Here is a 57671-nt window from a genome sequence, read left to right as displayed (position 1 = left end):
TGCCTACAATGAAGGAAGAGATTTATTAGGTGATGATTCTCGAGACAATGCATTGCTATACATTCCTGCAAATGCAAGCGAGATCAACTTAGTTCCTCTAGTTAAGCCAGGTCAAGTAATTTTACCTGCAGAACAATATGCGGCTCTTGATAGATTTATTGAGAACAACGATTATTTAAGATCTCGTCGTGGACAATATGCTGAAGCTAATGCTAGCCGTGCTTCATGGAATCACAGCATTGACTTTAAATTGCTGCAAAACTTCTCCATATATACAGGTGCAGATAAAGAGAATAAGAACACATTACAATTGTCTCTTGATATCTTTAACGTAGCAAATCTAATAAACAAGGATTGGGGAGAAAGAACATTCGTTCCTAACTTCGGTCAGGTAGGCTTGATCACCACAGAACAAGGCGGGCCAAATCCTGAATTTACTTTTGATCCTACTTTTACCAATGATGATCTAGAAGTAATTGATGATGGAGGAACAAGATCTTCCAGATACCAAATGCAAATAGGTGCTAGATATATTTTCAACTAGAACACTATTTTAAATTTAATCTCAGAACCCGACTCCACCGAGTCGGGTTCTTTGTTTTTACCCTATTTTTGTTCAAAATCATATTTCTCATGTATAACATCCTTCAATCTGCTCACTCTGGATGGGCATATCTATTAGTTCTAGTTCTATTCATAGCAACCGTTAATGCGGTAATAGGATTTTTTACAAAACGAGAATTTGGAAATCGGGATTTTAGCCTAGCTTTAATAGGATTAATCGTCACCCATATTCAGTTACTGATAGGTATCATTCTGTATCTGACTCCACAAAATCTAGCACGTTGGGAAGGATTTGAAATGAGTAATTCTGCTACACGACTGCTTATTATAGAACACCCATTGATGATGATCATTGCAGTGGCTTTACTAACTATAGGTTACTCAAAATCAAAGAAAAAAATAGTAAGCCGCGGTAAATTTAAGATGCTATCTATTTTTTACACCTTAGCTTTTTTGGTTATACTTAGTCGCTTGCCTTGGAGTCAATGGCTGTAGTTGGTTCATCCTTGAGCTGTGAGTCTTTGAGTTTAACTCGCTGACTAGAGACTTTTACTTTTTTAACTAGAACTCTAAAATCGTTGATCGTAATTAAATAATGAGACAATGGACACTAAGTTCTGGAGCTATCTTTGTGATCCTAGATTTTCATATTTTATCAATCAAAAAATGATAATCTCCCATTATTACTAGTTGGTGGATCCTTGAGCCATGAGTTTTTTTGAGTTTTCCTTGCCGACCGTAGATTCTTATTTTGAAATCAGAAATCGTTAATCCTTTTGGGTATGCAGATAAATAAAAAAATCTGAATCAACAGCCTGTGTTCTCAAATAAGAGGAAATCAAACACCCTCTCCGCCGGAGAGGGCTGGGGTGAGGCAACCGAAAATGAAGTGAAAACATAAGCTCCTTGATATCTTCTAATATTCGGTATTCGGTATTCGGTAAATTAAGAATAATCTGAATCAACAACCTGTGTTCTCAACTAAAAGAAAAATAAAACTCCATCTATTCCACAGAGGGCTGGGGTGAGACAACATATGGACGCAGCGAAATCGCGCCAGTCATTCGTCCAATTGACAGGTGGACTAAGGTTGCGACAGCAAATCAGAAATTAAAAATTAGGAATAAATATTTCGGAACGAAATCAAGAATCAGCCGTTGGTAATTCAACGGGCATCACCGCTTTCAATCGTTCCAGCGCTTTATCAACGGTTTTGATATTTTCCATCTTCAACAACAATCGCATCCCGGTGCGGGTTTGCTTTTGTTTCATTTGAACCTTAGCATTCGGTTTATTCATGGATTGCAATAAGAAACCAAAAGTCTCGCTTTTATAGAAGCGGTGTTCTTGATCTGCAATAAAGTACCCCACGAACTGGCTTTCCTTCATGATGATCTTTTCCAGTCCTAAACGGCTGGCAATCCACTTGACTTTAATACTGGTCAACAAATCCTCCGCAGGATCTGGAAGCTCGCCAAAACGGTCTACCAACTCCTTCTTGAACGTGTCCAGTCCGTCTTCATCTTCTACATCATTCAGCTTTGAATACAACGCCAGTCGTTCTGTAACGCTGTTGATATAATCATCAGGGAACAGCAATTCAAAATCGGTATCAATGGTGACATCACTCACGTGTTTCTTATTGGGGACATCTGTGGTTGGATATAAATCCTTGAATTCGTTTTCTTTCAGTTCCTCAATTGCTTCGCTCAATATTTTCTGATAAGTATCAAATCCTATTTCATTGATGAACCCACTTTGCTCTCCGCCCAAAATATCTCCCGCTCCACGTATTTCTAGATCCTTCATCGCAATATTGAAACCGCTACCTAGTTCTGAAAAACTCTCAATCGCCTGTATTCTCTTGCGTGCCTCGTCAGTCATCATGTCGTAGGGTGGTGTCATGAAATAACAAAAAGCTTTCTTGTTGCTACGCCCTACTCTACCACGCATCTGGTGCAAGTCTGACAGCCCAAAATTATTAGCGTTATTGATGAATATAGTATTCGCATTGGGAACATCCAGCCCGCTTTCTATAATCGTGGTACTGACCAAAACATCAAATTCACCATTCATAAAGGCCAGCATTACAGATTCTAGCTTCTTACCGTCCATTTGACCATGACCTATGCCCACTTTGGCATCTGGAACAGAACGCTGAATCATACCAGCGACTTCCTTGATATTTTCAATTCTATTATGTACAAAATAGACCTGACCACCGCGTGAAATCTCATAGCTTATCGCATCCCGAATGGTTTCTTCAGAAAATCTTACGATGTGAGATTCTATGGGATGTCTATTGGGGGGCGGTGTTTTTATAACACTTAAATCTCGTGCTGCCATTAAGGAGAACTGCAGAGTTCGCGGGATAGGTGTTGCCGTCAACGTGAGGGTATCAATATTTTCCTTGAGGGTTTTCAATTTGTCTTTTACGGCCACGCCAAATTTCTGTTCTTCATCAATAATCAATAATCCGATGTCCTTGAATTTAACGGCTTTGCTAACCAACTGATGCGTACCTATCACAATATCAATGGAACCATCCGCAAGTCCCTCTAGAACTCCCTTACGTTCCTTTGCGGTGCGGAATCTATTCAGGTAATCCACCTTAACCGGCATATCTCCTAGTCGCTCGCGGAATGTTTTGGCGTGCTGAAACGCCAAGATTGTTGTGGGAACGAGAACGGCAACCTGCTTTCCATTCACTGCTGCCTTAAAAGCGGCACGAATCGCCACTTCTGTTTTACCAAAACCTACATCGCCACACACCAGTCGGTCCATGGGACGCTCGCTTTCCATATCGTTTTTGACATCTTGGGTCGCTGTGCTTTGGTCTGGCGTGTCCTCATAGATAAAGCTGGCCTCCAGCTCATTTTGCATATAACCATCGGGTTCGTATTGGAACCCCTTATTGGCACGACGTTTTGCGTATAATTTGATCAAGTCAAAAGCAATCTCTTTGACTCGGGTTTTGGTTTTTGCCTTTAATTTTTTCCAGGCTGGGCTGCCCAGTTTATAGATCTTGGGCGCCTTCCCGTCTTTGGCAGCGTACTTTGTAATCTTGTGCAAGGAATGAATAGAAACGTATAAAATATCGCGTTCACCATAAAATAACTTGATCGCTTCCTGCATTTTACCCTTCACATCAATCTTCTGCAGTCCACCAAATTTCCCGATCCCGTGATCGATATGCGTGACGTAATCCCCTATTTCTAGCGTGTTCAATTCCTTGAGCGTGATGGCCTGCTTTTTAGCATAGCCATTCTTCAAGCTAAATTTATGATAGCGGTCAAAAATCTCGTGATCTGTATAGCAGGCAACGCGCAGGTCGTGATCTACAAATCCATGATATAACGTCATAATCACCGTTTCATAGGCGACGTTTGCACCCATGTCGTCAAAAATATCCTTGAACCTTTTGGCCTGTTGCGCCGTACTACAAAACAGGATCGTCTTGTAACCGTCGGCTTCATTTTGTTTGAGGTTTGCGATCAGTAAATCAAACTGCTTATTGAACGACGGTTGCGGTGCGGTGCGGTAAACCACGGCCGCATCGCTTCCTGAAAGCTCGATATGGTTCAGGCTTTTCACCTGTTCTTTTAAAAGGCTGGAGGTGCAAAAAATCTCTTCCGGCTCCAGTTGTTTGATCTCACCCTGCAGATTTTTGAAGACTTCCTCCGCTTTCGCGAAAAGCGAATCGATTCGAGCGTACAACAAATCCATATTTTGGGCAAATACGACTGTTTTACCGGACAGGTACTTCAAGAAACTCTCGCGATGTTCTGAAGACTGCTTGTTCTCCACATTAGGAATAATGGAAATCTTTTTGATCTTATCCTTTGACAACTGCGTTTCCACATCAAATACCCTGATGGAATCGATCTCGTTCCCAAAAAATTCAATCCGGTACGGCTCGTCATTTGAAAACGAAAACACATCTAGAATACCGCCACGCAATGAGAACTCGCCGGGTTCTGTAACAAAATCTACCCGTTTAAAAGCGTACTCAAATAGGACCTCGTTTGCAAATTCAATCGAAATCTGATCGCCTACCGCAATCTTCAGTGTGTTTCGCTCCAGTTCCTTCCGAGTTACGACTTTTTCAAAAAGCGCTTCTGGATACGTGACAATAATCGCTGGCTTTTTCCTGGAATTGATGCGGTTGAGCACCTCCGCACGCAACAGCACGTTTGCATTGTCGGTTTTTTCAATCTGGTATGGACGCCGGTAACTTCCGGGATAAAAAAGGACATCCTTCTCACCCACCATTTTTTCCAGATCATTTAGGTAATAAGCAGCCTCTTCCTTATCATTTAAAATGAGGAGAAAGGGTTTTTCTGCTTTCGCGAAAGCGTTATGAACGACAAAAGAAAGCGAGCTTCCCACAAGTCCCTGCACGCGCAAAGAACCTTGATCTAGCTCAATATGCTCCTGCAAACTAGCAGATGCGTTCATTGTATCGTAAGCGGCACTTATTTCTGGATATCCCAAATGTGGTAGAATTGGCTGCAAAGATAAGTTGCAACCACAGCTCTCGCCAAAAATTGAGAATTCTTTCACAGCCATAAACGGTTGAGGACGTACATTTAGGCATGAAGCATTATGACGTATTTATTTTAGGAACTGGAACCGCAGGTAAACTGGTAGCCCATCGCTGTATTGATGCAGGTCTCAAGGTAGGAATTATTGATACCAGAGCCTATGGCGGCACCTGTTCTCAGCGCGGCTGTGATCCCAAGAAATTAATGCTTGCCAGTAGTGAGGCGCTGGAATCAGCAAGAAATATGAAAGGTGACGGCCTCGCTGGTGAGGTATCCATCGACTGGCGCGAGGTTTATAACTATGCCCGCCGGTATACTCAAAATATTCCCAACAATACTGAGGCAGAGCTTAAGGGAATAGGCGTTGATTGCTATCTGGGTGATGGAAGTTTCAATGATGAAAAGACCTTTACCTTTAAAGAAACCACGATTACCGCAGATAAATTTGTGATTGCTACGGGAATGAAACCTTTAGAGCTTAGAATTCCTGGAGCAGAATATTTATTGACCAGTGAGCAGTTTTTTGAGCTGAAGGATCTGCCTGAAAAAATGATATTTATAGGTGGTGGCTATATAGGAATGGAATTTAGCCACATGATGGCGCGCGCTGGTGTTAAAGTGACAGTGATAGAAATGACCGGACAGATATTATCACCTTTTGAAAGCTTTACGGCAAATCATTTAGAACAATGTTCCAGGGATCTGGGCATTGATATTTTACTCAATGCACAAGCGGCGTCTGTAGAAAAAGAAAACGATCGATTCATCGTTAAATACAGCCTGGACGGCATCTTACACCAGATCACGACCGATCTTGTTTTTAATACCGCCGGAAGACAACCCGCCATCAAAAATCTAAAACTAGAAAATGCAGATGTTGTAACCGATAAAAAAGGGGTCGTCGTCAATGAATTTTTCCAAAGTACCAGCAATGAAAACTTCTATGCCTGCGGTGACGTTTCAAATAAAAATTTACCTCTAACGCCTCTAAGCGGACTTGAAGCAAACATTGCGGCAAAAAATATCCTGGGCGGCAAACATCCGTTCGTTTCCGTAATAATTCCCAGTGTTGCATTTACCATCCCACAAGTCGCCGGAATAGGATTGACGGAAGAACAAGCAACAAAAGCTGGAAAAAAATTCGATGTATTTTCTAAGGATGCTAGCGGTTGGTTCAATAACAAACGCATCAATGCAGGTTGTTATGCCTATAAAGTTTTAGTGGACCAGAAAACCGGAATGATCCTGGGAGCGCATATTATTTCTAATGAAGCGGGAGAAACCATCAATATTTTTGCGGTCGCGATGAATCATGACATCACATTTCAATATCTACAGCAAACGATCTTTACTTATCCCAGTTGGGCAAATGATATTAAGAGTTTTTAATTCACTGTTGTCCGAGTAGTGAAAAAAGATCGCTTCGCTCAAAGAAAAAAGACTTTTCAGAACTAATTTTCTAAATGCACCATATTCATAAATGTGTGTCTTAAATTTTCATAGTAGCAAGAATGGTGAGAAGCAGCATCTTATTTTATAATTCAAATGGCTGCGCTTACTATTTTTAAAAACAGCTGTGGATTGTTTACCGAACACCAATATTTTCAGATTATAAAATAAATACGGTTTTATGGGATACTTCCTAAATTAGGTAAGCTATTTTGTTTCGAAGATTTTGGTAGGGTTTTGGCGTGAATCAAAAACGTTTGCAATCTCTATTCTATTTGCAATTCTGTTCACCCAATAGACAATTTTATAATTATCGTACACGAGATACCGGTATTCCATATCACGATGGAAAAGACTTATTTCAACCTGTCCTATTTCAGATTGCATCCCCAATCCTATAGTTTTGTCTACAATTCCATTGACGATTCTTTTAGCTACTCTTTTACCAGCCTTAAATCTGTAATAAATGTAGATGTCATTCAGTTTATCCTCTGCCAGTTGCAACCAGAAGACCTTTAATTCCATTTTTCTATTTTGGCTTTCAAATCATTCACTTCAATCATACGACCATCTTCCGAGTCTTTAACCGCTTGATCCATTTCAAGATTATACTGCTCCATTGACATAGGTTGAAAACTACGTTCCAGTAAATCAACCTTTTTATTGCGCAATAACTCTTCAAGACCGCTGATGATTTCTTCATTTTGCAGTCTTAAAAACTCTTGAACGAACTCTATTTTTCTAGCTTCTAAATCCATCGTATTTAAGCATTTATCAAAGATACAGAATTAAGAATTTAAGCATCTATTGAAAATAAGACGAAGATTAACAACTCTCAGAATATCAGATTAACGAAAGCTTTCCATTCAATAATTCAAGTTACATACTTCAATTCTTGATTTTTTTAAAACATCAAGAGTTTTTAACCTTTAGAAGCTCTCCATTGCTGGAATTTCAGTCCTGGATTTGTGGCTCTGTTTTGATAGCCATGAATGCAGATATTGATAAAAATAACGACGGCAGCGCCTAGTGCCAGGTAAGCGATATCATCCATCGTTCCCGTATGACGTACATAAATTGCAACCAAAGCCCATATAGCGACACTCGCAAATTCCCGCATGTTGCGGTACCAGATCATCAAGAGGTTAATTATCGTCGCTATCACAATCATGGCCAGCGTTCCCAGAATTTGTTGGTTTTCAGGAATATCAAAAAGTACGTTCAAATAACTGGCAACATTTGCAATAATCGCAACACTTATCCATCCCGCATACAAACACAACGGCCACCACACAAAGGCAATAATAGGGAAAGGCGCATCCCAGATTTCCATATCCAGATTCTTGATACAGATCAAGAGGCACACCAGAATTCCTACCATACAGATTACCGAAACGGCAATCATTTCCTGCAACCAGAAACCTACCCAAACGGTACAGAAAATGTTAGCCAGTAAAAACCAGGGAAATGTGGAAGTAACAAAATTTGTCCTGTAGCCGCGAGGTTGGAGGGATTTCGCTTTCGCGAAAGCGGCATAAACACCATACACCCCAAAAACCAGAAGCATCAGAAAAACCAGACCCCAGATGGAAAAGGCATAGCTCGCCGGCGTGAATAAATTATTGTATTCTGCGCTAAGATCACCTACCGTTTTCCCATTGAAATTTCCGGTATTTGCGTAACCGTTCCAAGCTATAAGAACGATCACAATGACCAGATTCAAAATGCTGATGAGTTTTTTATACATAATGATGGATTAGTTGATTAAATATAGAACCTTTTATGCCAACTCAATGACTTCATTTTCCACACAGGCAAAGATACGGTTGCCCTTTTTGGGCTTTAAGGCATACGTGCCCGTAAAGTCACCAAAAGCGCGCAAAATCATTCCCGACTCCGTGCAAAAAAAACAGGGAATCTTCATGCGCTGGCGTCCCACACCGGTTAGCTTCACCGCTGGATGTATGTGGCCCGCAATGTTGAAATGGCCATCTACTTCAGCTGGATGGTGGGTTAAAAAAAAGGATCCCATCTGGATTTGATCTACCGTTTTTATCCCCAGCATTTGAAAATGTTCCTTTCCTATGACATCGTGATTCCCCATTACGAGCACAATTTCAATCGACTGCATGCGCACCCATTGTTCAAAAAAGTGCCATTCAGCATTTTGATAGGAATGAAATAAATCTCCTAAAAACCAAAGCCGCGCTGGCTTAAACTCTTCAATAACTGCATTAAGTTTATCGTATTCATTATCATCTGCCTGAGAAGGAACCGCCATTCCATGCTTTCTAAAATGGGCACTTTTTCCCAAATGGACGTCTGCTAACAAAATAACATCCTGCTCCACCCAATAACAGGCGCCAGAGGAATGCAGTTGAAAGGTTTGATCGTGTAATGTAATTTCCAGACTCAAGGTTTGATTTTTTTATCCTGGGAGTAATCGGCGTTTTAGATCCTTCCCGTGCAAGCGGACCATTTCATTTTCTATAAATTGTAGTACTTCTGGACAGTTGCGCTGGAAATCTTCTGACGCTACTGTTTTTATCTTCCCATTATAAGCAACACTAACTTCTAGCATGCTGTTATCGGTAGTTTTACTTTTATAGTTGTCCTTTAATTCAAAAAAGCCCATCTCCACGATCTGTTCAAAAAAGTCATTAGATTCTTCCTTAGAAATGTGGGTTTCTGATGGCATGGTGTATTGAGGAAACTCCTCAATCATACCGCTATCTTTAGGTATAAATTTTACGATCGTATCCTCTAACTCAAATGTATCGTAATGGAAAGCACCGCGCTTGACAATAATCATATTCACGAGATCTTCCTGTGGTGGAATACTGTCCGTATTCTTATCTGATTTGCAGGAAGCAAAAAATAAAAGCAAACAAATCGCACTACAAATTCCTGTATTTTTCATCAAACGATTTTTAAAAAGAATAGTTAAGCGCAAGAATCAAACTGCGTCCCGCGGCTGTAATTCCAGACGAGTAGGTTCTGTAACGCTGGTCTGTAATATTCTCAAGAGTTGCAATAGCACTCAAACTATTAGTGAATTGGTATTGAGTTCTTAAATTTAGAGTGTACCATGATGGCGAGAAAGGGTTTCCATCGCCATCAATAGCATATAAGTAATCCCGACTCTGCTGGCTGGGAGCCAGGTCCTCAAAATCAAACTGACCGTTGAAAATGGTAAATGCATCCAGTTTCAACTTACCTTGATTGTAAACGAGGTGCGCATCTCCAAAAGCCGGCGCGACGTGACGTACCGCAACCTCGCTGCCATCCTCTTCTTCCTGCTTACCATCTAACCACGTGTAATGACCATAAAATTTAAATCGGTTTGAGATTTTATAATCCATACCGACTTCAAAACCATAAACTTCAGAGCGTTCAGAATTCTGAATTGCTTGTACCTGACTCAGTTCTCCTTGATAGACTATCATATCTTCACCATTCAAATTGAAGTTGCGTGGGACAAGAGCATCTTCTAAAATGGTATAATATCCAGCAACATCTACCGTAAAACGATCTCCAAAACTCTTTTTCACGCCCACCTCAGCATTATAGGAGTACTCTGGTTTAATATCAGGATTTGGAACCACAACGGTTCCTGGACTGGGGTCAAAGATCTTTCCTATATCATCAATATTAGGAGCTCTAAACGCCGTACTTAAGTTGGCTCGCAATTCCCAGCTAGGCTCAGGTTGATACGTCACTCCCGCCGCACCTGTCAACGCACCTGTATTTACCGTTGCACTGTCAAAAGGAAAATTAAAGAAGGTGTTATCAAAATCGGCATCAATCCAGATCTGATTGTACCTCGCACCGGTTTGCAAGGTCAGGTTTTCCCGGATTTTCCACTGATAACTGGCATATGCCGCCAGCGATTGCCAGGTCGACCCATCAGGGTAACGGGTCGCGGCATCCTGCTGGTCACCGGTTTCAATATTGCGCACACTTCCATCAGAACTTACTTTATTATTCAGGTATTCCACACCATAAAACAAGGTGTTATTTGCCCCATTGCGGCGTTCAAAATCTATGGACGTACTCAAGGCATCGACCTGCTCATCATTTTCAAAAAGCTCTGGAGATTCATATTTACGCGTGTTGCGGCCTTCATTAAATTTTTGATAAGCCTGTGTAATAATCACTTTATCATACCATGTTCCATTCCCACGGTGCTGGGCTTTTGCATTGAGCATGAACCATTTTTGCGGGCCATAATACCACTCAGATTGTCTGGGATCACCGCTTCCGCGAAAGCGATTTAATGCATCATACCTGCTATAATCGGTAGTCGCTGTATAAATCAAGCCTAGGTCAAATTTCCAGTCAAGACTAGGTCGGTAGCTGAATTTTTGCAGCAAGTTTAACTGGTCATAGCCCGTGGGAACCTGTACTTCTGGATCGTCATTATCTACCACCATATCCTGACCGTTGCGACGCACGGCATAACGCGGGCGCAAATATTCGTCAGGACCGTGCGATCCCATTCTCAAATCCCCAAAGGAATTCAGGCTGATACTGGTCGCACTGGCAAATTTTTCAGTGCCGTAATTGAAATCTAAATGTGCCGTTTTCTCATCATTAGCCGTGGCATAACGAACAATCCCATTACCACTGAAGTTACTGTTTTTAGTATTAGAAAACTCAGGAGTCTGCGTATAGAAATTCATAACGCCACCTATAGCATCGCTACCATAAACCACACTTCCCGGACCTAGAATTACCTCAGTTCGTTCCACACTAAGCGGATCGATCGAAATCACATTTTGCAAATTCCCACCACGAAAGATCGCCGTATTCATGCGCACACCATCTACTGTAATTAATAATCTATTGGTAGAAAAACCACGTATTAAAGGACTACCACCACCTTGTTGGGATTTTTGAACATAAACCTGACCGGTCTGCTGCAATAGATCTGCACTGGTCTGTGGGTTTTGGAAAACTATTTCCTCTTTAGTAGTACTAATTATGGTCTGCGGAATATCTTTCTTGCGTTGTTCAAATTTAGAAACGGAAACCACCACGGGATTCATAGCTTCAGAAGTAGGAGTTAATTCTACTCTATTATTTGCACGAATGATGTTTTCTATAGTCGTTCTAAAAGTTTCAAAAGCAAAACTGCGGAAGTAAATCTGCTCTGTAGAATTAAATAATTTAAGGTCTGCTTTACCGTTGATGTCCGTAAAGGTAGATTTCTGTTTGTCCTGATTATATATTGCAACGCTGGCAATAGGCTCACCGGTTTCCCGGTCAAACACTTGAACTTGCTGTGCTGAAAGTGTAGCTGAAACACATAAAAAAGCGAGAAGTAAAGTAAAAATTTTCACGTATCGAATAACTGTTTTAAAATGGTTAGAGAGGTAGGTTTCTTGAAGGTATGCAAATGAATCTTAAAGTAATCGAGCACTAAATTTAGCAATACAGCGCGCTGGTTTCGGTTGATTTTAATATTCTGAATTGCATCAAAATGTGTACCAATGAAAATTTTGAATAAGGCGCTTTCTTCATCACTCAAATGGTGGGGCTGCATTCCGTTATTATCAAAACTGCCATCGAGCATATTGAAATAAGGAAACTCCATCGTGGATTTATCCATCCCAAATCCCATTAACTCGCTCATATCCAGCAATGTTTTGATGGTAAAATTAGCCACATGATCTGTTTGATCCAGAAATTCAAAAACGCCACTCAGGTAATTGAACAGTTGCTCGTCCGGTTGTTGCTCTGTCAGCAATTGTGACAACACCTCACCAAAAAATAGCGCCACACTGCTTTTTGCAATGTCCACTGGAATATTTACATAAGTGTAAGAAATGGAAGCTTCTTTAATATACTCCAGTGTTCCTTTCCCTTTATGCTGGGTTTCTATCTCAAGTTGAGTCAAGGGTTGGAAATAAGAAACCCGCAATTTGCCTTTTCGGGTTTTACGGATTCCTTTGAGCATGTAGCTTTGAGTCCCCAGTTCTTTTGTGTAAAGTCGCGCAATAAGATCTGACTCGCCATATTTTAAAGTGGACAGCACTATGGCTGGCGTCCGGACGATCATCTAGCGGATGATCATAATCTTAGAAACGGTAGTTTCTATATTATCATTTGTAGAGATCAATAACATGTAAACTCCAGAGGAAACCCGATTTCCATTAAAGCTTCTCGTGTCCCATTGAACACTCCCGCCCTGTGATACCACTTCAAAAACGAGGTTCCCTTCTATGTCGGTTATTTTTATTCTAGCGCGATCAGTAAGACCATCAATAGTAACATTACCATCAAATCCAGGTTTAACGGGATTGGGAAAAGCAAATACATTTTCTAGGTTCTCTGAAGGTTTGCTGCTGCGATCTCCCTGAAATGAAACGATACCGTTATCGGTTGCAAAATAAACTTTACCAGTAGCATCATCAATGGCGATATCATTCACACCATTTGAAGGTAACGGCGAATTGTCTTTTGTAAATTGAAAAATAGTTTCTTGTCCTGAAGGTGAGAATAAAAATGCTCCTGAACTCGCGGTTGCAACCCACTTTCTATTATTTCCATCCACTTCTATATCTAGGATTGCTTCATCTAATAGCAATTCTCTAGGGATTCCATTTTGATCTTCTATGATGATTGCTCTAGCATCTGAGGGATTTTCAGAAAGGATGCTATTAGCATTGAAGTAAACACGAAGGCCCAAATTACTACCTATCCACAATTGCTCATTTTGATCCAGTGTTAACGCTCCCACATAATTATTGATCAGGTTTCCCTGCTGGACTGCATCAGTTAATCTGCCATAACTATTATCATCCGGATTGTAGGCAAACACACCAAGGTCTGTAGTCCCAAAAATCACATTACCTGCTCTTGTTACCACCACTTTTGTGGCGCTTTCCTTATTGTCACCATCTAGTTCTGGATATTCCTTTGAGACATCAATACCTTCCCAAGAACCTTCAGAATTAAGCCGATTGATCACCGCGTCCACTTGAGAAGCAATCGCTATTAGGTTTCCTTCATTATCAAAAGTACTGGAGGGTACACGCACAAATTCTTGACTGGGCGGAAGGATACTCGTTAACGAGCTGTTATTGATACCATATTGTATGCCTGCCGCGCCGTCAATAAATTGAAGAATTCCATTATGCATAGAATTGAGATAGACCTCATCTGGGTTATCTGGATTGATGGTAATACTGGAAATACTACTGATGTTATTCACGTCTGCTGGTTCGTAGTTTGTCCAAACGTCTTCCACCAAATGACTGATTCCAAATTCCTCCAGCGGAAACGGATTATATATCACATCATAGTCACCATAACCCACCCACAATTCATTAGGCGATGTAGAAACTGAAAACGCTCTATTTCTCGTGGGCCCGTCTGCAATTATAAATTCTGCTGTATTTGTGGTATTGCTATTCAATCGTATCAATCCGCGATCAAAAGTTCCTATATAAAGATCAGATCCTTTTAGATCTGCGCTGGTAAACCTAAAGGTCTCTCCATTTATGGTGCTGACGTTTGTGATAACATTTCCGGTTTCATCTAGAACTTGAACATAATTCTCACCGCTTACCGTCAATCTATTATCTGTTGCAGTTGCATCAACGCTGGGGGAGGGGAAACTACCTGTAATCACAAGAGCTGCTCCATTGAGCTTGAGAAAAGTCCCGCCTGTATCAATTGCAAATAAATTATTTCCTACCGCGACAACCTCATTATATGCTCCAAAATTTGTTTGATTCCAGTTGTCAAAATCGATCAAGAAAGGGTCTGTAATATCCGCGCGACGTATTCCTGCATCTGTTGTGCCAGCATATAGAAATCCCTCGAACATTTCAATGGATTTCACGCGCAGTTGTGCTCCATTCTCTCCTATAAAATAAGTGTCATTAAATTCCAACCGTTCCAGATCATATATAGCTATTCCAAAATCTGTGGCCACATAAAGCAAATTCCCATTTTGCTTGAACTGATTGATTTGCTTGCGGTCTGGACTGATGATCTGTTTATCACGTATCGCAACTACATCTAGCACAACATCATCTTGAACAATCTGTATCAAACCATTTTGATATCCTATAACCAGTTGCTCATCACTTTCTCTATAAAATATTTGAGAAATGGAATCACCACTCAATCCATTAACGGTGGTGATGGTGGTAAAACTGCGACTTCCTATATCATATACAAACACCGCATTTTCACTGGCGGCATAAACTGCTGTGGTCGTTTGCTCCACATCGACTATTCTATTGAATGAAAAAAGTCCTTCCCATTCCTCTGTGAAATCCTGTGCGGTGACAGCGCTTGTAACCAACAATAAGATAAGGAATTTCAACTTCATAACGAGATAACGCTGTTTTGGGTTAAATCTGATAACCACACAAAAATAGGCTTATTTCTAGGCTCTGAAAAAACCCCTAAGAAGTTCAGGGGTTTGTGTGAATGTTCCGCTTTCGCAAAAGCGGACTTATTTTCTATATGGTGCAATTAAACGATTCCTTGAGCCAGCATCGCATCTGCCACTTTTACAAAACCTGCGATATTCGCACCTTTCACATAATCCGTATAACCAGTTTCATCTTTTCCGTATTTCACGCAAGCCTCATGAATATCATTCATAATACTGTGCAATCTGTTATCCACTTCCTGCGAGGTCCAGCTGTAACGCAACGAGTTCTGGGACATCTCTAATCCAGAAGTTGCCACACCACCCGCATTGCTGGCTTTTCCAGGAGCAAATAAAGTTTTGTTCTTCTGAAAACATTCAATCGCCTCTGGGGTACTGGGCATGTTAGCACCTTCTGCAACGCAAATGCAACCATTATCGATCAAAGTTTGAGCTTCTTCTCCATTAAGTTCATTTTGAGTGGCACATGGCAAGGCGATATCACACTTGATTCCCCACGGACGCTCTCCTTGATGGAAACTGGCGTCAGGATACTGGTCTACATATTCTTTAATGCGACCACGTTTTTCATTTTTAAGAAACATCACGTGCGCTAGTTTGTCTGCATCGATTCCTGCCTTATCATGGATAAAACCATCAGAATCAGAAAAGGTAACCACCTTACCACCCATCTCGATGATTTTTTCTGCTGCATATTGAGCCACATTACCGGATCCTGAAATTACCACTGTTTTACCTGCTATTTTCTCATTGCGAGTGTTCAGCATATTTTCAGCAAAATATACATTCCCATAACCGGTAGCTTCAGGACGTATTAATGAGCCCCCATACGATCTTCCTTTACCCGTTAGTATACCGGTGAATTCATTACGTATCTTTTTATACTGACCGAACATATAACCTATCTCTCTTCCTCCTACACCTATATCGCCAGCTGGCACATCTGTATCAGCTCCTATAAGTCTTTGTAATTCTGTCATAAAAGCCTGGCAGAATCGCATGACCTCGCGATCAGACTTTCCTCTAGGATTAAAATCAGAACCTCCTTTACCACCGCCCATAGGCAATGTGGTTAGGCTGTTTTTAAAAGTTTGCTCAAAAGCTAGGAACTTAAGAATGCTCAGGTTTACTGTGGGATGAAACCTTAAACCGCCCTTATACGGCCCTATCGCACTATTCATTTGAATGCGGTATCCTCTGTTTACTTGAACTTCATTATCATCATCTGTCCATGCAACGCGGAACATGGTAACGCGTTCTGGTTCTGACATACGTTCCAGTAACTTATCGACACCATATTGTTGGTTGTCTTCGATAAAAGGAATTACTACTTCTGCTACTTCTGTAACTGCTTGTATAAATTCTGGTTCATTCGGGTTTCTACTTTTGATCAGATCTACAAAATCCTGGATGTTCTTTTTCATTTTGCGGTAATTGGTTTTACTAAAGTTGGTTGGAGTCACAAATATAAAGGTCAGGCATTTAGATCAAATGAATTTTATAATATATTACTGGTGATCAATTTGTCGAGTTTAGAGCGCATAAGGAACGCACGCATTTAACCGACACTAAAAGATCGATTCGCTCGTTCTAATTTAAAGATGGAGGCTATTTGATTATATTTGGCACTACTTCTTAAGATTATTGAATGAAAACTAGACTTCAACTAGTTCTATTACTACTAATATCGATCTCTTGCGGACTCACATCTCAGGCGCAATTCGGTTTTTCTCATGAAATAGGTGTTATTGCTGGACCCGTTGCTTTTCAAAGTGACTATGGGGAACGTAACGACTTTGACACGAACAAAGGAAACGTGGGTAAAGGTATAGGAATCATCCATTACATAAACTTTGCCTACAGAGCAGACTGCAACTGCTACAGTCGTAATACCTACTGGAACGATCACTTTAAGATCCGGTCACAGCTTACATATCATGTCACAAACTTAGACCACTTAAGTCCCCTAGCAGATAAAAATAGTATAGGTGGATTGCAGCTGCGGTCCATGGAAGGAAAGGCAAAAGTCATAGAACTGGGAGCACATCTAGAATATTATCCATTAAGTATTCGTGATTTTCAAAACGGCGGTACGCCCTTTGCTCCTTATATAGCATTAGGCGCTCATTACGTCAATTATAAACCAGAAGCACAAAGCTCACTAGGACCACTGGGTGATAGCACCACGACATTTCCCACGTTTATAGATCGCATCGACACAGATAGAGGCAGTACCGTTGCTTATGTAGCAGACATTGGCGTTCGCTATAAATTAACGCAGTTGAGTGATGTATTGATTTCCTCAGCATGGCATTATTATGATGGAAATTATGTGGATGGACTGAGTCCCAACAATGTTAGTAATAGAAATAACGACTGGATATGGTGGCTCAACGTTGGTTTCATCTATTATCTCTAGAACGCTAGTTCTTAAGTAATCCCGTCCTATTCCTGTTTAATCGCTTTCGCGAAAGCGAAAAATTTCCAGCTTTCTTACTTCCTATTAAAAGCTCTGTTAGTAAAACGGAGGATTGCTTAATTTAAAGCCTGTTTCAAGTCATCAATCAAATCTTCTACATCTTCAATCCCGACAGAAAGACGGATGAGGGAATCTACAATTCCAGTCTTTTCTCGATCTTTTTTAGGTATGCTGGCGTGCGTCATGCTGGCTGGATGCCCTGCAAGGGATTCCACACCTCCCAGACTTTCTGCCAAGGTAAATACCTTTAAGTTTTCTACTATTTTGAAGGCACTTTCAAGCGTTCCTTTTTTAGTTGTAAAAGATACCATCCCTCCATAATCCTTCATTTGCTTTGTAGCTATGTCGTGGTTGGGGTGATCTTCAAATCCGGGCCAATATACTTGATCAACATTAGGGTTTGATTTTAGATAATGTGCAACCGCTTTTCCATTTTCACAATGTCTTTGTATTCTTACATGCAGGGTTTTGATTCCTCGTAAAACAAGAAAACAATCCTGCGGACCTGGAACAGCGCCGCTGGCATTTTGAATAAAAAATAGCTGGTCTGCTAGGTCTTTATTATTAACCACCAGAGAGCCCATAATCACATCACTATGACCGCCCAGGTATTTTGTTGCGCTGTGCATCACAATGTCAGCTCCCAAATCTAAAGGAGTTTGCAAATATGCCGTTGCAAAGGTATTATCGACAGCCAGCAACAGGTTGTGCTTTTTCGTTATTATAGCAGTTTCCTCTATATCGATGATATTCATCATCGGGTTTGTAGGAGTTTCAGTCCAGACTAGTTTTGTGTTCTCGTTGATATGCTTTTCAATGTGGGCAACATTATCCATTCCTACAAAATGAAATTTTATTCCAAACTTCTCAAAAATCGATGTAAACAATCTGTAAGAACCTCCATAAAGATCGCTGGTAGAAATCACCTCATCGCCAGGTTTCAATAACTTCAATACAGCATCTATGGCTGCCAGTCCTGAACCAAAAGCAATTCCGTAATTCCCATTTTCAATACTGGCGAGCGATTGCTCCAAGGCACTTCTTGTAGGATTACCACTACGGGCATAATCAAAACCTTTGTGCCCGTGCGGTGTGGATTGAGCGAAGGTAGTTGTCTGGTAAATAGGAGGCATGACACTATTATATGCTGGATCGATATTTTGCTGACCACCGTGGATGGTTTTAGTGTTGAATTTCATTTTATTGTTTTCCATATAACAAGATAATTGCTGACATTAAGTGGTTAATAATGGTTCACTTTATTTCTAGACTCAACTATACTTTTAAAGCCCTTTTCAACGCCATCGCATAGCCTAAGTGAATGCCTTCATGAATATTCACAAGGTTGATCGCATCATCTATATTTTTTAAAGCATATCCAGTGCTGGTAGTATATTCTTTGAATCCTTCAAACTTCTCTGCTCGATAATCCCGGATGGTATCTTCTAGCAATGGTTTGAGTTGTTTTTTGAAATTTTCTATCTCTTCACGATTAACATCTTGTTCTGGTTGAGTTCCATGCTTGAATTGAAGTACCGTTTCCTTAGGAATTAAAAGATCCAGGTCAGATAAACCATAAGTTAATCCTTGCTGGGTAACCATGCAATGAACGATATTCCAAATAATATTATTAGAAAACCCTACCGGAATCTGGTTCAGTTCTTCAACACTTAAATCGTTTATCAGCTCGATGAAGAATTCACGTGTTCTTAAATTATGTTCAAACCTGATGTCCATTGATTTCGTTTTTATAAAGGTATCATTAAAGGTTGTGCTGTCGTAGCTTTGCGATATGGAAAATCTATTCATTTATTTAGAGAGCTGCACTACTTGCCAGCGCATATTGAAGGAGCTTTCTCTTCCAGACAGCGTTCGTCTACAAAATACAAAAGAACACCCAGTAAGTCTTGAGCAAGTGGAGTTTTTGAAAGAACAAAGCGGTTCTTATGAATCTCTTTTCAACCGCCGTGCGCAACTTTATAGGAGTAGAAATCTACACGAAAAAGAACTCTCTGAAAATGACTATAAGGAGTTGTTATTAGAGCATTACACATTTCTTAAAAGGCCCGTTTTAATATTCAATGGAACAGCATATATAGGGAACTCTAAGAAAGTTGTAGCCGCAGCTCAAACTGCTGTAGCAAATGACTAAACGGCAAGTAGCACTCGTTTGTGCAACGCTAGTCGCATTGTTCTATGCGATTAATTTCTCATCAGCAAAAGAAGTGACGCCAGAACACGTGGGGCCATTTGGTCTGACCTGGTACCGGGTCATTTTTACGTGTGCTATATTTTGGATTATTTCCTTATTTGTAGGACCTAAAGAAAAAGTTCCACTTAAAGAAATGCCTTTAATTGCCCTGGCTGCATTTTGCGGTGTAGGCTTCAACATGATTACATTTATGTGGGGCTTGTCATTGACCACACCTATTAGCGCTTCCGTTTTAATGGTCACCACTCCCATCATTGTGGTAATTCTAAGTGCTATATTCTTGAAAGAACATTTGACCATCATTAAAGTTGCGGGTGTTGCATTAGGCTTTGTGGGTGCCGCACTTTTGATATTTTTATCTACAGCTCCTAATAAAATAGGAGCAGATCCCACTACTGGGAACGTGCTCGTATTTTTAAATTGTATTTCCTATGCGATTTACATTCTTCTGGCAAAAAAGCTCACTAAAAAGTATAACGTATTTACACTTATGAAATGGTTGTATTTATTTGGAGTCATTTACATCACGCCATTTGGGATTCAAGAAGGACTTGCATTTGAAGCAGGTGATGCTACTGCACATGTTTTGTGGAATATCGCTTACGTGGTTTTATTCGCCACATTTGGAACTTACATGCTTAATATTATTGCCATACGAACCTTAAGACCTAGTGTGGTAGCGGTATTTGTATATCTGCAACCCCTGCTTGCGGCTTTAATCGCGGTAGGTCTAGGAACAGATTACATGACCTGGACAAAAGCAGGTGCTGGACTTTTAATTTTTACGGGTGTTTACTTGACAGGATCAAAATCACAGAAACTCTTATTCGTATCTAAAAATTAGGTTTTGCTATGGCTTGTGTTTGAACCGCCCATTCAACCGCACTTGGTAAATCTTCAAAAAGATCAAAGTTACAAGGAACAAACCTTTTCTCTAATTCTGCACCCTTAAGAGCCATTGGCCGATCGTCAACAATCGCAAACCCTACCATAAACGAACTCATAAATTCAAACTCCAGCCACTCTATTAGCTTGACCGAAAAGGAATGGCAACGATTACAGATGTAAACAAAATGGTTTTGGCGCTTGATCCCATCGTAGAAATCCATCAGATAGGTAAACGTGTCTATGAATTCTGCACTACCGAAAATAATTCCTTCCTTGACCTCAGATACTACATAGGATTCAAAAAGATAAATATCCCCATAAGGACGTTCAATTTTTTGAATGACCTGGTTTGAAAAAACAGTTTCAGTTACAGTACATAATTGCATCAAGAAATATCTCCGATTATTACGATGCAAATATAATTAACATTTGTTAATCGTATAGCGAAAATGCAAGTAATTAGTTAGTTGTCAGACTAAAAACTTCGAGTATTTGTAACTATTTATAAATCAGAGTCTAATGTCCTAAATTATTATTTATTGCTAAAAACATCTTTAAAAAGAATCGATCAAATTGAATCATTGAAAAAAAATCGTCTCTGAATATTATGGCAGTAATCCACAAATTTGACACGTTTTCTTATGATCATCTAGGCGAATTACTATCACTTTTTGAAAATAATTAATTGATTCACCTTTGAATTAAACACCGTAAAATTTAAATGATCAAAACATTTTTCAATCAAAAAATTAAGTTTCACGTTTTCAAGGATGATTACCAATACTTCAATAACATATCTATTTTAAAAGATTTTATGAATACCGCCGCTACTTTTTTACTACATGAGATTATTAACCCTTTCGCTGTGTTTAGTCGAAAACAAAAGTAATATTGGGCCTTATCTTAAAAGAAATCTCAATATTTACCTTAAAGAAATATCACTGCTAATTTGTTAATGATGAAAACTTATCATTCGCTTTCTAAACTATCGTTTCTTAAGAAATACTCTTATAAATTTCTATTTATAGCTTTTCTCGGAATCCACATTCCTTTATTGGGTCTTGTTTTTTATGCCCTATTTGCAACTGAAATATCTACATCAACTTTTATTTTGATAACCTTAGGATTAACCCTAGGTGCTACAGCTTTAACTTTAAAAATTCTCGACTCTCTATTAAAACCCATTATTCTAGGTAAAATAGCATTGAAAAATTACGTGGAGCAAAACATCGTTCCTAATTTACCGCACGAGTATTCTGATGAAGTGGGTGAAATGCTTAAAAATATCCAATTCACGATACTACGTTTAGATGAAATAAATAAGGAGAAAGAAGAAGTAACTGAATTGATTTCTCACGATCTGAGAACACCGATAGCACAAACTCTTCAAATCATCGGATTTTTAAAAGAGAATGGTGAACGTCTTCAAGAGCGGCAGTCAAACCTAGACCTATTGGAAGAGATAGCTTCAAAACAACTTAAGTTTCTAGAAGACATGTTAAGAATATTGAAGACTAAACAGATTGAAATAGGCGTGAAAAGTTTCGAAGCCTTATCAGCTGCAGCTCTTATCAACGAAGTTATTGATAATAACAAAACGGCTTTGAACCAGAAAGGAGTTAAAGCTATAAATACGTTGTCTGAATCGACTATGATGTATGGTCATCAAATAGGTTTAAAACAGATTTTTGATATTCTATTAAGTAATGCCATCAAGTTTTCCCAAGAGAGTGGCGAGATTTACTTTAAAGAAAAAACCAGCAATCAATTTTTAGAAATAACTGTAGAAGATAGCGGTGTTGGATTTGATGAATCCATTGAAAAGGTATTATTTAAGAAATTCGTTCCAGGTCATTTGGGAACTAATGGAGAACTTAGTACTGGACTTGGTCTGTATTTAGCAAAACGCATTGTTGAAAAACACAATGGCTTGCTAGAACCTTTTAGTGATGGAAAAGGCAAAGGGGCTAGTTTTAAAGTTTCGATACCTCTTGAAATTCAAATAGATACTTCCCAATAACGTGTGGTATTCCAAACAGAATCCCTCGCAATTATTTTGACTTTTAATCCAGATATAAGACCGCAGGTAATTTCTTTTCCCACTACATAATTTAAACAGCAGTCCTATCTAATGGTACCTCACCGTGCGCCCTCGTCTCCTTTAAATGTATTTCTTTAAATTCATCAGCTTTAGAAAAACTCTCGATCTTGCTCAATAAATCTGAATGTAAGGCCGTAATTTTTCGCTCCTTAAGATTCATCCAGGCTCCCATCATTAAACCACGGGCAACATTTTTACCCTTATGGTCATAAAAATTATGGCGGAAACTGAACAGGCTACCATCTGCACTCAATCCTGTCAATTCACAAGTGACAGTGATAGGTTTTCCTTGATGGATTTCTCTGAAATAGTAGATGTTTTCGGTAAAAATTACCGGTCCTGTTTGATAGGTTTCCATCTCTTTATGCCCAAAACCATTATCAATCAAATACGCCATTCTCGTGTGACTCATAAAATTCTGATACGCACTGTTTGCCATGTGTCTATTAGCATCTAAATCACTCCACCGCACATCAAAATCTTTCGAATACATAGTTCTTTTTTTGCAAATATAAAGAGGAATATCAGGCAATGTAAATACTTTATGACGGACTTAATAATGCGTTGCAAGCAGCTTTCTTGTTCGCTTTCGCGAAAGCGATACAATACCACTTACTGCAATAATAGAGAAGTTTATTTTTCAAGATAAAATTAATACAACTAACTGAAAAGAAAGTGCTACTCTGTAACCTGATTTGTTTTCTGTGCCATTTCCACCTCTGGAGCCTTATGCAATTTCTGCATAGCTTTCCACAGGAAAAAAGCGGTGATAATAGTACTTGCAACATCTGCAATAGGGAAACTCATCCAGACGCCATCAATCCCGTAAATATTTTTCATCACCAGAATCAACGGAATTAATATAATTCCTGTGCGCAACAAGGTTAGTATCAATGCAGGTAAAGCTCGACCAATGGCTTGATAATAAGCCGCACCTATCAACTGAATCGCAATAATAGGAACCGCAAAAAACACAATCCGTATCGCCACCGTGGTTTGCTCAATAACCACTTCATTATCAATAAACACTCCGGCGATATCTGCCGCAAAAACGTAAAGCAAGATAAAAATTACCACTCCTAAAATACAAGCGTATTTAATGGAAACGAAAATAACCTCTCGCACTCTTTTCCATTGTTGGGCTCCATAATTATAACCTGCAATAGGAAGAAATCCTTGCGTAATTCCCATCACCGGAAAAATGGCAAACATCATCAACCTACCAATTATCCCAAAAACCGAAACGCTTTCCTCACCACCCAATTCAAACAGAATATTATTTAAGATTAAGTATAAAATACTCACGGTCGCCTGTCTCCCCAAAGTAACAAAACCCAGCGCGCCTATTTCTTTCAAGATGAGCCAGTCGGGTAATAACTGACGCAATGACGGCATCAACTCGCTGCGACCGGACAGAAAAAACCAAGCCACATACATAAAACACAAACCATAACTTATGGTAGTGGCCCAGGCTGCGCCTGCCATTCCCATATCCATTTGATTTATTAAAATATAATCCAGAACCAGATTCCCCACGGACGGAATCAACATGGCGACCATTGCGTGTCTGGGAGACCCTTCTGCCCTGATCACATTATTCCCCATCATACACAAGGCGAGGACGGGAACACCGTAAAGAACGATGCGATAATAGATTTTAGCAGGTTCAAAAATATCGCCTTTTCCACCAAATGCGGGAACGAGACTATTGATGTAAACCAATCCTAATATGACCAGAACCACCGTTATTACAACGGTGAGCGATACCTGGTTCCCAAAAGTGCGCTTTGCCTTTGCGTGATCATTTGCTCCCAGTGCTCGAGAAATGATACTAGCACCTCCTATACCGATCGCCATTCCTAAAGCCGCGATAAAAAAAGAAATCGGCAACACTACATTGATCGCCGCAATCGCAATGGAACCTATCCAGTTTCCTACAAAAATAGTATCGACCAGAATATTGAGCGACATCACAAGAATCCCTATTGAGGCGGGAACGGCCTGTTCAATAAGTAAACTGGGAATAGACTTTGTACCTAAAGAAGCACTTTTATTAGAGGAAATAACTGGATCAGATTTATTTTCCAACGATTTGTTACGATCTGATGGAATAATGGATTTGGACAAAAAAGTAATTTTGCACAAAGCTAGTTAAGAAACAACCTTATTAGGATTAACTATTCTTTAAAATTTGGGATGATTAAAAATCAATATCTTCAAAACAAAAACATGAAAAACAAGACGCAACTTCAGGGTCTGGATATTAGTTATGAATATCAAGACAAGGAATATGTAGGCTATCTTTCCCTACCTAACGATAAAGTCGCTCCTAAACCTGGCGTAATGTTATGCCCAGAATTTTGGGGGATCACAGGCTATATAAAATGGCGCGCAGATGAATATGCGGCACTGGGTTATGCTGCCATGGTCGTTGATTTTTACGGCGCGGGAGAAGTAGCTACAACAGCGGAACATGCAACAGAGTTATCAACCGCAGTAAAAAATGATCCAGAAACGGCCAAAGGAATTTTCCTTGCTGCACTCGATGCTTTCCATAGGGAATCTATCGTCGATGCCTCAAGAACCGCGGCCGTGGGATACTGCTTTGGTGGTGCGATGACATTAAGCATGGCAAATGCTGGGATTCCGTTGAAAGCGGTTATGGCATTCCACTCTCAGGTGGCACTGCCCATTATGCCTAATGATAAACTGACGGCAAGAGTTGTTGTGGCAAACGGCGCTGACGATCCTTTTGTAAGCGATGAAAGCGTGGAAACCTGGACGAATGCCATGGATGAACTGGATGTCTATTATGAATACATAACTTATCCCGGCGTGACTCATGCCTACACTAATAAGAACGCTGACGCAAAAGCAAAAGAATTCGATCTCCCGTTAGACTATAATGAAGAAGCCGATAAAGATTCCTGGAACCGGGTACAAGATTTACTCGCCGAAGTTTTCTCTGCAGACGAAGAGGAATAGAAAAAGCTGTCAGAGCAAATAAATTGAAATCTCAAATACTGTGAAGAAATTTCAGAAACAAAAAAACATCCGCCAGTTGGCGGATGTTTTGCTTTATTATTTATCTATTTTGATGGCGATATCTTAAAATGCCAATTGTTTAAAAGAAATCAAACCTAGACTGCGGCCGGTTCACTCATTGCCCATTCATCAACCCAGCGACTTAAGACTTTTACCCAGTCCTCGCGTGTATTTAAACATGGGATAACATGAAGCTCCTTTCCTCCTACTTCATGAAAGATCTCCTCGCCTTCCATGGCAATTTCTTCTAGGGTTTCTAAACAGTCACTAACAAAAGCTGGTGTGGCAATCGCGAGTTTTTTAGTACCGCCCAGCCCCATGCGCTCTATCGTACGATCTGTGTAGGGCGTCAACCATGGATCAAACCCTAGTCTGGATTGAAACGAGGTTGAAAACGTACCATCTTCCAATTCCAGATACTCACCTACAAGACGAGTAACTTCTTTACACTGGTGACTGTAACAAAACTGGTGCGCCGGTGATGGAGTCTCGCAACATTTACCGTCCATTTTACAATGACCATTGGTAATATCACTTTTTCTTATGTGCCTTTTAGGAATACCGTGATAAGAGAATAACAAATGCTCATAATCTTTACCTTCCAGAGATTCTCTGATGGATTCAGATAGAACCCTGATATAATCTGGATGGTTATAAAAAGGAGGCATTTGGGTAAAGTTCATGTGCGGGAATTTCTCCTTCCGCAATTCATCGGCTTTTACCACAATAGTTTCAGTGGTCGCCATCGCAAACTGTGGATATAGCGGTACTAATAAAACCTCAGTAACTCCCTTATCATTCAATTCCTGCATTCCTTTTTCTATGGTCATAGAACCGTAACGCATCGCAAGTGCGATGGGAACACTTGTGAACTCATCAATCTTCTCCTGCAATCGTTCTGACAGTACAATCAACGGACTTCCTTCATCCCACCATATCTTTTGATACGCCTCCGCACTTTTTTTAGGTCGGGTGTTGAGTACGATTCCTTTTACCAGAATTGCCCGTAATATATAAGGAAGATCAATCACACGCTCGTCCATTAAAAATTCATCCAAATATGTTTTGACATCTTTGGGCTGTGGTGTTTCTGGCGAACCTAGATTTACAAGAAGAACTCCTTTTTTCATGGGCAAAATTTTAAACAAAAATAGTGGTTTTATAGTCGGCATAAAGGGAGGTTCATTACCTCTGCTAAGTTTAAACCTAGGCTGAATTATAAATTTAATAGGGTTTGTTGGTATTTCGCTTCCGCGAAAATGAGCGGATCATAATATTTTCACTTCTGCTGAACCCGTTGTCCTGAGGATGTTCCCGCAAAAAGGGAGAATTCTATTGGAACTATTTAAAAATATAGATATTAATTAGCTTGATAGTAATTGTTAGCTCATCGGCTGGAAACAGGCGAAGATTATATTGAATTCGCCGTGAACGACAACGCAATCAGGAGTGGTTGTTGTTGCAATGAACTTCCAGTTAAGTTCCTAAAATGGATCAATATCTATGGAACTTCAACCTATCCGTCTCCCTAAATGGCTGTGCCATTTAGGAATCCACCTTTCCTATTTCTAGGAAAGGAGCTTTTGGTATCCCGTTCATTTAAAAATTGGCAATCAGCAATCAAGTTTTGCAACTGCAAAAGAAAAATCGCCGATTTTTCAATTTAGGATTTCAAAACTTTGAAATTTGCAAGTCAGCGCTTTTCCGAGTGATTGAAGTTGCAATGAACTTCGAGTCAAATTCCTAAAACGGATCAATCTCTATGGAACTTCAACCTATCCGTCTTCCTATATGGCTGTGCCATTTTAGGAATCCACCTTTCCTATTTCTAGGAAAGGAGCTTTTAGTACTCCGTACTTTAAAAATAGTAGTAAGCAATTTAGATTTGCTGAACAAATCTGAGAGTGATATTGTTTTAATTTGAAAATTGAATGCTCCCACAAAAAGGTCATTTGTCTTAGGTCATGAGAGTTCCCGCAGGGAACGCGAGTTATCTTATGTCCGTTTTTTTTTGATTTTAATTTTGATTTTGATTTTTAAATATGCGTTTGTAAATAGTTAAGTACTTTTATAAAAATCTAAAAATCATGGCCGTAAGAAAATGTCCTGAGTGTGGCGACGAGGTTCGAGGTCGTGCAGACAAGCGTTTTTGTAGCGATGATTGCCGCAATGTGGCAAATAATAAATTGAACCGTGATAGCAGCGCGCTCATGCGCAACATCAATAATCGCCTGCGTAAAAACTGGCGTGTTCTCAATGAATTGAATCCATCGGGAAAGTTTACAACTACCAGAAACAGATTGCTTTCTAAAGGTTTTGATTTTACTCTTTTTACCAGCATCTACACCACAAAAAAAGGAGCGATCTACTACTTCATCTACGATCAAGGTTATTTGAGTATGGAAGACGACAAATTCCTGATTGTAAAGCGCGATACCTAAAACCAACTTATGAGACCTAAATCACATGTAACATCTGCGTTATCCTTTCTTATTTTGATGGGTTTGATTTGGTATGCATTTTCGAGTCAGACTCCTAGTAGCGCTGTTAAAAATGATGTACCTGCAAATGAATGGTCCACCGCTAGAGCATTACAACATGTGAAAGCATTGTCTACCGCTCCGCATTATCTGGGTAGCGCTGGACATGAAGACAACCGCAATTACATAAAGCGCACCCTAGATAAAATGGGGCTGAAAACAGAAACCCAAACCGGTTTTGATATCGATGCCAGCGGGAATCTTTCAAGACCCGTGAATATCATGGCGCGTATTGAAGGTACTGCAAATACAAACGACGCCATCGTTCTCATGAGTCATTACGACAGCGACCCGCACTCTGCCATGGGAGCTAGTGATGCCGCCTCAGGAATCGCCACTATTATAGAAGGAATTCGTGCATATTTGACAGATCATCAACCTAAAAATGATGTCATAATTCTTATTACTGACGGTGAAGAACTAGGCTTGAACGGCGCTAATCTATTTGTAACCCAGCACCGCTGGGCATCTGATGTAAAAATGGTGCTCAACTTTGAAGCACGCGGTAGTGGTGGACCCAGTTATATGCTGGTGGAAACAAACGGCGGGAATCGCAACATTATCAATGCTTTCAAAAAAGCAAATGTGGATTATCCGGTAGCCAATTCCCTAGCTTACAGCATTTACAAAAAACTGCCAAACGATACGGATTTGACCATTTTTCGGGAAAAAGCTTCTATTAACGGACTCAATTTTGCTTTTATCGGTGATCACATTGATTATCACACTCAGCTGGATACCTATGAAAATCTGGATCGCAATACCCTAGCCCACCAAGGCAGTTATTTAATGCCTCTACTCGCTTATCTGGCAGATGCGGATTTGAGCAATGGACTCAAAATTGAGCAGGGAATGGATGATATTTATTTCCCTTTGCCCATAATAAAAATGGTCAGCTATCCATTTTCATGGATGCCGTTGTTAATTATTCTCAGCGGTATTTTGCTCGTCGTTCTGATCATTTATGGCGTACGCAAAAACCGGATTTCAATCCCGCAATCATTTATAGGTTTCCTACCATTATTGGGGAGTTTAATTTTAGGATTTCTGGTGCCTAATTATACGTGGAAGGCGCTTCAAACCACCAACTTTTACATTGAGCAATCGGCTGTTTTTCCTGCTACGGGTTATTTGTGGGTAGGAGCTGCCGCGTTTTTTGGGATTGCGGTTTCATTCTTTTTATACCATCTGTTTTTCAGGAAAGATCGTGTGACCAGTCATCTTGTGGCGCCACTCATTCTGCTTTGGATCATTTGTCTTTTAGTAGCTTTTCCAGTAGGTGATTCGGGATTAATACCGGCAGCATATTTGCCGGGAGCAGGTTTTTTCATCGTTCCGCTTTTTGCAGGTCTGGTTATGTTGTGGCTGCATATATTTAGAAAACGTCCCAGTTACATCGTGATCTTGCTGTTTTCAGTGCCCGCCATATTTATTTTTGCGCCATTTGTCACGGCATTTCCAGTGGCGCTGGGCATGGGGATTTTGTTTGTCGCAGCTATTTTGAGTTCGCTATTGTTCAGTCTGTTGCTACCCATTTTGGGACATTACCGCAGAAAAGATGTGCTGGGGATAATCTCGTTGATTATTTGTTGGGTTTTTGTTTTTTCCGCTTTCGCGAAAGCGGAATTCTCTCCAACCCAACCACAAAAGACCAGCTTAGTCTACCTCTCAGATGCTGACTCACAAACGGCAAACTGGGCAACCTATGACCAAAATTTGAGCGACTGGACAAAAGAAAAAATAGGCCAAAATCCAACCCTAGCAAAAGAATTAAATTCTAATACCATCGATTCAAAATATGCCGGTGCCTTCACTTATGTAACGCCAGCAAAATATGTCGAGTTGCCAGAAATTAACCATGAAATTACCGTCGATACGATCATTGAAGGAAAACGCCGCATTAAAATGATTGTGAGTAGTGAGCGAAAAGTGGAACGCTGGGAAGTATTTTGCGATCTAAAATTTCAATTTACAAACGCCAAAATCAATGGCGCTACGGTTCCCGTGAACAATGACGGAATTCCGTTTGCAAAACGTCGCGGCAATCGCATGATTAGCTATTATGTTTCTAACAATGCGCCGCTCGTGATGGAGTTGACTTTTGATGCACAAATAGCCCTAGAATTCGAGGTTTATGCTGCTAGTTTCGACTTATTGAAGCAACCAGGATTTGATGTGAGTGCCCGTTCAGAAAACACAATGCCTATGCCGTTTGTGCTAAACGATGCGATCGTCATCAAGAAAAATATCACCACAGAATCAGAGGAAAATGAGTAAAACGATAGGAATTATGGGATGTGGCTGGCTGGGAAAACCGCTGGCAGTTTCTCTTATTGAAAAGGGAGCAAAAGTTAAAGGAACTACCACCAGAATAGAAAAACTAGATGATTTACGGGATGCAGGAATTGATCCTTATATGGTGGATTTACAGGAAACTTTCATCGATGGTGGAATTGATGATTTTCTGGAAGGGTTAGGTATAATCGTAATCAACATTCCGCCAGGGTTGCGGGCAAATCCGGAGAGTGATTATGCCGGGCGTATCCAATTACTCGTCAAAAATTGCAATGCTCACGATAGCATCAAACAATTAATTTACATCTCTACCACAGCTGTATTTGAAGAGACAGCAGACATTCCCAATTACAACGAATCCAGCCCGGCAAATGCCACCGATAAAAAAGGCAAAAAACTCATTGCTGGCGAGCAAATGCTAAATCACGCCATGGCTAGCACCACCGTCATCCGTCCTGGCGGACTCATAGGCGGTGATCGACATCCCGTAAAATATCTCGCAGGAAAAAAGAACATTGCAAATCCAGACGCACCCATAAATTTAACGGATCGCGAATATTTAATTGATGTCATTGAAAAAGTGATTCATGGCGATATCCAGCAACCATTGCTCCATGCCATTAGTGAGAAGCACGAAACCAGAAGGTCTTATTACGATCAAAAAGCAGCAGAATTTAATCTAGAAGCACCGGAGTTTGATGAACGTAAGAATATGGGAAAGAGGATTGTTTCAGAGATATTATAAAATGTTGCTAATCAATGAAATATATCTTAGGTAATACGTACCTATAAATCAAATTGCTCGCTTCTAGAACACGTTTATTTGGTAATATCATGATATTATCATATCTCAAAATTCTCAAATGAAATAGCACATTTAAATTTTATCCATTCACACGACAGCCCTGATTCACCAGTTCTTAAAGGGTTTATCTACCAGATAAGAATTATAATACCTTATATCTCCAGTCACCTCATCACCTAACCAATCTAGTTTTTGAAACGAGTCGTTTTCATCTTTCAGTTCAATCTCAGCAATAATGAGCCCTTTGTTTTCTCCTTCAAAAACGTCCACTTCAAAGGTGTGCTCGCCTGCGGCGACCTCATATCTGGTTTTGTCGATAATGCCAGGAAGGCATAGTTTGAGGAGCGCTTCAGCTTCATTTAGGTCGATTTCCTTTTCCCACTCAAAACGGCTGGTGCCTGAGGTGTTGGAGATTCCTTTTATTGTCAGGAATGCTAGATTGCCTTTAATGCGCACCCGTACATTGCGCTCTGGATCGCTGCTTAAGTAACCTTGTACAATCTTTTTTCCTTTAATATTTTTCAGGAAGTCGGTACTCTTGACTAGGAATTTGCGTTCGATTTCTTGCATTAGACTTTCAAAATTGATATCCCACGGACAAATTAAAAACGTATTGTTTTGCCTCAGTGGTTATGGTTCCACGTCCGGCACCTCCTGGAAAATTTCGTTGGTTTAATCCTGTAAATGCTTTCGTAAAAGAATTATCATATTGAAGTCTTGCAAACACGTGTTGTGTGAAAAAGGCTTCTACTCCTACAACCCCAGAAAAAATAGGGTTTTGAGTTGATTCTTCTTTCTCTGTCAAGAAACTAAGTTGAGGGCCTAAAAAGATTCCGATTTTCTTCTCGTAGGTATATTGAAAAATCAACGGAATTTGAATGACGTTCCAATCTCTATCACCTGAATATTTAAGGTTTATCACATCGCCCTCAATGGTTTCATCTAGATTTTTAACTCCTTGTTCCGAATAGTTCGCACCCGTTCGCACAGAAAAACCAGAGTCGCTAAAATTATATTTCCCATATAAACCTGCGCTTAATCCTATTCTAGCATCGCCACTGGAAAACTCTGTTACATTTGCGCTATTCACACCTACATGGATTCCATAATCAAATTTTTTAGCATCAATGGACTGGTCTTGTGCGATAAGTATGTTTGTATTAATTAATATTATAATTAAAAGCACTTTATTGAATAATGATTTCATTTTTAATCTTGATTTTTAGCAATTACTTCTTAAATAAATTCTTCTCCCCAGCCTCATAACCTTCGTCAACTAGGTGATTTTTTTTATGCGTGGCGGCATAAACTGCCAGTTGATCGCAGCGTTCGTTTTGCGGGTGATCGTTGTGGCCTTTGATCCAGGTAAATTTTGCTGGTGCTTGATTGTAGGCCTTTATAAAACGTTTCCACAGATCGACATTCTTAACGTTTTTCCATTTGCGTTTGATCCAGCCATCGATCCATTTTTTATTGACCGCATCGCTCACATATTTACTGTCGGTGAAAACCGTGATCGGGATTTCTGGTCTTTTTATTTTTTCTAGAGCAACAATAACGGCAAGCAATTCCATACGATTATTGGTCGTCTTGCGATAGCCCTGGGCAAACTCCTTTTTAAAATTGCGTCCTATTTGTTCCATGACGATCCCGTAACCTCCTGGGCCTGGATTCCCACGCGAGCTGCCGTCTGTATATATATGTACTTCTTCTTTCACTGCAACAGTTTTTCAATGGTTATGGGAAAATATTGCTGTTCCAGATCGTGGATTTTACGGGCAACGTCAGCTGGAGTGTCTGAAGGAAGAATGTTGCAAACGGCCTGTTTGATGATCGCGCCTTCATCATAATTCTCATTGACATAATGGATGGTAATCCCGCTTTCTACCTCTTGATTTGCGACCACAGCATTGTGAACGTGACTGCCATACATGCCTTTCCCTCCGTATTTGGGAAGAAGTGCTGGATGGATATTTATAATTTTTTCAGAAAATTCTGTCACCATGAAATTGGGTATTTTCCATAAAAAGCCCGCGAGAATGATCAGGTCTGGATTGATTTGTTGCAGTATTTTGTGGATGGAGCCCGCTTCCGCGAAAGCAAACTTATTAAATACTAAACACTCCACCTGGGCCTTTTTGGCCCGTTCTAAAACACCTGCTAGTGGGTTGTTAGACAATATCAGAGAGACTTGAATCTGGTCAGAATTAGTGAAATGATCTAGTATCGCCTGAACGTTTGAACCACTGCCACTTGCAAAAAGTACGAGTTTCTTCATGGGTTAAATATAGGGATGAGGTTGGGAAGTGGTCTAAAAAAATGACAGATGATTGTCCACTTAAATCAAAGAACTGCTATTTTGTCCCAAAGTTTGTTATTTTTGCCATTCATTAAAATTAAAACAAGATTATTATGTCTGACATTGCATCAAGAGTTAAAGCGATTATCGTTGATAAACTAGGAGTAGACGAAAACGAGGTAGTAACTGAAGCGAGCTTCACAAACGACCTAGGCGCTGACTCACTTGACACCGTCGAGCTGATCATGGAATTCGAAAAAGAATTTGATATCCAGATCCCAGACGATCAAGCAGAAAACATTGCTACTGTAGGTCAAGCTGTTTCCTATATAGAAGAAGCAAAAGCTTAATTAAGAGTACATGGAATTGAAGCGAGTTGTTATAACTGGAATGGGTGCCCTTACTCCTATAGGCAATAACCTAGAGGAATATTGGGAGGCATTAAAGGCAGGTAAGAGCGGTTGCGCTCCTATCACGTATTTTGATACCGAACATTTCAAGACAAAATTCGCTTGTGAGATCAAAAACTTTAATGTTGAAGATTTCATGGACCGCAAGGAAGCAAGGCGCATGGACCGGTTTGCACAGTACGCTGTGGTTGCTGGTGATGAGGCTATTGCTGACTCTGGATTAGACACCGACTCTATTGATAGAAATAGGGTCGGAGTTATCTGGGGTGCTGGAATAGGCGGTCTAGAAACATTCCAAGAAGAGGTCAAGGCGTTTGCTGCCGGTAACGGTGTGCCGCGTTTTAATCCATTCTTCATCCCTAAAATGATTGCAGATATCGCTCCAGCCCACATTTCCATCAAGTATGGTTTTATGGGACCTAACTACACGACGGTTTCTGCTTGTGCTTCCAGTGCTAACGCTATGCTGGATGCTGTTAATTATATAAGGTTAGGTCATTGTGATGTAATAATTACAGGTGGTTCTGAAGCTGCTATCACGCAAGCTGGTATGGGTGGTTTTAATGCCATGCATGCTTTATCTACCCGCAATGAAAGTCCAGAAACTGCCAGTAGGCCATTCGATGCGACTAGAGATGGATTTGTACTGGGTGAAGGTGCTGGAGCTCTAGTTTTGGAAAGTTACGAATACGCAAAAGCACGCGGAGCAAAAATCTATGCCGAAGTCATCGGTGGTGGTTTCTCTAGCGACGCTTACCATATTACTGCACCTGACCCTGAAGGAAAAGGCGTTATGGCGGTAATGAAAAATACCTTAGAAAATGCCGGTATTAAAGCGGAGGATGTAGATCACATCAACACGCACGGTACTTCTACTCCATTAGGTGATGTGGCAGAACTGAAGGCTATTAAAGCTGTTTTTGGTGATCACGCTCCTAAGATTAGCATCAATTCTACAAAGTCAATGACAGGGCATCTATTAGGTGCAGCTGGAGCTATTGAGTCGATTGCCAGTGTTATGGCGATTAATCATGGGATTATTCCTCCTACCATTAATCACGTTACTGCTGATGAGAACATAGATCCTTCTTTACATCTAATCCTTAACCAGGCAGAAAAACGAGAGGTAAATGTTGCGCTTAGCAATACTTTCGGTTTCGGCGGTCATAACTGTTGTATCGCTTTTAGAAAGATCTAGGATCTGCAAAAACAGATGAATCGTATCCAAAGCCTTTTCAAATCTCGAAAACTACCCAATAAAGAAACCGAGACTCTGCAAGAAGGAATTAAAAGAATTACTGGATTTTCTCCTAAAGATATGCTGCTGTACCAGACAGCCTTTACCCATAAATCTATGGGACTTAAAGGTGATGATGGAAACGTTTTAAGCTATGAACGTTTAGAATTTCTGGGAGACGCTATACTGGGAGCCGTGATTGCAGAATATATTTACAACGAGGTTCCTAGCGGCGATGAAGGTTATTTGACTAAAATGCGTTCTAAGATAGTGAGTCGGGAACATTTGAATGAGTTGGGTCAAGATTTTGGCCTTATTTCTTTTGCACAAACCCAGGTTCCTAAAAAGCATTTTGGCAATAATATTCATGGCAATTTATTTGAAGCATTAATTGGCGCAGTCTACCTCGATAAAGGTTATAAAACTTGTAAAAGGTTTATTTGCAAAAAGGTTGTAGCTCCTTATGTCGATATTGAGATTCTCAACGGGAAAGTTATTTCCTATAAAAGCTTGCTAATTGAATGGTGTCAGAAAAACAAAAATTCTTTTGATTTTCATGTGTATGAAGATACCGGTCATAATGAAGTAAGACACTTTGCCGTAAAGCTTTCTATAGATAAACGAGTCATTGCTAAGGCTCGAGCAACATCTAAGAAAAAGGCAGAAGAAAAAGCTAGTAAAAGAGCGTTTTTTGCTTTGCAGGATAAGATATCTAGCTCTTAGTTAAGGATTGTGACTATAAATTAAGATGGAAGCTATTATTTTGCTTCCGCTAAAATTTCTTTTTTCCTAACGCTTTTATCAGGCATGTAGTGGGTAAGGACAGCATGTAATTAATGCGACTTCAATTACTTAAACGTTTTCGCAGATAAACAGCTGATAATAACTAGCTACAAGCTGCAATGTTGTAGATTGTCTTTTACCTTTGTGGTTACTATGGGACTACATAAAATTGCAGGTTGGGAAATAGAGGAAGATCCATTTGTTCTCATAGGAATACACGCCAGTGTGGAGCCCTACCGCATGGCTTTTTTGATCAACAGGCATTTAAAAATTTCTTTTAAACGAGAAGCCAGAGATCAGGATGTCAATATGCAGGAATATGTAGCACAATTTCCAGTTTACCTCTATGAAGATGTAGAGCACAACGTTAATCTCATTTTAGTGGCAAATCATTGTAAGGCTCAACATAAAGAGGTGTCAAGCTCAGGAAGTTTGTTTGACAATGAGGAACCTACAGTAGTTAAAACAACACTAATAAAGGAATACCGAAAAGTAGATTACCTGATTAAAATTGAAAAGGATGCTGAGCATTATCCTTTAGAAAAACTGCTCAAAGACATCATCGAAATCCCCCAAGTCATTTCTGTTTATGAGATAGATTATTTGTCTATCAAACACAGTGACAATTTAATATTTGAATAATGAAGAGTATTCCTAAAAAGACTAAAATTGTTGCAACTCTAGGTCCTGCAACGGCGACTAAAGATGTATTACTGAAAATGATAATTGCGGGAGTGAACGTTTTCCGTATTAATTTTTCTCATGCAGATCATGCTGACGTACGAGAACGAGTACAAATGATAAGGGAACTGAATGAAGAACATGGGTTTGCGGTAGGCATTTTGGGAGATTTACAAGGACCTAAATTGCGTGTAGGTGTTATGGCTGAAGAAATTGTTGTGCATCCTGGTGATCACATTACATTTTCTACTGGAAAGCCATTCAAAGGAACAGCAGAGCGTGTTTACATGAACTATGATCATTTTCCTAAAGATGTTCAAGCAGGTGAAAGAATCTTGTTAGACGACGGTAAGCTCATGTTTGAAGTCGTTAAAACTGACCGCGAGAGCAACGTGTTAACAAAAGTTATACAAGGTGGTCCACTACGTTCTAAAAAAGGAGTTAACCTCCCACAAACTAATGTTTCCCTTCCTGCCTTAACAGAAAAAGACATTATTGATGCAAAATTTGCTTGTGAACTTCAGGTGGATTGGATGGCATTATCTTTTGTACGTCACAGTCGTGACTTAATCCAGCTTCAAGAATTGATAGGCGAACATTCTGAGCATAAAATTCCGATTATCGCCAAAATCGAAAAACCTGAAGCAGTTCAAAATATCGATAAAATCGTTGCTTATTGTGATGGTTTAATGGTAGCTCGTGGAGATTTAGGAGTTGAGATCCCTGCCCATGAAGTACCATTGATTCAAAAGCAACTGGTTTTAAAAGCAAAAAAAGCTCGTATTCCTGTAATTATCGCCACGCAAATGATGGAAACGATGATTACCAGTTTAACACCCACCAGAGCAGAAGTAAATGATGTGGCAAACTCTGTCATGGATGGTGCTGATGCTGTAATGTTATCTGGAGAGACTTCTGTAGGTCAATATCCAGTTCAGGTTATTGAAAAAATGGCAAGCATCTGCCGCAGTGTTGAAGATAGTGACTTGATAAAAGTTCCTCACGAGGCGCCGCACATAAAAACTAAACGTTACATCACGAAATCAGTATGTTATCACGCTGCTAAAATGGCTAACGAGATCAATGCAAAAGCCATAACTACTATGACAAACAGTGGTTACACGGCATTCCAAATAAGTGCATGGAGACCAGCAGCTCATATCTTAACCTTTACCAGTAATAGCAGAATCCTAACACAGCTTAGTTTACTGTGGGGAGTTCAAGCATTTAGTTACAATCGTTTTGTAAGTACTGATGAGACTATTGAGGACGTCAATCAATTTGCCGTGGAAAATAAGTTTGTTGAAAAAGGGGATTTCCTGATAAATCTCGCCGCGATGCCAGTAACCGATAAAGGAATGGTGAATACGTTACGAGTTAGTGAAATTGAGTAACTGGTGAAGATGAAGGCGAAAGAACTAGAAAACTGAATATTATGAACGCTGTTAAAACCTTTGAGTTTTACCAGCGTTTTTTTTGTGATTTTATTGCTTTGCTTTGACCTCTATCGATTATCAAGAAAGTTTCTTTCCGATTTGGAACTAAGTATAGACTTTATGCACCTTCGCCCTTTCTTGTCTAAGTTCGCTCTCGCTCTCTTTGCCCACCTTTCCGAAAAGAGTTCGCTTTCGCCTAATTTGTACACGTTTCTTATTTCCAGGAATAGAAGCTTTTTCATTTATTTTCTATCCGAAATTAGCAATCAAGTTGAGTTTAAGATTTTTCAAAACAAAAATTCTAATTGAACCTCTACAAGGTCTTCCTCTTCTTTATCTTCTGTATTGAGATTACTAAGAGACAATCCCAGTAACCGGACGCTTTCTCTAAAACTTTCTTGCCGTACCAGCTCCGTAGCGATTTCTAATATCTCCGCCTTTTTAGAAACGAAATAAGAAACAGTCTTACTGCGAGTCTGCATTTTGAAATCGCTGTATTTGATTTTTAAAGTGATGGTTTTTCCTGCGACTTCATTTTTAGCAAGTCGTTTTTCTATTTCTTCCGCAATATGGTCTAGACGTTCCATCATAAAGATTTCGCTAGAAATATTATCTGAAAAAGTACGCTCAGCTCCCAGCGACTTACGGATTCTATCTGGCTTTACGGCACTATTATGGATTCCACGAACGATGTTGAAATAATATACCCCACTTTTCCCAAAATGCTCTGCAAGATATTCAACTGGCTTAGTCTTGAGATCTGCGCCGGTGAAAATGCCGTGTTGGTACATTTTTTCAGCCGTCACTTTTCCTATGCCGTGAAACTTGCGAATTTCCAGTTCTTCTAAAAATTCTAAAACCTCATCAGGAACAATCGTTTTTTGTCCATTGGGTTTGTTGTAATCGCTAGCGACTTTGGCAATAAATTTATTTACCGAGATTCCAGCACTTGCCGTCAATCCTGTAGTTTCATATATCCGCCGTCGTATATCATAAGCGATAATAGTTGCGCTGGGATAATGGAGTTTATTTTCAGTAACATCTAGATAAGCTTCATCTAGAGATAGCGGCTCGACCAGGTCTGTATAATCTAAAAATATCTCTCTTATCTGTTGGGAAACTTCACGATATCGTTCAAACCTGGCTTTTACAAAAATCAAATCTGGACACAAACGCTTTGCTGTTACACTGGGCATGGCGCTGCGCACACCATATTTACGTGCTTCATAACTTGCCGCAGCGACCACGCCGCGCTGGCTACCTCCACCTACCGCAATAGGTTTACCTCTCAATTCTGGCGCATCAAGCTGTTCTACAGACGCATAAAAAGCATCCATATCCACATGTATAATTTTCCGATCCTCAAGTGACATATCGCAAAATTAGTCGTTTCATGAATGTCCAGCTGACTAAATCTTGGCTAAAAACTAAGACAATTAATGAGCTTCATGTGATACATTGTAGGTATGGAAAATAAAGGATTAAGCGCGGTTATCATCGGCGCAACAGGACTAGTAGGTTCTACATTATTACTACAACTGCTAGAAGATAGCAGGTATGAGAAAGTAATTACGCTTTCGCGAAAGCGTATTCCCAACAACCACCCAAAGCACGAGAATTATCTTGCAGATTTATTTGATCCCACAACGTATAAAGAGGAACTTCAAGGTGATCATCTTTTTATTTGCACGGGAACAACTAAAGCTAATACGCCAGATTCTGAGGAATATTATCGCATTGAGCACGATTTACCTGTAGATGTAGCAAAAACGGCGAGAGAAAACGGCATAAATAAGGTAATTGCTATATCTGCGCTAGGAGCAGACCCTAATAGCAGATTCAGTTATAATAAAGGGAAAGGCGAGATGGAGCGGGACATTGAAAAACTTGAATTTGAGCGTTGTTATTTTGTACAGCCTGCACTTATAAGTGGCGATCGACAAGAAAAAAGAACCTTTGAAGATCTATGGGGAAAATTCCAGAAATTGATCGATCCATTGTTAGTTGGAAGTTTTAAAAAGTACCGCACCATTCATCCTCAAACTATTGCAAGAGCTATGATAGACGTTGCTGTGAATGATTACAAGCAATCTAGGATTGAAAGCGATGCGTTGAAAGAGATTGCTTCTATAGAATCATAAATCCTTGTGATTCTAGCCAGCAGTTTTGCCATCTAAAAAGTTTATTTTTGCACAAAATTCTTCTTGATGAGTAAATTGGTAGTAGTAGGAACGGTAGCATTTGATGCGATTGAGACGCCATTCGGCAAAACAGATAAAATTCTAGGTGGTGCGGCAACCTTTATCGGGTTAGCAGCTTCACATTTCAATACTGAGGTAGGATTAGTGAGCGTTGTAGGTGGAGATTTTCCAGAAAACTACCTAACGATGCTGGAAGATCGAGGAATGAATATTGAAGGAATCGAGATCGTTGCAGACGGGAAAACTTTTTTCTGGAGTGGTAAATATCATAATGATATGAACACGCGCGACACACTTGCCACAGAACTCAATGTACTAGCCGATTTTAAACCAGTAGTTCCAGAACAATTTAAGGATGCGAATGTAGTAATGCTAGGGAATTTACATCCAGCAGTACAATTGGGAGTGATCGAGCAAACTAAGGATGCTGATCTTCACATTCTAGACACTATGAATTTCTGGATGGACAGCGCACTGGATTTATTGAAAGAGGTCATTGCCAAAGTTGACGTTATCACTATTAATGATGAAGAAGCAAGACAATTATCTGGTGAGTACAGCCTTGTAACTGCTGCGAAGAAGATTCATGAGATGGGTCCTAAGTTTGTAGTTATCAAAAAAGGAGAGCATGGTGCTTTGTTATTCCATAAAGGAGATATCTTTTTTGCACCCGCTTTACCATTAGAAGAAGTTTTTGACCCTACTGGAGCTGGAGATACATTTGCCGGTGGTTTTGCTGGGTTCCTTGCAGCAAGTAAAGATTACAGTTTTGAAAACATGAAACGTGCGATTATTTATGGATCAAACTTTGCCTCCTTTGCGGTAGAGAAGTTTGGAACCGAGAGAATGCAAACGGTTACGAATGACGAGATCAGCAGCAGACTTGAGCAATTCAAGTCGCTAACGAAATTTGAAATAACAAACTAATATAAACACCAGCCCGAAAGATTTTCGGGCTTTTTTTAACTCTATTTTCCCCTGAGTGCTATGAGCGATGAATTAAAACATGAATGTGGTATTGCTTTAATCCGGTTGTTAAAGCCGCTGGAATATTATAAGGAAAAATACGGCACGGCATTTTACGGCATCAACAAGATGTACTTAATGATGGAAAAGCAGCACAACCGCGGTCAGGATGGCGCTGGGTTTGCTAGTATCAAGTTAGATGTGAAACCTGGGGAACGCTACATTTCTCGAGTGCGCAGCAATGAATCACAACCTATTCAAGATATTTTTTCGCAGATTAATAATCGGATCAATGAAGAAATGGTGGCTCATCCAGAAATGAAGGATGATGTTGATTCTCAAAAAAAGAACATTCCCTATGTGGGAGAATTGTTGATGGGACACGTGCGTTATGGAACCTTTGGTAAAAATTCCATAGAAGCGGTTCATCCCTTTTTACGGCAGAATAACTGGATGCATCGCAACCTGATTATGGCTGGTAACTTCAATATGACAAACGTTGCTAAGCTTTTTAATAAGCTCGTAGAACTAGGTCAACACCCCAAAGATATGGCAGACACCGTAACGGTGATGGAAAAAGTGGGGCATTTCCAGGACAACGAGGTTCGGAAATTATACAAGAAATTTAAGAAGAAAGGATTTTCAAAAATTGAAGCTTCTCCTAAAATCGCCGAAGAAATCAATGTTGCTAAAATCCTACGTAAAAGTGCCCGCGATTGGGATGGTGGTTATGCGATGGGTGGTTTAATGGGACACGGTGATGCCTTTTTACTGCGCGATCCCGCTGGCATAAGGCCCGCTTATTATTATCAGGATGACGAGGTTGTGGTAGTAGCAAGTGAACGCCCAGTAATCCAGACCGCGTTTAATGCCAGATTTGAGGACGTTCACGAACTAGACCCTGGTAAAGCGATCATCATTAAGAAAGATGGTACTGTGACTTTAGATCAGATTAGCGAGCCACTAGAACGCAAGGCTTGTTCTTTTGAACGCATTTATTTCTCCCGCGGTAGCGATGCAGAAATCTATCAGGAACGCAAAATGCTTGGGAAATTATTATTTCCTAAAATCATGGAGAAAATAGGTGGTGACATTGATCACAGCGTTTTCTCTTACATTCCAAATACAGCAGAAACTTCCTTCTACGGGATGATCGAAGCTGGACACCAAGTTTTAAACGAGCAGAAAAGAGATGCCATTCTTGCTGGAGAAGGCAAACTAACTGCGGAGCAGGTTGAAAAGACGCTTTCGCGAAAGCTGCGCACTGAGAAAATTGCCATTAAAGACGCAAAACTGCGCACCTTTATTACAGAGGATTCCTCCCGCGATGATCTAGTGGCACACGTTTACGACGTTACTTATGGTGTGGTCAAACCTACTGATAACTTAGTGATCATTGATGATTCCATAGTTCGCGGTACTACCTTGAAAAAATCCATTCTCAAAATGATGGATCGATTGAACCCTAAAAGCATTGTGATTGTATCGAGTGCACCACAAATCAGATATCCTGATTGTTATGGGATTGATATGGCACGACTGGAAGGATTAGTTGCCTTTCAAGCAGCACTGCATTTGCACAAAGACCGCGGGACGGAATCAGTCATAAAAGAAGTTTACGAGAAGTGTAAATTACAATTAGAATACGAAGATCGCGATGTCATCAATTATGTCAAGGAATTCTACGATCCATTTACATATGAAGAAATCTCAGACAAAATAGCAGAGTTACTCTCTGATGAAACAATTAATGCAAAAGTTGATGTGATCTATCAAACGGTGGATAATCTTCATAAAGCTTGCCCTAAGAATTTAGGGGATTGGTATTTTACAGGAAACTATCCAACAGATGGTGGAAATCGTGTCGTAAATAAAGCCTTTATCAATTTCTATGAGAAGAATGATGAACGGGCTTATTGATAATTAAGATAGTAGTAATGAAATCATTTTTAGGAAGAAGATTTTTCGCAGGATTGATAGACTACGCATTAATTTATTTTTTATCAATTATTATGATTCTTTACCTAATCCCAAAAGATCAAAATGGGCTTAGCTCAATGAATGGTCTTTATTCTATTCTTATTTTCGGTTGTTGGTCTGTACTTACTGTAGGTGTAGAGATAAAACTCGGTGCAACTTTTGGAAACACTATTGTCGGTATCAAGCCCATACCCAAAAGTGGAATCAATCGAAAACTAACATTTCTTGAGTCTTTCAAAAGACATTTATTAGATCCAATTGATATGTTCTTTTTTGGTTTGGTAGGGTTTGTTGTTATACAAAGTACAGAATATCATCAAAGAGTTGGAGACTTATGGGCAGATACTATAGTCGTTTCTAAACATTATATTGGAAAATAAAAAAAGCCCTTTGAATCTACATTCAAAGGGCTTTCTTGATTTGAGTTGCTACAGACTATTTATTCTGAGCATAGATTTTTGAAACTTCTTCCCAGTTGATAACATCAAAAAATGCGCTCACGTAATCTGGGCGTTTGTTTTGATATTTCAAGTAGTATGCGTGTTCCCAAACGTCTAATCCTAGAACTGGTGTTCCACCACATCCTACACCAGGCATTAAGGAGTTGTCCTGATTAGGACATCCACAAATGGCTACTTTCCCACCTTCATGAACACATAAGAATGCCCAACCTGAACCGAACTGGCCTTTAGCCGTTTCTTCAAATTTAGTTTTGAATTCTTCATAGCTACCGAATTCTTTTTCGATCGCTGTTTTCAATTCGCCTGAAGGATGACCTCCACCATTTGGAGACATGATTTTCCAGAAAAGGCTGTGGTTATAAAATCCGCCGCCATTATTTCTAACTGCTTTGTTTTCCATGTCAACATTCTTGAGAATGTTCTCAATTGTCTTCCCTTCGTATTCTGTGCCTTTAATTGCGGCATTTAATTTATCAGTATATCCTTGATGATGCTTTGTATGGTGAATCTCCATTGTTTTTGCATCTATACTTGGTTCTAACGCGTCATATGCGTAATCTAATTTTGGTAATTCGAAAGCCATTATTTTATATTTTTAGTTAGTTATTCAGTGCTTAGGTATAAAGTTACATCAACAATGGCTTTACATAAAATTGTAGGTGTTATAATATGCATAAACATTAACGGTGGGAAAAGACTTTTTGATGGGCTGGTTCTGAAATCAATTTAGCTAACAAGTACCGATAGGATCACCTTTACCCATCGGACATTTCCCTAGAGGAGAGCTTTTCTTAATCTAATTTTGACATTTCGGTAGGATGACTCAAAACTCAATCCGTTTTCCCACGCTACAACTACCCTCTAAAGTCTTTTATCTTTCTACCGCCTTCATACCTATAACAATGATCATTAATTGGTAAATTTGGGTATGCAGCATCAGCCCACTACATTCTATAGCGCCAGCGCAGGTTCAGGAAAAACATATACTCTTGCAAGAGATTATTTGACATTACTCTTCAAAAGCAATTTCCACAATGGCTATCGAGAAATCCTGGCGGTAACATTTACAAATAAAGCGGTGGCCGAAATGAAGCAGCGCATCCTAGAGAACTTGCATCATTTAACTCAGAAAAATTTACCTGAAGAATTACAGACCATCAAAGATCACATCCAGATAGAAACTGGAATGAACGATGACCAACTGCGGACTAAAGCAATCAATATCGAGCAGAAACTTCTGCACGACTATGCGGCGTTTGATATTGTCACCATTGACAGTTTTAATCACAGGATTCTAAGGACGTTTGCTCGCGAAGTGGAGTTGCCAGATGGTTTTGAAATTGAGTTGGATAGCGATAGCCTGATTTCTAAAGCTATTCATAACCTGCTCTCAAGAGCTGGGAAAGAAAAACAACTGACTAAATTACTCATCGAATTCTCCCTTTCTAAAATTGACGAAGGAAAAAGTTGGGATATTGAATTTGACCTACACAATGTGGCCCGTTTGATTTTGAGTGAATCTCATTATCATTATCTAGAACATCTCAAGACAAAAACCATTGCCGATTTTCTGCTATTACGCAAAAAATTATATGAATTAATCAACAGCGCCGAAACAAGCCTGGTGAAACAAGGTAAAGACCTCATTTCCTATTATGATTCTAATGGTCTAACATCAGATGATTTCTCGGGAAAATCTAGAGGTATTTATGGATGGATTAAAAAGATTGCTGAAAACAACATACCTCCCAATGGGCAGCAAAAATATTTAGACAAAGCCTTGACAGAATCGGTTGCGGGAACTAGTGCAGCTGGGAATAAGGATTTAATAGATAATAAACAGGCAGAACTTGCAAGTCTCATTCAGGAATTTCAAGAACAATCCGGTGTTATTTCAATGCATCGCAATGCATTATCCAGTATCACTGCGCTTTCTCTACTCAATGAACTGATCAAAGAAATAGATAAAATTACAGCAGATGAGCAGATCGTGCCTATACATGAATTTAATGGCATTCTATCGAGACAGATAAAAGATCAGCCCGCACCATTTGTTTATGAACGATTAGGCGAGCGCTACCGTCATTACTTTGTGGATGAATTTCAGGATACCAGTCGCATGCAATGGGAAAACCTCATGCCGCTTATTGAAAATCCTATTAGTCAGGAACGTCCTGATGGTACTCGCGGTAGCCTTATGCTGGTAGGTGATGCAAAGCAATCCATTTATCGATGGCGAGGTGGCGATGCAGATCAGTTTCTAAATATTCTCACTGGTGATCAACTGTTCATGCAAGAGAAAAGTAATGTAACGCTAGGTACAAACTGGCGCAGTTATGATGGCATTATTTCTTTCAACAATGCCTTTTTCAATCATTATGGTGGATACCTCAGCAGCGAGCTTTATAAAAACCTCTATCAAGAATACCTTCATCAAGAACCCACTCATAAAACCGGCGGATATGTTCAGATCGACTTTTTAGACGGCGATGAAAAGGAGGCGTTAGAAGAAGATGAAGAATTAAATACCATTTACCCGCTGCACGTCAAGCGGCAAATAGATCAGGCACTTGATGCTGGTTTTGCACCTAATGAGATCTGTGTTTTAGTACGTAAGAAGAAACAAGGCGATGAAATTGCGCAATATTTAGTGCGCAACGATATGAGCGTGGTTTCCAGCGATAGTTTATTAGTAGCGGCTTCACCACGCGTTCAATTGCTGGTTCAATACATGAGAATGTGTCTCTATCCAGAGCAGCAACAGCCACGTTATGAATTTTTATTGCAATATGCCCTCCTACAAAACTTGGGTGACATCCATGATTTTATCCAGGAACATTTGCATACCAGTCTTAAGGATATTTCTAAAAATATATTGAGTAGTGAGGGTGATGTCTATCTCGCTTTCGCGAAAGCGCCCTTATTTCAAGCAACCGAAAAAGCAGCAGTCGCACTGGATTTATTAAAGAATCATGACATGAGGTTGCAGGCATTTCTGGAATTTGTATTTGAATTTGCCGCAGGACTTCAAAAGACCGCATCAGCATTTTTAGAGCAGTGGGAACACAAGCAAAATGGCTTGAGCGTTCCTGCCGCAGATGATCCTACAGCAGTCCAGATAATGACAATTCACAAGTCTAAAGGTCTAGAATTTCCAGTAGTAATCGTTCCCTATTGTGATGTGATTCTAGATGATGCGAGAGATGTTACGGGATGGATGCCAGTAACAGCAGAGGAGTATCAAGGATTTGAACACCTGTATATTTCGCTTAAGAAAGAGTGTTTACAATATCCACAGCCAGCGTCAGAAATGTACTTAGAACAACTTTCAAAAGCAGAAATGGATCAGATCAATACCTTATATGTAGCCTTTACGCGTGCTAAGGAACAGCTGTATGTGAGTTGTCTTGAAAATAAAAAGGAAAAGAAAAACTACAGCAAATTACTGATGGAGTTCATCGATAAATCCAGTTGGGAACTTGAAGAAAAGAACGGCTATAAGACAGCACAAAATGGATCTTCTCTTAAAATCTCTAAAAAAACTGCGGTGGCTACAAGCGAATTGATGGACAGCTATTTTGTAAGTCACTTGACCAATAGGTCTACATTTTCTACGCGTAAAGGGTTGTTATGGGCAAGCGGTGCCATTGATGCAATTGAAGCTGGAACGCAATTGCATTATTACTTGTCGCTATTATCAGACGTTGCAGGCCTAGAAGATGTTGAGGACGCTGTGACACTGGATCGCAGCTTTACTGATGTTGAAGGCCAAGAATTGATTGATAAAATAAGAAAAATCATTTTTCATCCTGATCTAGCAATCTATTATGAAAAAGGAGTTGATGGAATCAATGAAAAAGGAATTTTAAAAACCGATGGTAGTAAGGCTATTCCAGATCGATTAGTTAGAAAAGGAAAATCCATAATCATTATAGATTACAAAACGGGTGGCGAGAATGAGAAACATAAATTACAGCTTGAAGGTTATGGCACATTATTGATCTCTATGGGATATACGATTGATCGCAAGATCTTAATCTATACAGACGATTTGAACATCGTGAGCTGGAGCTAGATGTTTTATAGTCGTTATCTTTGTGAGAAAAGAAGCATATTATGTACGGAGCAATTCAAGAATTTCTACAAAAAGAACTGGACGAGATAAAGGACGCCGGTCTTTATAAAAAGGAGCGCATTATCACATCGCCTCAAGATGCGGTAATCACTTTAGAAGACGGCAGCGAGGTTATTAACTTCTGTGCCAACAATTACTTAGGTCTTTCCTCACATCCAGAGGTGATACAAGCAGCTAAAGATACACTCGACAGTCATGGTTTTGGAATGAGTTCTGTACGATTCATTTGTGGAACTCAAGATATTCACAAGGAACTAGAACAAAAACTTGCCGATTTCTATGGTATGGAAGACACCATATTATATGCAGCGTGTTTTGATGCTAATGCCGGTGTATTTGAACCGTTATTAGGAAAAGAGGATGCTATCATTTCAGATTCTTTAAATCACGCTTCCATTATTGATGGCGTTCGTTTATGTAAAGCAGCGCGATACCGTTATGCAAATGCAGACATGACTGACCTGGAGAAGCAATTAAAGCAGGCTAATGAAGATGGAGCGCGTCATAAGGTGATTGTAACTGACGGTGTATTTTCCATGGATGGGATATTAGCTCCTCTAGATAAAATCTGTGATCTCGCAGATAAGTATGACGCACTTGTAATGGTAGATGAATGTCACGCCGCAGGTTTCTTAGGTGACACAGGTCGTGGATCTCTAGAAGCTAAAGGTGTACTAGGTCGCATCGATATAGTGACAGGGACATTAGGAAAAGCTTTGGGTGGTGCAATGGGTGGTTATACTTGTGCAAATAAAGAGGTGATTGAAATCTTACGCCAGCGTTCAAGACCTTACCTTTTCTCTAATTCTCTAGCACCTTCTATTGTAGGCGCTTCCATAAAAGCTTTAGAACTGATAGATTCCAGCACTGACCTAATTGAAAAAGTGCAATCGAATACCGCCTATTTCAAAAAAGGAATGCAAAAATTAGGCTTTGATTTTGTCGATGGAGAGAGCGCAATTGTTCCCGTAATGTTATACGATGCAAAACTGTCACAGAAGATGGCAGATATGTTGCTGGAGGAAGGAATTTATGTAATTGGCTTCTTTTTTCCCGTAGTACCTAAGGAAAAGGCTCGTATTAGAGTACAATTAAGTGCTGCCCATTCTCAAGCACACCTGGATAAAGCTATTAATGCCTTTGAAAAAGTAGGAAAAGCCCTAAATATTATCAAAAATTAACAGTTTATCCGTTTGGTAGTTATCTAATTACAATAATTTTAAACCATAATGCTTGCAATTGACTAAGAACAAATTATTTTTGCTCAGTTGTAAATCTAAATTAAACCAACATGAAAAATTATTTTAAATTGTTTATTGCTGGTGCAATCTTGCTTTCTGCAGGTATTGTTCAAGCACAAGACGAGACAAACCGCTTTGCAGTTTCTGTAGGTGTCACTGCTATTGATCTTTATCCCGTAGGTGAGGAAGATCAAGGATTAGGAGGATACTTTGATGAATTCTTTAATGTGGATCACTATAACATTTTAACCGCCCCTACTCGTGTTGAGGTGGGCTATTATATTGGTGATGGTATTGTTTCAACTCTTGCAGCTTCTTTGAGCAAAATTGATCGAGTAGGCGACACAAGAGTAAGTGACATGGCATATTACAGTTTTGATGGTGGACTTAGATATAATCTTCGTGAAATCTACAACGGTAGCGACTTATTCAATCCTTACCTTGGTATTGGTGGTTCTTATCAATTTATAGATGACATTTCTTTCGGTACCTTTAATGGTACAGTAGGATTTGACATTAGATTAGCTGAAAGCGTTTATTTTAATGTTCAAACTACTTACAAGCATGCATTTGAAGATGCAAGCCCTAAACACTTCCAGCATGTAGCCGGGATTAAGTTTGCATGGGGAGCTGTTGATACTGATGGTGACGGTATTCCAGACAATAAAGATGAATGTCCTGAGACTCCAGGTCTAGAACAATTCAATGGTTGTCCTGATTCTGATGGTGATGGTATAAAAGATAGTGAGGATGCATGTCCATTAGTTGCAGGTCCTGCTGCTACCAATGGTTGTCCTGACACAGATGGTGACACTGTACTTGATAAAGATGATGAATGTCCTGAGGTTGCAGGTTTAGTAGCGCTTAATGGATGTCCTGATACAGATGGTGATGGTATTGCTGACAAAGATGATGAATGTCCTACTGTTGCTGGTTTAGCTAAATTCAACGGTTGTCCTGATACAGATGGTGATGGAATAGCTGATAAAGATGACAAATGTCCTAATGAAGCAGGTGTTGCTGAACTTCAAGGATGTCCACGTCCTGCAGTACCAACTATGGAAGAGCAAAAACAATTGAATGCTTATGCTAGAACAATCTTGTTTGATACAGCTAAGTATTCTATCCAAAAGGAATCTGCTCAAACTCTTAAGGATATAATTACAATCTTAGAAAAGTATCCAGATGCTAAATTTTCTATCGACGGTCATACCGATAGTGTAGGATCTGAAGCTTCTAACCAAAAATTATCTGACGAAAGAGCTAATTCTGTACTTAGATATCTAGTTAATGGTGGTATTGAAAGCAATAGATTATCTGCTGAAGGTTTCGGTGAGAGTAAGCCTATCGCTGACAATAGTACTGCAGCTGGAAAACAACAAAACAGACGTACTGAAATTAACTTGAAAAAGTAATTCAGTAATTTAAAATCATTTTAGAAACGCCATCTTGACAGATGGCGTTTTTTTATGCCTTATTTTTAAGATCGATTCAACTTCATAATTACCATGCATACCTTTATAGAAACCGTATTAAATAAACTGACATCTCAAGGAATTGATCCCGTGAGTGTCCATTATGTGGTGCCTAGCAGACGAGTGGGTGTTTTTTTAAATAAAGCCATAGCCAAAAAGTTGAGTCAACCTGTTTTCGAGCCTCAAACGCAAAGTATTGAGGACTTTATTCAGGAAAAGTCAGGTTTGCATATTTTAGCAGATCTCGATATTCTACCCTATTTCTATCAGGCTTATTGCATGGTTGAGCCTGAAGGGAAGCGGGATAACTTTGATACTTTCATAGGTTGGGCACCCACAATTCTACAAGATTTTAATGAGATCGATCGCTATCTGGTGGATACAGAACAATTCTTTGATTATTTAGGGAATTTTAAAGCTTTAGATACGGACAGACACTGGTCCCTTGATGCAAATCCAACTCAGATGATCACTCAATATTTGAGTTTTTGGAAACAACTCTATAAATATTATACATCTTTAACAGAGGTTCTCTTCTCAAATAAAGTGGCGTATCAAGGTCTTGCCTATAGAACCGCTTTCGCGAAAGCGCAGTCGGTAGAGAACCCTGAAAAAACCCAAGAATTAACTGTTTTCATAGGACTTAACGCACTTAACACTGCAGAATCAAAAATAATTCAACTAATGTTGAATCGAGGAAACTCATTAATTTTCTGGGATGCTGATACTTATTTTATTGATAGGTCTTATCATGAAGCTGGAAAATTTATAAGAGAACATCGCGATCACTGGAGTTACTATAAAGGAAAAGAACTTGACTTTATATCTCAAAATTATTCAGAACCCAAAGAATTAAACTTCATTAGTACTACAGGTAATTTAGGAATGGTGCAGGCAGCCAGTTCTTATTTGTCCGTACTATCAGAAGCAGAGCTAAAAGAAACAGCGGTAATTCTAGCCGATGAGGCTCTACTCCTACCATTATTAAGCGCCATGCCCGATAATGTAAAGGCGTTTAACATCACAATGGGTTTGAGTCTAGATCAATTGCCCATCTCCTCCTTTTTTCTCGACATATTTAAGTTACATAAAGAGCATAGTGTTGATGGTTTTTACTATAAAAATATAATTCGGGTTCTAGAATCCTCCTTTGCCTCGATCTTATCACCGGTTCAGGTTTCTGAGGCAATTCAAAAGATACGCAGAGAAAATTTAATCTATGTGAATCTAGAGAAATTAAGGCCAGATACTGGTTCCTTTTTACACATTTTGATGACTCCTCTCAAGGACCCAAAAGAGATTTTGAAACTTGTCGATCAGTTATTAGAGCAATTAAAGAAACAATTAATGACCTTAAAAAATTCGAAACTCGAATTAGAACAATTGCTAGGCATGACGGAAGTTCAGGATGAATTGATCCAGCTTGTTAGAGAGAACAACAACATAAACGACCTTAGGACGCTCGCCTATTTACTTAGACAAATCTTACCGTTAAAAAAACTAGATTTTATAGGTGAACCCATAAAAGGCCTACAATTAATGGGATTACTGGAAACCAGAGCCCTCGATTTTAAAAATGTGATAATGCTGTCTGTTAACGAGGGCGTACTTCCAGCAGGAAAATCACATTCTTCATACATTCCCTATGAGATGAAACGCTCCTTTGGATTACCTACGTATACAGAGAAAGACAGCGTTTATGCCTATCACTTTTATAGATTATTACACCGCTGTGATCAAGCAACTTTTATATATAATTCAGAATCTGACACATTAGGTGGTGGTGAGAAAAGTAGATTCCTGTTACAACTAGAAACAGATACTTTACCTAATCATAAACTAACCCAAACTAATTATTATCACAAAGTAAATGCCGTAAAAAACGAACTTATACAAATTACTAAAAATGATCTTTATTTCGACCGTTTAAAAGAGATTGCAGCAAAAGGATTCTCGCCATCTTCATTGACCGGATATGTGCGTAATCCGATCGATTTTTTTGCAAATAAAATCCTATCGATTTCAGATCTTGAAGATGTAGAGGAAGACATTGCATTAAACACAATGGGATCCATTATTCATGAGGCACTGGACCGTTTATATCAAAAATATCAAAAAATAGTACTAACCGATGCGGATTTCAAACTCATAGAAAAACAAATCCCTTTAGAGTTAGATCTGGCCTATAAAAAATGCTATCTATCCCAATCTCAGCCGACGGGTAAGAATAAAATTATTTATGAAGTGTCACTGCACTACGTTAAAAAGATGATTAATAGCGATAGGGAGTTGGTCGCTGCGGGAAGGGAGTTGATTATTGAAAGCGTTGAACAGGAATTGAGTACCTCTATTGAAATTCCTAAAATAGGGATCATTAAGTTACACGGTAAAATAGATCGCGTTGATCGACTTGATGGAACATTACGTATTATCGATTATAAAAGCGGCAGCGTGAACCAGCGCAATGTTGCCGTAGATAATGATTATTCAGTATTAATATCAGATTATGAGCGTTCTAAAGCCTTTCAGGTTTTGATGTATGCTTACCTCTACATGAAAAGCCATTCTGTGAAAACTGCAGAAGCTGGAATCATTAGCTTTAAAAATTTCAACAGTGGATTTATATCTTTTGCTGTGAAGCCCAAAACTAGATTTGAGCTTAAAACTATAGATAACGAGGTTTTAGATGAATTTGAAATCCAACTCATAGACTTAATCAGAGAGTTATTCAATCCAGAAATTCCATTAATAGAAAAACCTGTATGATGAATCAAAAAAACAACATTCAAATTGCATCAGAAAACGGAAAATCCATTTTGCTGGATTACACTTTTACCCCTACGGAAAATAAACTGCCGGTTGTGGTGTTCTGTCACGGGTTGAAAGGTTATAAAGACTGGGGAGCGTGGAATTTAATGGGAGACGCTTTCGCGAAAGCGGGATTCCTATTCATCAAATTTAACTTCTCACACAATGGCGGCACACAAGAGCAACCGATTGACTTTCCAAACCTTGAGGCATTCGGCAACAATAATTACAGCCTGGAAGTTCGCGATTTAGTAAGAGTTCTAGACTGGTTAGAATTGTCAGACCTACCCATATTTAAGGATCAAATAAATATTATAGGTCACTCCAGAGCTGGCGGGATTACAACCATTGCCGCGGCGAGTGATCACCGCATAAAAAAAATAGTTACCATGGCGGGCGTGGCAGATTATGAAGAACGCTTTCCATCTGGAGCAGATTTAGAAAAATGGAAAAAAGACGGCGTTTACTATGTGAAAAATGGTCGTACGCATCAGGACATGCCTCTCTATTATCAGATGTATGAAGATTTTGAGATAAATAAGGAAAAACTCAACATTCTTAACGCCGCTTCAAATCTTAAAATCCCACATTTAATAGTTCATGGAACAGGTGATGAAACCGTACCCGTCAATGATGCTTATCGATTGAAAAAAGCCAGTAATTATGGTCAATTATCGCTGCTTAGGAATGCGGGACATACCTTCGGTGCCTCGCACCCGTGGGAATCCAAATTAATGCCAGCTGATTTGCGACAAGCTGTTCAGTGCACCATTAATTTTTTAAAATAATTCAATATTTTAAATACTTGATGAATAACCTAACCCAAATAGGAAAACAATGACAATTCTATATTTACATGGTTTAATGTCCAGAAATATATCTGATAAGATTGACTGGCTTAAAGAAGCTCATGCTGTTTTTCACCCGCTTCTTAATTATGAAAATAATTCGGAAAACATTTTTTCAGATCTGAAAAAAATCTGTGAAGAAACTAAAGTTGATCTTATCATAGGAAGTAGTATGGGTGGTCATCTGGGTTATCATCTAAGCAATTTATTTAAAATTCCCAGCTTACTATTTAATCCATCATTAGAAAGAAATAACATTCGCAAACCGCCTGTGGAAATGGTCAGTAACGAGAGCATTTTACACACTATTGTTTTAGGAGTTCACGATGATGTTGTAATACCATCACAAACAATAAATTATTTGAAAAGCAAAGAAGCCAATTTTATTCACACCTTCGAGGAAAATGGACATAGAACTCCCTTTATTATCTTTAAAAAACATTTTGAGATACTTCAAAGTAGGTGAACTTAAAAGTCAAATACGTATTACAAATCGAGTTGAACTTTCCCTTTTAGGAAAACAGAATACTTCCTGAAAGAGGTAAACTAGAAGCCTGAACAAAGATCCGTTAATCTCCAGTCCTGCAATTACAACTGCCAGTCAAAAAAAGGCTGGTGCCTAAAAACGACAAAGCCCATTCAAGTGAAATTACTTGATGGGCTTCTTAATAGGTATGATCCAGTTTTTCTACATTTCAAAAAGCGGATTGCAGATCCGTTGATCTCCAGTACTGCAATTACAACTGCCCGCCTAAAAAAAGGCTGGTGCATAAAAACAACAAAACCCATTCAAGTGAAATTACTTGATGGGCTTCTTATGTTTTCATTCACGACGCAGTCGTGAGTGATCGTGGAGAATACCGGATTCGAACCGGTCACCTCTTGCCTGCCAGGCAAGCGCTCTAGCCAAATGAGCTAATCCCCCAAAATTTGAGACGGCAAATATACACTTTCCGATGATTTTGCGAGGCGTAATTGAATTCATAAATCCTAAGTTTGCATCGTGAAACCAGCCATCAACATTTCAACAAATGATATTCTCAAACTCGCGTTTCCAGCCATTATCGCTGGGATTGCAGAGCCGGTAATCAGCATTACCGATATTGCGATCATAGGAAACATGGAAAATAATAGCGTGGATGCGCTGGCAGCTGTTGGACTGGCAGGAGCTTTTTTGAGTACGGTAATATGGACACTCGCCCAAACCAAAACCTCGATATCCAGCATTGTATCAAAAGCGCTGGGAAACAATTCGCTAGACAAAATCAATGATCTGATCCCACAAGTGATATGGATAAATATCTTAATGGGCATTATTATCTATGCTATAACAGCGCCACTGGCAACTTTTATATTCAGTTTGTACAGTGCTAAGGGAGACGTTCTCGAACTCACCGCTTCCTATTATCAAATACGTGCGTTAGGATTTCCATTAACCTTGAGTGCCTTTGCAATATTCGGGATTTTCCGTGGGCTGCAGAATACCCACTGGGCAATGATTGCCAGTATTTCTGGTGCGCTTGTTAATGTCATTTTGGATTATTTGTTGGTCTATGGAATTGAAGGAGTCCTAGATCCTTTGGGACTGAAAGGCGCCGCTATTGCCAGCTTGATAGCACAATCTACCATGCTTATTATTGCTCTGTTTTATTTCTTTAGAAGAACCCCATTCTCCCTGTGGATTCACAAATGGACACCTCACTTCCTACTGGGCCAACATATAAAACTCACGGCAAATTTCTTCTTGCGTACCGTGGCGATCAACGTTTGCATCTACCTCTCCTATAGATATGCAAATTCTTATGGAGTGGAAGAAGCCGCGACCCATGCCATTCTCATGAACATCTGGCTGTTTTTCTCCTTCTTTATCGATGGGTTTGCTAATGCGGGAAATGCCATAGGCGGCAGATTGCTGGGAGCTGGGGATCGGGCTTCCCTGAAATATCTTGCGGTCAAGACAAACACGTTTGGTGTAGGTGTTTCTATCGTTTTAGCGCTCCTTTGTGCGTTGTTTTACAATTATATAGGTAGTTGGTTTACAGATGATGCTCGCGTTGACGCGCTGTTTGTTGAAACCTTTTTCATCATTTTAATCATGCAACCCATTAATGCCGTTGCCTTTGTTTATGATGGTATTTTCAAGGGTTGGGGCGAGGCACCATACCTGCGCAATCTTCTGTTGATGGTTACCTTAGTAATTTTTGTGCCTGTTTTACTAGCATTTGATTATCTGGGTTTTGAGCTCAAGGCGATCTGGTTTGCATTTTTTGCATGGATGATTGGCAGGGCTGCTTTTCTACATTTCAAGTTCAAGAAAAGACTGGATAAGATGGTTTGATGTAGATGTGATTTCGCTTTCGCGAAAGCGAATTAGTCTGTTTTGATAATGATGTAAAATGTTCCCTGCTAGCGAGCTATCCGTTTTAATCTTTTTAAGAGCTGCAGCGCATTCCCTAAAAAGGATTTTCATTACAACGTGGTTGTCGTGTCTTTTAGCAGGCAGGTCCCTAACGCAAGCTCCAGCATCGATAATGAACCCCAAAATAGTATCTTTACAACAAAATTAAAATCCATGCTTGTGTTACTCCAGGAAAGTAATTGGTTTATTGAGCTCTCTCGATTTATGGGTGGCGTTGGGATCTTTCTGTTTATCGGAATTATTCTGATCGTAGTTGTGGTCTATAAAAAATTCTTTAAAAACCGATAATGGGAACTGTTAGAATTACTAAGGAATTTACGTTTGAAACAGGCCATGCGTTACATGGTTATGACGGGAAATGTCGCAATGTACATGGACATAGCTATAAACTTGCAGTGACAGTTTTAGGGCAACCCATCAACGATTCCAGCAATGTAAAATATGGAATGGTTATCGATTTTGGCGATTTGAAGAAAATTGTAAAAGAAGAAGTGGTAGATCCATTTGATCATGCTACGGTTTTTAATAAAAACTCCCCACACGTGGAACTTGCGGCAGAGCTCAAATCTCGCGGTCACGATGTAATCCTAGCCGATTACCAGCCTACTAGCGAAATGATGATTCAGGATTTTGCTGAGAAAATTTCTTCTAGATTACCGGAAAACATCCAGTTATTTTCTTTGCGCTTAAGAGAAACTGAAACCAGCTATGCTGAGTGGTTTGCGAGTGATAATTTGTAATTCTCAATTATATATATATTCATAAGGGTAGACTTAAGTCTACCCTTATGAATATAGGCATTCACTAATCAAGTTTTGCGACGCGGTGCAAAGCTTTTCGAAGTAAGCAAAACAAAATTTTACAAATTCTTGATCACTGTCTCTAACCTCTAGTTTCTTTTAAGATTTGGGGTATTAGGATACCCATTCTCTAGGATTTTCTAATACGGCAACAAGCTC

General features: G+C 39.6%; 51 protein-coding genes and 1 tRNA gene (2 of these 52 running past the window's edge). 28 read left to right on the top strand and 24 right to left on the bottom strand.

The features are described 5' to 3' along the window. Together IQ282_RS10470 and IQ282_RS10465 are read left to right on the top strand one after the other, a co-directional pair. A protein-coding gene (locus IQ282_RS10470; protein WP_228547290.1) for a TonB-dependent receptor crosses the window boundary here: on the top strand, positions 1-544 show its end. 2726 nt of this gene lie to the left of the window's left edge; only the last 544 of its 3270 coding nucleotides appear in the window; the start codon falls outside the window, past its left edge; it ends in the stop codon at positions 542-544. 89 nt (positions 545-633) lie between these two features. Beyond that, positions 634-1059 (top strand): hypothetical protein, encoded by a 426-nt coding sequence (locus IQ282_RS10465; RefSeq protein WP_194851805.1) that lies wholly within the window; start codon positions 634-636, stop codon positions 1057-1059. Between the two features lie 648 nt (positions 1060-1707). Here IQ282_RS10465 and mfd read toward each other — a convergent pair. Continuing rightward, positions 1708-5022, bottom strand: coding sequence for a transcription-repair coupling factor (mfd, locus tag IQ282_RS10460; RefSeq protein WP_194851950.1), 3315 nt, complete (start codon positions 5020-5022; stop codon positions 1708-1710). Between the two features lie 137 nt (positions 5023-5159). Between mfd and IQ282_RS10455 the strand changes: the two genes are divergently transcribed. Next, positions 5160-6497 (top strand): dihydrolipoyl dehydrogenase family protein, encoded by a 1338-nt coding sequence (locus IQ282_RS10455; protein ID WP_194851804.1) that lies wholly within the window; start codon positions 5160-5162, stop codon positions 6495-6497. Between the two features lie 267 nt (positions 6498-6764). On the opposite strand, the gene IQ282_RS10450 is transcribed toward IQ282_RS10455, so the two are convergent. The 9 genes from IQ282_RS10450 to gdhA all read right to left on the bottom strand — a co-directional run bounded on the left by IQ282_RS10450 (position 6765) and on the right by gdhA (position 16391). Beyond that, positions 6765-7082, bottom strand: a complete 318-nt coding sequence (locus IQ282_RS10450; RefSeq protein ID WP_194851803.1) for a type II toxin-antitoxin system RelE/ParE family toxin — start codon at positions 7080-7082, stop codon at positions 6765-6767. After that, complete coding sequence (locus IQ282_RS10445; protein WP_194851802.1) at positions 7073-7315, bottom strand: hypothetical protein; 243 nt, start codon at positions 7313-7315, stop codon at positions 7073-7075. Before IQ282_RS10445 ends, IQ282_RS10450 begins: the two co-directional genes overlap by 10 nt. A 164-nt stretch (positions 7316-7479) precedes the next feature. After that, on the bottom strand, positions 7480-8304 hold the full coding sequence (locus IQ282_RS10440; RefSeq protein ID WP_194851801.1) for a hypothetical protein: 825 nt from the start codon (positions 8302-8304) through the stop codon (positions 7480-7482). 33 nt (positions 8305-8337) lie between these two features. Next, complete coding sequence (gene pdeM, locus IQ282_RS10435; RefSeq protein WP_194851800.1) at positions 8338-8973, bottom strand: ligase-associated DNA damage response endonuclease PdeM; 636 nt, start codon at positions 8971-8973, stop codon at positions 8338-8340. 12 nt (positions 8974-8985) lie between these two features. Further along, entirely contained in the window at positions 8986-9477 is a 492-nt protein-coding gene (locus IQ282_RS10430) for a DUF6438 domain-containing protein (protein WP_194851799.1), read from the bottom strand. Positions 9478-9487: 10 nt separating this feature from the next. Next, entirely contained in the window at positions 9488-11899 is a 2412-nt protein-coding gene (locus tag IQ282_RS10425) for a TonB-dependent receptor (protein ID WP_194851798.1), read from the bottom strand. Then, the gene (gene recO, locus IQ282_RS10420; protein ID WP_194851797.1) at positions 11896-12618 is read right to left on the bottom strand and encodes a DNA repair protein RecO; all 723 of its coding nucleotides are present in this window, start codon (positions 12616-12618) and stop codon (positions 11896-11898) included. Before recO ends, IQ282_RS10425 begins: the two co-directional genes overlap by 4 nt. Beyond that, on the bottom strand, positions 12619-14901 hold the full coding sequence (gene porZ, locus IQ282_RS10415) for a type IX secretion system anionic LPS delivery protein PorZ (protein WP_194851796.1): 2283 nt from the start codon (positions 14899-14901) through the stop codon (positions 12619-12621). Between the two features lie 146 nt (positions 14902-15047). After that, positions 15048-16391 (bottom strand): NADP-specific glutamate dehydrogenase, encoded by a 1344-nt coding sequence (gdhA, locus tag IQ282_RS10410; RefSeq protein ID WP_194851795.1) that lies wholly within the window; start codon positions 16389-16391, stop codon positions 15048-15050. Between the two features lie 224 nt (positions 16392-16615). On the opposite strand from gdhA, the gene IQ282_RS10405 reads away from it, so the two are divergent. Next, the gene (locus IQ282_RS10405) at positions 16616-17386 is read left to right on the top strand and encodes a THC0290_0291 family protein (RefSeq protein WP_194851794.1); all 771 of its coding nucleotides are present in this window, start codon (positions 16616-16618) and stop codon (positions 17384-17386) included. A 116-nt stretch (positions 17387-17502) separates the two neighbouring features. Here the strand turns inward: IQ282_RS10405 and IQ282_RS10400 are convergent, their stop codons facing one another. Together IQ282_RS10400 and IQ282_RS10395 are read right to left on the bottom strand one after the other, a co-directional pair. Then, positions 17503-18645, bottom strand: a complete 1143-nt coding sequence (locus IQ282_RS10400) for a trans-sulfuration enzyme family protein (protein WP_194851793.1) — start codon at positions 18643-18645, stop codon at positions 17503-17505. A gap of 76 nt (positions 18646-18721) precedes the next feature. Further along, positions 18722-19183 (bottom strand): DinB family protein, encoded by a 462-nt coding sequence (locus IQ282_RS10395; protein ID WP_194851792.1) that lies wholly within the window; start codon positions 19181-19183, stop codon positions 18722-18724. A gap of 55 nt (positions 19184-19238) precedes the next feature. On the opposite strand from IQ282_RS10395, the gene IQ282_RS10390 reads away from it, so the two are divergent. Together IQ282_RS10390 and IQ282_RS10385 are read left to right on the top strand one after the other, a co-directional pair. Continuing rightward, a complete protein-coding gene (locus tag IQ282_RS10390; RefSeq protein ID WP_194851791.1) occupies positions 19239-19598 on the top strand; it encodes an arsenate reductase family protein in 360 nt (119 codons plus the stop codon). Further along, positions 19591-20502 carry a DMT family transporter gene (locus IQ282_RS10385; RefSeq protein ID WP_194851790.1) on the top strand — a complete coding sequence of 304 codons (912 nt, stop codon included), beginning with the start codon at positions 19591-19593 and terminating at the stop codon, positions 20500-20502. The genes IQ282_RS10390 and IQ282_RS10385 overlap by 8 nt, the downstream gene beginning before the upstream one ends. On the opposite strand, the gene IQ282_RS10380 is transcribed toward IQ282_RS10385, so the two are convergent. Further along, positions 20492-20932, bottom strand: coding sequence for a hypothetical protein (locus IQ282_RS10380; RefSeq protein WP_194851789.1), 441 nt, complete (start codon positions 20930-20932; stop codon positions 20492-20494). The genes IQ282_RS10385 and IQ282_RS10380 overlap by 11 nt on opposite strands. Before the next feature lie 572 nt (positions 20933-21504). Between IQ282_RS10380 and IQ282_RS10375 the strand changes: the two genes are divergently transcribed. Further along, complete coding sequence (locus IQ282_RS10375; protein WP_194851788.1) at positions 21505-22566, top strand: sensor histidine kinase; 1062 nt, start codon at positions 21505-21507, stop codon at positions 22564-22566. Positions 22567-22657: 91 nt separating this feature from the next. Here the strand turns inward: IQ282_RS10375 and IQ282_RS10370 are convergent, their stop codons facing one another. Continuing rightward, on the bottom strand, positions 22658-23140 hold the full coding sequence (locus tag IQ282_RS10370; RefSeq protein WP_194851787.1) for an acyl-CoA thioesterase: 483 nt from the start codon (positions 23138-23140) through the stop codon (positions 22658-22660). Between the two features lie 185 nt (positions 23141-23325). Next, positions 23326-24711, bottom strand: a complete 1386-nt coding sequence (locus tag IQ282_RS10365) for an MATE family efflux transporter (RefSeq protein WP_194851949.1) — start codon at positions 24709-24711, stop codon at positions 23326-23328. Between the two features lie 165 nt (positions 24712-24876). Between IQ282_RS10365 and IQ282_RS10360 the strand changes: the two genes are divergently transcribed. Then, positions 24877-25632 carry a dienelactone hydrolase family protein gene (locus IQ282_RS10360; protein WP_194851786.1) on the top strand — a complete coding sequence of 252 codons (756 nt, stop codon included), beginning with the start codon at positions 24877-24879 and terminating at the stop codon, positions 25630-25632. Positions 25633-25787: 155 nt separating this feature from the next. Here the strand turns inward: IQ282_RS10360 and hemH are convergent, their stop codons facing one another. After that, entirely contained in the window at positions 25788-26822 is a 1035-nt protein-coding gene (gene hemH / locus IQ282_RS10355) for a ferrochelatase (protein WP_194851785.1), read from the bottom strand. Between the two features lie 957 nt (positions 26823-27779). On the opposite strand from hemH, the gene IQ282_RS10350 reads away from it, so the two are divergent. Genes IQ282_RS10350 through IQ282_RS10340 form a run of 3 tightly spaced genes read left to right on the top strand, consistent with a single transcriptional unit; the run spans position 27780 to position 31272 of the window. Beyond that, complete coding sequence (locus IQ282_RS10350; protein ID WP_194851784.1) at positions 27780-28133, top strand: hypothetical protein; 354 nt, start codon at positions 27780-27782, stop codon at positions 28131-28133. Positions 28134-28142: 9 nt separating this feature from the next. Next, positions 28143-30509, top strand: coding sequence for a M28 family peptidase (locus tag IQ282_RS10345; RefSeq protein WP_194851783.1), 2367 nt, complete (start codon positions 28143-28145; stop codon positions 30507-30509). Next, the gene (locus IQ282_RS10340; protein WP_194851782.1) at positions 30502-31272 is read left to right on the top strand and encodes a sugar nucleotide-binding protein; all 771 of its coding nucleotides are present in this window, start codon (positions 30502-30504) and stop codon (positions 31270-31272) included. Before IQ282_RS10345 ends, IQ282_RS10340 begins: the two co-directional genes overlap by 8 nt. A gap of 165 nt (positions 31273-31437) precedes the next feature. Here the strand turns inward: IQ282_RS10340 and IQ282_RS10335 are convergent, their stop codons facing one another. The 4 genes from IQ282_RS10335 to purN are packed head-to-tail and all read right to left on the bottom strand — an operon-like array spanning position 31438 to position 33610. Continuing rightward, on the bottom strand, positions 31438-31902 hold the full coding sequence (locus IQ282_RS10335; protein WP_194851781.1) for a CYTH domain-containing protein: 465 nt from the start codon (positions 31900-31902) through the stop codon (positions 31438-31440). Between the two features lie 7 nt (positions 31903-31909). After that, positions 31910-32539, bottom strand: coding sequence for an outer membrane beta-barrel protein (locus IQ282_RS10330; protein WP_194851780.1), 630 nt, complete (start codon positions 32537-32539; stop codon positions 31910-31912). Positions 32540-32561: 22 nt separating this feature from the next. Next, entirely contained in the window at positions 32562-33050 is a 489-nt protein-coding gene (rnhA, locus tag IQ282_RS10325; RefSeq protein ID WP_194851779.1) for a ribonuclease HI, read from the bottom strand. After that, positions 33047-33610: a phosphoribosylglycinamide formyltransferase gene (gene purN, locus IQ282_RS10320; RefSeq protein WP_194851778.1), complete on the bottom strand. Its 564-nt coding sequence runs from the start codon at positions 33608-33610 to the stop codon at positions 33047-33049. The genes rnhA and purN overlap by 4 nt, the downstream gene beginning before the upstream one ends. A 134-nt stretch (positions 33611-33744) precedes the next feature. On the opposite strand from purN, the gene IQ282_RS10315 reads away from it, so the two are divergent. The 5 genes from IQ282_RS10315 (at position 33745) to pyk (ending at position 38136) form a co-directional block, all read left to right on the top strand. Next, positions 33745-33981: an acyl carrier protein gene (locus IQ282_RS10315; protein WP_015361896.1), complete on the top strand. Its 237-nt coding sequence runs from the start codon at positions 33745-33747 to the stop codon at positions 33979-33981. 10 nt (positions 33982-33991) lie between these two features. Beyond that, the gene (fabF, locus tag IQ282_RS10310) at positions 33992-35239 is read left to right on the top strand and encodes a beta-ketoacyl-ACP synthase II (RefSeq protein WP_194851777.1); all 1248 of its coding nucleotides are present in this window, start codon (positions 33992-33994) and stop codon (positions 35237-35239) included. Between the two features lie 15 nt (positions 35240-35254). Next, a complete protein-coding gene (gene rnc / locus IQ282_RS10305) occupies positions 35255-36001 on the top strand; it encodes a ribonuclease III (RefSeq protein ID WP_194851776.1) in 747 nt (248 codons plus the stop codon). Positions 36002-36190: 189 nt separating this feature from the next. After that, a complete protein-coding gene (locus tag IQ282_RS10300; protein WP_228547289.1) occupies positions 36191-36703 on the top strand; it encodes an IPExxxVDY family protein in 513 nt (170 codons plus the stop codon). After that, the gene (pyk, locus tag IQ282_RS10295; RefSeq protein WP_228547288.1) at positions 36703-38136 is read left to right on the top strand and encodes a pyruvate kinase; all 1434 of its coding nucleotides are present in this window, start codon (positions 36703-36705) and stop codon (positions 38134-38136) included. Before IQ282_RS10300 ends, pyk begins: the two co-directional genes overlap by 1 nt. Before the next feature lie 329 nt (positions 38137-38465). On the opposite strand, the gene dinB is transcribed toward pyk, so the two are convergent. Beyond that, positions 38466-39551 (bottom strand): DNA polymerase IV, encoded by a 1086-nt coding sequence (dinB, locus tag IQ282_RS10290; protein WP_194851775.1) that lies wholly within the window; start codon positions 39549-39551, stop codon positions 38466-38468. Positions 39552-39644: 93 nt separating this feature from the next. On the opposite strand from dinB, the gene IQ282_RS10285 reads away from it, so the two are divergent. From IQ282_RS10285 to IQ282_RS10270, 4 genes are all read left to right on the top strand, one after another. After that, on the top strand, positions 39645-40319 hold the full coding sequence (locus IQ282_RS10285; protein WP_194851774.1) for an NAD-dependent epimerase/dehydratase family protein: 675 nt from the start codon (positions 39645-39647) through the stop codon (positions 40317-40319). A gap of 66 nt (positions 40320-40385) precedes the next feature. Continuing rightward, positions 40386-41306 carry a PfkB family carbohydrate kinase gene (locus IQ282_RS10280; protein ID WP_194851773.1) on the top strand — a complete coding sequence of 307 codons (921 nt, stop codon included), beginning with the start codon at positions 40386-40388 and terminating at the stop codon, positions 41304-41306. A 60-nt stretch (positions 41307-41366) separates the two neighbouring features. Beyond that, entirely contained in the window at positions 41367-43265 is a 1899-nt protein-coding gene (locus tag IQ282_RS10275) for an amidophosphoribosyltransferase (RefSeq protein WP_194851772.1), read from the top strand. 17 nt (positions 43266-43282) lie between these two features. After that, the gene (locus IQ282_RS10270; protein WP_194851771.1) at positions 43283-43705 is read left to right on the top strand and encodes an RDD family protein; all 423 of its coding nucleotides are present in this window, start codon (positions 43283-43285) and stop codon (positions 43703-43705) included. Between the two features lie 55 nt (positions 43706-43760). Here the strand turns inward: IQ282_RS10270 and IQ282_RS10265 are convergent, their stop codons facing one another. Beyond that, entirely contained in the window at positions 43761-44369 is a 609-nt protein-coding gene (locus IQ282_RS10265; RefSeq protein WP_194851770.1) for a superoxide dismutase, read from the bottom strand. 345 nt (positions 44370-44714) lie between these two features. Here IQ282_RS10265 and IQ282_RS10260 point away from each other — a divergent pair, with 345 nt between their 5' ends. The 6 genes from IQ282_RS10260 to IQ282_RS10235 all read left to right on the top strand — a co-directional run bounded on the left by IQ282_RS10260 (position 44715) and on the right by IQ282_RS10235 (position 54759). Next, a complete protein-coding gene (locus IQ282_RS10260) occupies positions 44715-47861 on the top strand; it encodes a UvrD-helicase domain-containing protein (RefSeq protein ID WP_194851769.1) in 3147 nt (1048 codons plus the stop codon). Between the two features lie 41 nt (positions 47862-47902). Next, on the top strand, positions 47903-49102 hold the full coding sequence (kbl, locus tag IQ282_RS10255) for a glycine C-acetyltransferase (RefSeq protein WP_194851768.1): 1200 nt from the start codon (positions 47903-47905) through the stop codon (positions 49100-49102). Between the two features lie 110 nt (positions 49103-49212). Beyond that, on the top strand, positions 49213-50577 hold the full coding sequence (locus tag IQ282_RS10250; RefSeq protein WP_194851767.1) for an OmpA family protein: 1365 nt from the start codon (positions 49213-49215) through the stop codon (positions 50575-50577). Positions 50578-50670: 93 nt separating this feature from the next. After that, positions 50671-53403 (top strand): PD-(D/E)XK nuclease family protein, encoded by a 2733-nt coding sequence (locus IQ282_RS10245; RefSeq protein WP_194851766.1) that lies wholly within the window; start codon positions 50671-50673, stop codon positions 53401-53403. Then, the gene (locus tag IQ282_RS10240; RefSeq protein ID WP_228547287.1) at positions 53403-54233 is read left to right on the top strand and encodes an alpha/beta hydrolase family protein; all 831 of its coding nucleotides are present in this window, start codon (positions 53403-53405) and stop codon (positions 54231-54233) included. Before IQ282_RS10245 ends, IQ282_RS10240 begins: the two co-directional genes overlap by 1 nt. 49 nt (positions 54234-54282) lie before the next feature. Next, on the top strand, positions 54283-54759 hold the full coding sequence (locus tag IQ282_RS10235; protein WP_228547286.1) for a YqiA/YcfP family alpha/beta fold hydrolase: 477 nt from the start codon (positions 54283-54285) through the stop codon (positions 54757-54759). Positions 54760-55144: 385 nt separating this feature from the next. Here the strand turns inward: IQ282_RS10235 and IQ282_RS10230 are convergent. Beyond that, a tRNA-Ala gene (locus IQ282_RS10230) sits at positions 55145-55218 on the bottom strand. Between the two features lie 78 nt (positions 55219-55296). Here IQ282_RS10230 and IQ282_RS10225 point away from each other — a divergent pair. Both IQ282_RS10225 and IQ282_RS10220 read left to right on the top strand, forming a co-directional pair. Further along, positions 55297-56631: an MATE family efflux transporter gene (locus tag IQ282_RS10225; protein WP_194851763.1), complete on the top strand. Its 1335-nt coding sequence runs from the start codon at positions 55297-55299 to the stop codon at positions 56629-56631. A gap of 368 nt (positions 56632-56999) precedes the next feature. Next, entirely contained in the window at positions 57000-57452 is a 453-nt protein-coding gene (locus IQ282_RS10220; protein ID WP_194851762.1) for a 6-pyruvoyl trahydropterin synthase family protein, read from the top strand. Between the two features lie 174 nt (positions 57453-57626). Here IQ282_RS10220 and hemF read toward each other — a convergent pair whose 3' ends face one another. Further along, positions 57627-57671: the 3' end of an oxygen-dependent coproporphyrinogen oxidase gene (gene hemF / locus IQ282_RS10215; protein ID WP_194851761.1), read on the bottom strand. 870 nt of this gene lie beyond the right edge of the window; only the last 45 of its 915 coding nucleotides appear in the window; its start codon lies beyond the right edge, outside the window; the stop codon is at positions 57627-57629.

The sequence above is a fragment of the Nonlabens antarcticus genome (genome assembly GCF_015356755.1).
Lineage (GTDB): Bacteria > Bacteroidota > Bacteroidia > Flavobacteriales > Flavobacteriaceae > Nonlabens > Nonlabens antarcticus.
The sequence above is the reverse complement of the archived record's forward strand: the minus strand, read 5'-3'. Positions and strand labels throughout refer to the sequence as shown.

What these genes read in the sequence shown, in the direction of transcription:
- IQ282_RS10400 (WP_194851793.1), bottom strand. Translation starts at nt 18,645, where the DNA reads ATGAAATTCAACACTAAAACCATCCACGGTGGTCAGCAAAATATCGAT.
- hemH (WP_194851785.1), bottom strand. Translation starts at nt 26,822, where the DNA reads ATGAAAAAAGGAGTTCTTCTTGTAAATCTAGGTTCGCCAGAAACACCA.
- IQ282_RS10265 (WP_194851770.1), bottom strand. Translation starts at nt 44,369, where the DNA reads ATGGCTTTCGAATTACCAAAATTAGATTACGCATATGACGCGTTAGAA.
- IQ282_RS10330 (WP_194851780.1), bottom strand. Translation starts at nt 32,539, where the DNA reads ATGAAATCATTATTCAATAAAGTGCTTTTAATTATAATATTAATTAAT.
- IQ282_RS10370 (WP_194851787.1), bottom strand. Translation starts at nt 23,140, where the DNA reads ATGTATTCGAAAGATTTTGATGTGCGGTGGAGTGATTTAGATGCTAAT.
- IQ282_RS10245 (WP_194851766.1), top strand. Translation starts at nt 50,671, where the DNA reads ATGCATACCTTTATAGAAACCGTATTAAATAAACTGACATCTCAAGGA.
- fabF (WP_194851777.1), top strand. Translation starts at nt 33,992, where the DNA reads ATGGAATTGAAGCGAGTTGTTATAACTGGAATGGGTGCCCTTACTCCT.
- IQ282_RS10335 (WP_194851781.1), bottom strand. Translation starts at nt 31,902, where the DNA reads ATGCAAGAAATCGAACGCAAATTCCTAGTCAAGAGTACCGACTTCCTG.
- IQ282_RS10380 (WP_194851789.1), bottom strand. Translation starts at nt 20,932, where the DNA reads ATGCAATTATGTACTGTAACTGAAACTGTTTTTTCAAACCAGGTCATT.
- IQ282_RS10240 (WP_228547287.1), top strand. Translation starts at nt 53,403, where the DNA reads ATGAATCAAAAAAACAACATTCAAATTGCATCAGAAAACGGAAAATCC.
- IQ282_RS10285 (WP_194851774.1), top strand. Translation starts at nt 39,645, where the DNA reads ATGGAAAATAAAGGATTAAGCGCGGTTATCATCGGCGCAACAGGACTA.
- mfd (WP_194851950.1), bottom strand. Translation starts at nt 5,022, where the DNA reads ATGAACGCATCTGCTAGTTTGCAGGAGCATATTGAGCTAGATCAAGGT.
- IQ282_RS10385 (WP_194851790.1), top strand. Translation starts at nt 19,591, where the DNA reads ATGACTAAACGGCAAGTAGCACTCGTTTGTGCAACGCTAGTCGCATTG.
- IQ282_RS10345 (WP_194851783.1), top strand. Translation starts at nt 28,143, where the DNA reads ATGAGACCTAAATCACATGTAACATCTGCGTTATCCTTTCTTATTTTG.
- IQ282_RS10465 (WP_194851805.1), top strand. Translation starts at nt 634, where the DNA reads ATGTATAACATCCTTCAATCTGCTCACTCTGGATGGGCATATCTATTA.
- IQ282_RS10280 (WP_194851773.1), top strand. Translation starts at nt 40,386, where the DNA reads ATGAGTAAATTGGTAGTAGTAGGAACGGTAGCATTTGATGCGATTGAG.
- IQ282_RS10455 (WP_194851804.1), top strand. Translation starts at nt 5,160, where the DNA reads ATGAAGCATTATGACGTATTTATTTTAGGAACTGGAACCGCAGGTAAA.
- pyk (WP_228547288.1), top strand. Translation starts at nt 36,703, where the DNA reads ATGAAGAGTATTCCTAAAAAGACTAAAATTGTTGCAACTCTAGGTCCT.
- IQ282_RS10440 (WP_194851801.1), bottom strand. Translation starts at nt 8,304, where the DNA reads ATGTATAAAAAACTCATCAGCATTTTGAATCTGGTCATTGTGATCGTT.
- rnc (WP_194851776.1), top strand. Translation starts at nt 35,255, where the DNA reads ATGAATCGTATCCAAAGCCTTTTCAAATCTCGAAAACTACCCAATAAA.
- gdhA (WP_194851795.1), bottom strand. Translation starts at nt 16,391, where the DNA reads ATGAAAAAGAACATCCAGGATTTTGTAGATCTGATCAAAAGTAGAAAC.
- IQ282_RS10260 (WP_194851769.1), top strand. Translation starts at nt 44,715, where the DNA reads ATGCAGCATCAGCCCACTACATTCTATAGCGCCAGCGCAGGTTCAGGA.
- IQ282_RS10315 (WP_015361896.1), top strand. Translation starts at nt 33,745, where the DNA reads ATGTCTGACATTGCATCAAGAGTTAAAGCGATTATCGTTGATAAACTA.
- porZ (WP_194851796.1), bottom strand. Translation starts at nt 14,901, where the DNA reads ATGAAGTTGAAATTCCTTATCTTATTGTTGGTTACAAGCGCTGTCACC.
- kbl (WP_194851768.1), top strand. Translation starts at nt 47,903, where the DNA reads ATGTACGGAGCAATTCAAGAATTTCTACAAAAAGAACTGGACGAGATA.
- IQ282_RS10235 (WP_228547286.1), top strand. Translation starts at nt 54,283, where the DNA reads ATGACAATTCTATATTTACATGGTTTAATGTCCAGAAATATATCTGAT.
- IQ282_RS10340 (WP_194851782.1), top strand. Translation starts at nt 30,502, where the DNA reads ATGAGTAAAACGATAGGAATTATGGGATGTGGCTGGCTGGGAAAACCG.
- IQ282_RS10375 (WP_194851788.1), top strand. Translation starts at nt 21,505, where the DNA reads ATGAAAACTTATCATTCGCTTTCTAAACTATCGTTTCTTAAGAAATAC.
- dinB (WP_194851775.1), bottom strand. Translation starts at nt 39,551, where the DNA reads ATGTCACTTGAGGATCGGAAAATTATACATGTGGATATGGATGCTTTT.
- IQ282_RS10250 (WP_194851767.1), top strand. Translation starts at nt 49,213, where the DNA reads ATGAAAAATTATTTTAAATTGTTTATTGCTGGTGCAATCTTGCTTTCT.
- IQ282_RS10430 (WP_194851799.1), bottom strand. Translation starts at nt 9,477, where the DNA reads ATGAAAAATACAGGAATTTGTAGTGCGATTTGTTTGCTTTTATTTTTT.
- IQ282_RS10395 (WP_194851792.1), bottom strand. Translation starts at nt 19,183, where the DNA reads ATGGACATCAGGTTTGAACATAATTTAAGAACACGTGAATTCTTCATC.
- IQ282_RS10445 (WP_194851802.1), bottom strand. Translation starts at nt 7,315, where the DNA reads ATGGATTTAGAAGCTAGAAAAATAGAGTTCGTTCAAGAGTTTTTAAGA.
- IQ282_RS10360 (WP_194851786.1), top strand. Translation starts at nt 24,877, where the DNA reads ATGAAAAACAAGACGCAACTTCAGGGTCTGGATATTAGTTATGAATAT.
- IQ282_RS10405 (WP_194851794.1), top strand. Translation starts at nt 16,616, where the DNA reads ATGAAAACTAGACTTCAACTAGTTCTATTACTACTAATATCGATCTCT.
- IQ282_RS10350 (WP_194851784.1), top strand. Translation starts at nt 27,780, where the DNA reads ATGGCCGTAAGAAAATGTCCTGAGTGTGGCGACGAGGTTCGAGGTCGT.
- IQ282_RS10390 (WP_194851791.1), top strand. Translation starts at nt 19,239, where the DNA reads ATGGAAAATCTATTCATTTATTTAGAGAGCTGCACTACTTGCCAGCGC.
- IQ282_RS10220 (WP_194851762.1), top strand. Translation starts at nt 57,000, where the DNA reads ATGGGAACTGTTAGAATTACTAAGGAATTTACGTTTGAAACAGGCCAT.
- IQ282_RS10450 (WP_194851803.1), bottom strand. Translation starts at nt 7,082, where the DNA reads ATGGAATTAAAGGTCTTCTGGTTGCAACTGGCAGAGGATAAACTGAAT.
- recO (WP_194851797.1), bottom strand. Translation starts at nt 12,618, where the DNA reads ATGATCGTCCGGACGCCAGCCATAGTGCTGTCCACTTTAAAATATGGC.
- IQ282_RS10270 (WP_194851771.1), top strand. Translation starts at nt 43,283, where the DNA reads ATGAAATCATTTTTAGGAAGAAGATTTTTCGCAGGATTGATAGACTAC.
- purN (WP_194851778.1), bottom strand. Translation starts at nt 33,610, where the DNA reads ATGAAGAAACTCGTACTTTTTGCAAGTGGCAGTGGTTCAAACGTTCAG.
- IQ282_RS10275 (WP_194851772.1), top strand. Translation starts at nt 41,367, where the DNA reads ATGAGCGATGAATTAAAACATGAATGTGGTATTGCTTTAATCCGGTTG.